Source organism: Paraburkholderia sp. J10-1 (assembly GCF_905220165.1).
In the GTDB taxonomy this organism is placed as follows: domain Bacteria; phylum Pseudomonadota; class Gammaproteobacteria; order Burkholderiales; family Burkholderiaceae; genus Paraburkholderia.
Genome location: NZ_CAJMYW010000002.1, coordinates 54,296 through 111,357, shown reverse-complemented (window position 1 = coordinate 111,357; position 57,062 = coordinate 54,296). Strand labels below are relative to the sequence as shown.

50 protein-coding genes and 1 pseudogene (2 of these 51 running past the window's edge) are annotated in these 57,062 nt (G+C 65.5%); 18 read left to right on the top strand and 33 right to left on the bottom strand.

Going from position 1 to position 57,062, the window contains the following annotated elements; translation table 11 throughout:
• Together U5A65_RS07345 and U5A65_RS07340 are read left to right on the top strand one after the other, a co-directional pair.
• Positions 1-516, top strand: partial view of an enoyl-CoA hydratase gene (locus U5A65_RS07345; protein ID WP_321934131.1) — the 3' portion only. 270 nt of this gene lie to the left of the window's left edge; only the last 516 of its 786 coding nucleotides appear in the window; the start codon falls outside the window, past its left edge; its stop codon occupies positions 514-516.
• A gap of 3 nt (positions 517-519) precedes the next feature.
• Positions 520-1,668, top strand: coding sequence for an enoyl-CoA hydratase/isomerase family protein (locus tag U5A65_RS07340; protein WP_321945933.1), 1,149 nt, complete (start codon positions 520-522; stop codon positions 1,666-1,668).
• Positions 1,669-1,672: 4 nt separating this feature from the next.
• Here U5A65_RS07340 and U5A65_RS07335 read toward each other — a convergent pair whose 3' ends face one another.
• Together U5A65_RS07335 and U5A65_RS07330 are read right to left on the bottom strand one after the other, a co-directional pair.
• Positions 1,673-3,061, bottom strand: coding sequence for a chloride channel protein (locus U5A65_RS07335; RefSeq protein WP_321945932.1), 1,389 nt, complete (start codon positions 3,059-3,061; stop codon positions 1,673-1,675).
• Between the two features lie 160 nt (positions 3,062-3,221).
• The gene (locus tag U5A65_RS07330) at positions 3,222-3,542 is read right to left on the bottom strand and encodes a pyrimidine/purine nucleoside phosphorylase (protein WP_254337311.1); all 321 of its coding nucleotides are present in this window, start codon (positions 3,540-3,542) and stop codon (positions 3,222-3,224) included.
• A 261-nt stretch (positions 3,543-3,803) separates the two neighbouring features.
• Between U5A65_RS07330 and U5A65_RS07325 the strand changes: the two genes are divergently transcribed.
• A complete protein-coding gene (locus U5A65_RS07325) occupies positions 3,804-6,065 on the top strand; it encodes a TonB-dependent siderophore receptor (RefSeq protein ID WP_321934134.1) in 2,262 nt (753 codons plus the stop codon).
• A gap of 91 nt (positions 6,066-6,156) precedes the next feature.
• On the opposite strand, the gene U5A65_RS07320 is transcribed toward U5A65_RS07325, so the two are convergent.
• Both U5A65_RS07320 and U5A65_RS07315 read right to left on the bottom strand, forming a co-directional pair.
• Complete coding sequence (locus U5A65_RS07320; protein ID WP_321911348.1) at positions 6,157-6,957, bottom strand: family 1 encapsulin nanocompartment shell protein; 801 nt, start codon at positions 6,955-6,957, stop codon at positions 6,157-6,159.
• Positions 6,950-8,041, bottom strand: coding sequence for a Dyp-type peroxidase (locus U5A65_RS07315; protein ID WP_321945931.1), 1,092 nt, complete (start codon positions 8,039-8,041; stop codon positions 6,950-6,952). The genes U5A65_RS07320 and U5A65_RS07315 overlap by 8 nt, the downstream gene beginning before the upstream one ends.
• A 145-nt stretch (positions 8,042-8,186) precedes the next feature.
• Here U5A65_RS07315 and U5A65_RS07310 point away from each other — a divergent pair, with 145 nt between their 5' ends.
• Positions 8,187-8,459 carry a hypothetical protein gene (locus U5A65_RS07310; RefSeq protein ID WP_321911344.1) on the top strand — a complete coding sequence of 91 codons (273 nt, stop codon included), beginning with the start codon at positions 8,187-8,189 and terminating at the stop codon, positions 8,457-8,459.
• 16 nt (positions 8,460-8,475) lie between these two features.
• On the opposite strand, the gene U5A65_RS07305 is transcribed toward U5A65_RS07310, so the two are convergent.
• From U5A65_RS07305 to U5A65_RS07265, 9 genes are all read right to left on the bottom strand, one after another.
• On the bottom strand, positions 8,476-10,560 hold the full coding sequence (locus U5A65_RS07305; protein WP_321945930.1) for a VTT domain-containing protein: 2,085 nt from the start codon (positions 10,558-10,560) through the stop codon (positions 8,476-8,478).
• Between the two features lie 261 nt (positions 10,561-10,821).
• Entirely contained in the window at positions 10,822-12,513 is a 1,692-nt protein-coding gene (locus U5A65_RS07300) for a cation acetate symporter (protein ID WP_321945929.1), read from the bottom strand.
• The gene (locus U5A65_RS07295) at positions 12,510-12,833 is read right to left on the bottom strand and encodes a DUF485 domain-containing protein (RefSeq protein WP_321911339.1); all 324 of its coding nucleotides are present in this window, start codon (positions 12,831-12,833) and stop codon (positions 12,510-12,512) included. The genes U5A65_RS07300 and U5A65_RS07295 overlap by 4 nt, the downstream gene beginning before the upstream one ends.
• Before the next feature lie 203 nt (positions 12,834-13,036).
• Positions 13,037-13,972, bottom strand: a complete 936-nt coding sequence (locus U5A65_RS07290; protein ID WP_321946426.1) for an electron transfer flavoprotein subunit alpha/FixB family protein — start codon at positions 13,970-13,972, stop codon at positions 13,037-13,039.
• 23 nt (positions 13,973-13,995) lie between these two features.
• A complete protein-coding gene (locus U5A65_RS07285) occupies positions 13,996-14,745 on the bottom strand; it encodes an electron transfer flavoprotein subunit beta/FixA family protein (protein WP_321916083.1) in 750 nt (249 codons plus the stop codon).
• 23 nt (positions 14,746-14,768) lie between these two features.
• On the bottom strand, positions 14,769-15,983 hold the full coding sequence (locus U5A65_RS07280) for a CaiB/BaiF CoA-transferase family protein (protein WP_321916082.1): 1,215 nt from the start codon (positions 15,981-15,983) through the stop codon (positions 14,769-14,771).
• Between the two features lie 57 nt (positions 15,984-16,040).
• Positions 16,041-17,177: an acyl-CoA dehydrogenase family protein gene (locus tag U5A65_RS07275; protein WP_321916081.1), complete on the bottom strand. Its 1,137-nt coding sequence runs from the start codon at positions 17,175-17,177 to the stop codon at positions 16,041-16,043.
• A gap of 10 nt (positions 17,178-17,187) precedes the next feature.
• Entirely contained in the window at positions 17,188-18,384 is a 1,197-nt protein-coding gene (locus U5A65_RS07270; RefSeq protein WP_321945928.1) for an acyl-CoA dehydrogenase family protein, read from the bottom strand.
• A gap of 36 nt (positions 18,385-18,420) precedes the next feature.
• Positions 18,421-20,544: a 3-hydroxyacyl-CoA dehydrogenase NAD-binding domain-containing protein gene (locus U5A65_RS07265; RefSeq protein WP_321945927.1), complete on the bottom strand. Its 2,124-nt coding sequence runs from the start codon at positions 20,542-20,544 to the stop codon at positions 18,421-18,423.
• Between the two features lie 161 nt (positions 20,545-20,705).
• On the opposite strand from U5A65_RS07265, the gene U5A65_RS07260 reads away from it, so the two are divergent.
• Entirely contained in the window at positions 20,706-21,614 is a 909-nt protein-coding gene (locus tag U5A65_RS07260) for a LysR family transcriptional regulator (protein WP_321916078.1), read from the top strand.
• 87 nt (positions 21,615-21,701) lie between these two features.
• Here U5A65_RS07260 and U5A65_RS07255 read toward each other — a convergent pair whose 3' ends face one another.
• From U5A65_RS07255 to U5A65_RS07205, 11 genes are all read right to left on the bottom strand, one after another.
• Positions 21,702-22,085, bottom strand: coding sequence for a Na+/H+ antiporter subunit G (locus U5A65_RS07255; RefSeq protein WP_321945926.1), 384 nt, complete (start codon positions 22,083-22,085; stop codon positions 21,702-21,704).
• Between the two features lie 12 nt (positions 22,086-22,097).
• Positions 22,098-22,373: a K+/H+ antiporter subunit F gene (locus tag U5A65_RS07250; RefSeq protein WP_069261755.1), complete on the bottom strand. Its 276-nt coding sequence runs from the start codon at positions 22,371-22,373 to the stop codon at positions 22,098-22,100.
• Positions 22,367-22,861: a Na+/H+ antiporter subunit E gene (locus tag U5A65_RS07245; RefSeq protein ID WP_321945925.1), complete on the bottom strand. Its 495-nt coding sequence runs from the start codon at positions 22,859-22,861 to the stop codon at positions 22,367-22,369. Before U5A65_RS07245 ends, U5A65_RS07250 begins: the two co-directional genes overlap by 7 nt.
• A gap of 1 nt (position 22,862) precedes the next feature.
• On the bottom strand, positions 22,863-24,527 hold the full coding sequence (locus U5A65_RS07240) for a monovalent cation/H+ antiporter subunit D (protein WP_321945924.1): 1,665 nt from the start codon (positions 24,525-24,527) through the stop codon (positions 22,863-22,865).
• The gene (locus U5A65_RS07235; protein ID WP_321916074.1) at positions 24,524-24,877 is read right to left on the bottom strand and encodes a Na+/H+ antiporter subunit C; all 354 of its coding nucleotides are present in this window, start codon (positions 24,875-24,877) and stop codon (positions 24,524-24,526) included. Before U5A65_RS07235 ends, U5A65_RS07240 begins: the two co-directional genes overlap by 4 nt.
• Positions 24,877-27,678 carry a monovalent cation/H+ antiporter subunit A gene (locus U5A65_RS07230; protein ID WP_321945923.1) on the bottom strand — a complete coding sequence of 934 codons (2,802 nt, stop codon included), beginning with the start codon at positions 27,676-27,678 and terminating at the stop codon, positions 24,877-24,879. The genes U5A65_RS07235 and U5A65_RS07230 overlap by 1 nt, the downstream gene beginning before the upstream one ends.
• A 169-nt stretch (positions 27,679-27,847) precedes the next feature.
• Positions 27,848-28,321, bottom strand: coding sequence for a carboxypeptidase regulatory-like domain-containing protein (locus U5A65_RS07225; protein WP_321945922.1), 474 nt, complete (start codon positions 28,319-28,321; stop codon positions 27,848-27,850).
• Between the two features lie 187 nt (positions 28,322-28,508).
• A complete protein-coding gene (locus U5A65_RS07220; protein WP_321945921.1) occupies positions 28,509-30,218 on the bottom strand; it encodes a lactate permease LctP family transporter in 1,710 nt (569 codons plus the stop codon).
• 92 nt (positions 30,219-30,310) lie between these two features.
• Positions 30,311-31,777 (bottom strand): LutB/LldF family L-lactate oxidation iron-sulfur protein, encoded by a 1,467-nt coding sequence (locus U5A65_RS07215; protein WP_321945920.1) that lies wholly within the window; start codon positions 31,775-31,777, stop codon positions 30,311-30,313.
• Positions 31,774-32,493, bottom strand: a complete 720-nt coding sequence (locus U5A65_RS07210) for a lactate utilization protein C (protein ID WP_321946425.1) — start codon at positions 32,491-32,493, stop codon at positions 31,774-31,776. The genes U5A65_RS07215 and U5A65_RS07210 overlap by 4 nt, the downstream gene beginning before the upstream one ends.
• Positions 32,494-32,504: 11 nt before the next feature.
• Entirely contained in the window at positions 32,505-33,296 is a 792-nt protein-coding gene (locus tag U5A65_RS07205; protein WP_321945919.1) for a (Fe-S)-binding protein, read from the bottom strand.
• 219 nt (positions 33,297-33,515) lie between these two features.
• On the opposite strand from U5A65_RS07205, the pseudogene U5A65_RS07200 reads away from it, so the two are divergent.
• The 5 genes and pseudogenes from U5A65_RS07200 to U5A65_RS07180 all read left to right on the top strand — a co-directional run.
• A pseudogene (locus U5A65_RS07200) lies at positions 33,516-34,178 on the top strand (FadR/GntR family transcriptional regulator); the annotation flags it as partial.
• A gap of 219 nt (positions 34,179-34,397) precedes the next feature.
• A complete protein-coding gene (locus tag U5A65_RS07195) occupies positions 34,398-34,781 on the top strand; it encodes a VOC family protein (protein WP_321945918.1) in 384 nt (127 codons plus the stop codon).
• 110 nt (positions 34,782-34,891) lie between these two features.
• The gene (gene ppk2, locus U5A65_RS07190; protein ID WP_321916089.1) at positions 34,892-35,821 is read left to right on the top strand and encodes a polyphosphate kinase 2; all 930 of its coding nucleotides are present in this window, start codon (positions 34,892-34,894) and stop codon (positions 35,819-35,821) included.
• Positions 35,822-35,906: 85 nt separating this feature from the next.
• Positions 35,907-36,230 (top strand): type II toxin-antitoxin system RelE/ParE family toxin, encoded by a 324-nt coding sequence (locus U5A65_RS07185; RefSeq protein WP_321916067.1) that lies wholly within the window; start codon positions 35,907-35,909, stop codon positions 36,228-36,230.
• Positions 36,231-36,234: 4 nt separating this feature from the next.
• Positions 36,235-36,504, top strand: a complete 270-nt coding sequence (locus U5A65_RS07180) for a helix-turn-helix domain-containing protein (RefSeq protein WP_415764697.1) — start codon at positions 36,235-36,237, stop codon at positions 36,502-36,504.
• A gap of 69 nt (positions 36,505-36,573) precedes the next feature.
• On the opposite strand, the gene U5A65_RS07175 is transcribed toward U5A65_RS07180, so the two are convergent.
• A complete protein-coding gene (locus U5A65_RS07175) occupies positions 36,574-38,163 on the bottom strand; it encodes an inorganic phosphate transporter (RefSeq protein WP_321916065.1) in 1,590 nt (529 codons plus the stop codon).
• 161 nt (positions 38,164-38,324) lie between these two features.
• On the opposite strand from U5A65_RS07175, the gene U5A65_RS07170 reads away from it, so the two are divergent.
• Positions 38,325-39,950 (top strand): sensor domain-containing diguanylate cyclase, encoded by a 1,626-nt coding sequence (locus U5A65_RS07170; RefSeq protein WP_321916064.1) that lies wholly within the window; start codon positions 38,325-38,327, stop codon positions 39,948-39,950.
• Positions 39,951-39,994: 44 nt separating this feature from the next.
• On the opposite strand, the gene U5A65_RS07165 is transcribed toward U5A65_RS07170, so the two are convergent.
• On the bottom strand, positions 39,995-40,399 hold the full coding sequence (locus U5A65_RS07165) for a helix-turn-helix domain-containing protein (RefSeq protein ID WP_028202557.1): 405 nt from the start codon (positions 40,397-40,399) through the stop codon (positions 39,995-39,997).
• Between the two features lie 808 nt (positions 40,400-41,207).
• Between U5A65_RS07165 and U5A65_RS07160 the strand changes: the two genes are divergently transcribed.
• On the top strand, positions 41,208-41,606 hold the full coding sequence (locus U5A65_RS07160) for a hypothetical protein (protein WP_321916063.1): 399 nt from the start codon (positions 41,208-41,210) through the stop codon (positions 41,604-41,606).
• A 62-nt stretch (positions 41,607-41,668) separates the two neighbouring features.
• Entirely contained in the window at positions 41,669-42,277 is a 609-nt protein-coding gene (locus tag U5A65_RS07155; protein WP_321916062.1) for a hypothetical protein, read from the top strand.
• 36 nt (positions 42,278-42,313) lie between these two features.
• On the opposite strand, the gene U5A65_RS07150 is transcribed toward U5A65_RS07155, so the two are convergent.
• From U5A65_RS07150 to U5A65_RS07130, 5 genes are all read right to left on the bottom strand, one after another.
• Entirely contained in the window at positions 42,314-42,559 is a 246-nt protein-coding gene (locus U5A65_RS07150; protein ID WP_321916061.1) for a DUF2964 family protein, read from the bottom strand.
• Between the two features lie 330 nt (positions 42,560-42,889).
• Positions 42,890-44,329 carry a flagellar filament capping protein FliD gene (gene fliD, locus U5A65_RS07145; RefSeq protein WP_321916060.1) on the bottom strand — a complete coding sequence of 480 codons (1,440 nt, stop codon included), beginning with the start codon at positions 44,327-44,329 and terminating at the stop codon, positions 42,890-42,892.
• Positions 44,330-44,486: 157 nt separating this feature from the next.
• A complete protein-coding gene (locus U5A65_RS07140; protein WP_321945917.1) occupies positions 44,487-45,080 on the bottom strand; it encodes a YigZ family protein in 594 nt (197 codons plus the stop codon).
• A 788-nt stretch (positions 45,081-45,868) separates the two neighbouring features.
• On the bottom strand, positions 45,869-46,186 hold the full coding sequence (locus U5A65_RS07135) for a hypothetical protein (RefSeq protein ID WP_321916058.1): 318 nt from the start codon (positions 46,184-46,186) through the stop codon (positions 45,869-45,871).
• Between the two features lie 311 nt (positions 46,187-46,497).
• Complete coding sequence (locus tag U5A65_RS07130) at positions 46,498-48,168, bottom strand: acyl-CoA synthetase (RefSeq protein ID WP_321916057.1); 1,671 nt, start codon at positions 48,166-48,168, stop codon at positions 46,498-46,500.
• 223 nt (positions 48,169-48,391) lie between these two features.
• Here U5A65_RS07130 and U5A65_RS07125 point away from each other — a divergent pair, with 223 nt between their 5' ends.
• Together U5A65_RS07125 and U5A65_RS07120 are read left to right on the top strand one after the other, a co-directional pair.
• Complete coding sequence (locus tag U5A65_RS07125) at positions 48,392-49,144, top strand: Crp/Fnr family transcriptional regulator (protein WP_321916088.1); 753 nt, start codon at positions 48,392-48,394, stop codon at positions 49,142-49,144.
• 131 nt (positions 49,145-49,275) lie between these two features.
• Positions 49,276-49,650, top strand: coding sequence for a DUF4148 domain-containing protein (locus U5A65_RS07120; RefSeq protein WP_415764695.1), 375 nt, complete (start codon positions 49,276-49,278; stop codon positions 49,648-49,650).
• A gap of 8 nt (positions 49,651-49,658) precedes the next feature.
• On the opposite strand, the gene U5A65_RS07115 is transcribed toward U5A65_RS07120, so the two are convergent.
• Together U5A65_RS07115 and U5A65_RS07110 are read right to left on the bottom strand one after the other, a co-directional pair.
• The gene (locus U5A65_RS07115) at positions 49,659-51,443 is read right to left on the bottom strand and encodes a penicillin-binding protein 2 (RefSeq protein ID WP_321916056.1); all 1,785 of its coding nucleotides are present in this window, start codon (positions 51,441-51,443) and stop codon (positions 49,659-49,661) included.
• 228 nt (positions 51,444-51,671) lie between these two features.
• Positions 51,672-53,219 (bottom strand): methyl-accepting chemotaxis protein, encoded by a 1,548-nt coding sequence (locus tag U5A65_RS07110; RefSeq protein ID WP_321916086.1) that lies wholly within the window; start codon positions 53,217-53,219, stop codon positions 51,672-51,674.
• Between the two features lie 436 nt (positions 53,220-53,655).
• Here U5A65_RS07110 and aepX point away from each other — a divergent pair, with 436 nt between their 5' ends.
• The 3 genes in view from aepX to U5A65_RS07095 are tightly spaced (at most 10 nt apart) and all read left to right on the top strand, a layout consistent with a single transcriptional unit that may run on beyond the window.
• Positions 53,656-55,347, top strand: a complete 1,692-nt coding sequence (aepX, locus tag U5A65_RS07105; RefSeq protein WP_321916055.1) for a phosphoenolpyruvate mutase — start codon at positions 53,656-53,658, stop codon at positions 55,345-55,347.
• Positions 55,344-56,543, top strand: a complete 1,200-nt coding sequence (gene aepY / locus U5A65_RS07100) for a phosphonopyruvate decarboxylase (protein ID WP_321945915.1) — start codon at positions 55,344-55,346, stop codon at positions 56,541-56,543. The genes aepX and aepY overlap by 4 nt, the downstream gene beginning before the upstream one ends.
• A gap of 10 nt (positions 56,544-56,553) precedes the next feature.
• Positions 56,554-57,062: the 5' end (the start) of a 2-aminoethylphosphonate aminotransferase gene (locus tag U5A65_RS07095; RefSeq protein WP_321945914.1), read on the top strand. 559 nt of this gene lie beyond the right edge of the window; 509 of the gene's 1,068 nt are visible here — the first part of the coding sequence; it begins with the start codon at positions 56,554-56,556; its stop codon lies off the right edge, out of view.

The following is a 57,062-nucleotide window of genomic DNA, read 5'->3' as shown; positions in this document are numbered from 1 at the left end:
CAGAAGGCGCGGCCCGTGGTTATCGCGGCGATCAACGGCTATGCAATGGGCGGCGGCCTGGAGTGCGCACTCGCCTGCGATATCCGCATTGCCGAGGAGCATGCGCAACTCGCTCTGCCCGAGCCCGCCGTGGGGCTGCTGCCCTCCGGCTGCGGCACGCAGACCTTGCCCTGGCTCGTGGGCGAAGGCTGGGCCAAACGCATCATCCTTACGGGCGAGCGCGTGAACGCGCAAACGGCGCTGCGCATCGGCCTCGTCGAGGAAGTCGTCGCAACGGGCGGCGCACGCGAGGCCGCGCTCGCCATGGCCGCGCGTGTCGCGGGCTTGAGCCCGCAAGCAGTCACCTTCAGCAAGTCGCTGATCCATCAGGCGCGCAATGGCGTGCCGCGCGACGCGGCGCTCGCTGTCGAGCGCGAGCGCTTCGTCGATCTGTTCGATTCGCCTAACCAGCGTGAAGGCGTCAATGCGTTTCTGGATAAGCGCAAACCTCACTGGCATCTTGAAACGGAGAGCTAAGTAATGAGTGCAACACCCGCTTGCGATCAGGCGGCAACGGAAGCCGAAAAGAATGTGCTGTTTCGCGTGGTCAATCGCGTGGCGATCGTCACGCTCAATCGTCCGTCTGCGCTCAATGCGCTTTCGCACGCCATGGTGCGCGAACTGGCTGTGCTGCTGGAACGCGTGCGCACGGACGACGGCATCGTCGCGCTCGTGCTCGAAGGCGCGGGCCCGAAAGGTTTTTGCGCGGGCGGCGACGTGCGCGCGATTTACCAGCTGGCGCGCGAGAAAGCGCGTGAGGGCGCGAACGGCTGGCAGCAATTCTTCATTGACGAATATCGCCTCGATTACGCACTGCATACGTTTTCCAAGCCGCTCGTCGCGCTGCTAGACGGCGTGACGATGGGCGGCGGCATGGGTCTTGGCCAGGCGGCGTCGCTGCGCGTAGCGACCTCGCGCACGAAGATCGCCATGCCGGAAACACGCATCGGCTTGCTGCCCGACGTGGGCGCGACGCACTTCCTCGCGCGGATGCCGGTGGAGATGGCGCTATACGTAGGTTTGACCGGCGCGATGCTTGGCGGCGCGGACGCGGTGCATTGCGGCCTCGCGGATGCCTGCGTGCCGGGCGAATGGCTCGATGATTACGAGGCGCGTCTTCTGGCCGCGCAATGGTCAGGCGATGTGCATGCGGCGTTGCGCGAAGTGTTCGTCGCACCGTGTCACGAGGCGAACGAGGGCGCGCTCGCAACGTTCACGTCGCTCGTCGTGCGGCACTTCGACCGTCGCCTGCGTGTCGAGCAGATCGTCGCCTCGCTGCGCGCCGACCTCGAACACGACCACTCGCAAGCGGAACAGGCGTGGCTCGAAAGCACGCTAGAAGCGCTCACGCACTATTCGCCGACGATGCTCGAAGTCACGCGCGAAGCGCTGCTGCGCGGCCGCCAGATGACGCTCGCCGAGTGCTTCCGCATGGAGCTTGGCATCGTAGGCCGGGCGATCGAGGAAGGCGACTTCTGCGAAGGCGTGCGCGCGCATCTCGTCGACAAGGACCGCAAGCCGCGCTGGGCGCCGGCCACGCTCGTGGAAGTGCGCGCCGAACGCGTGCAGCACTTCCTTGCGTCGCCGTGGCGTGCGGAGGCGCATCCGTTGGCCGACCTCGGCAAATAGCGGGTTAGTCGGAGGACTCGCGCGCCGACGGCTCGCGCAGCGCGGCGAGCCGCAGTTCGCGCTCGGCGCCGAGCGTTGGGGCGCCGTGCGAAGGACGCTGCGCGCGCGCCAGCAGCCGCAGCGTGGCGACAGAACCTGCCACGGCGAGCAGCAGTGGAATCGCCAGATCGTGATTCACGTGCGTGAACTCGAGGATCAGCACGGTCGCGGTAATCGGCATCTGCATCGAGGATGCGAGAAACGCGCCCGCCCCGACGATCGCAAAGGCGCCCGGCGAAAGACCGGGCCACACGTGATTCACCAGCCCCGCGATCACGATGGCGAGCAGCGCGCCGTTCGCGAGTCCCGGCGTGAGCAGGCCGCCCTTGGCGCCCGCGCGCAACGTGGTCGTCGTGATGAACACGCGCAGCACGAGCAGCGTGGCGGCCAGACCAATGCCGAGGTTGTCGTCGAAGCTCAGGCCTGCCGGGCCCTTGCCGTTGCCGAGCAACTGCGGAAACCAGATGGCCAGCAGGCCGATGCCCGCAAAATTCACCAGCGTGTAGAGCGGCAGCCGCCAGTCCTTCGGCGACGCGTCGCGCGCGCGGTTCGTCACGCGCGAGAAACCGTGCGCGGCTGCCCCGAACAACGGCCCGCAGAGCACCGACCACACTACGAGCTGCGCATTGATGCCGTAAGGGGGCACGTGGTATTGCTGCTCGTCGCCAAGACCGATCCATGCGATCACGGCCGCAATCGCCGAGGTGGTGATGGCCGGCACCGCCACCGACCAGCCGAACGTGCCGAGCAGCACTTCGAGCACGAAAATCGCGCCGCCCAGCGGCACGTTGTACACCGCCGCGAGCCCCGCGCCCGCGCCGCACGCGATCATCACCCGGCGCTCCGCAGCGGTGAGGCCCGTACGCTTCGCGAGCCAGCTTGCGAACGCGGCGCCGATCTCGCGCGGCGCGACTTCGCGCCCGAGCGGCGAACCCATCGCGACGGTCACGATCTGCAGCAGCGCATGAACGGTGGTCGCGAAAATCGGCATGCGCTTGCCGCCCGGCTTGATCGCCGCGCTGATGCTGACGAGCGGACGTGCGTAGCGATAGAGCGCCCACCATCCGCCACCGCCGATCAACCCGCAGGCCACGAGCACGGCCACGCGCCGCCAGGGCGCGGTATCGGTCACGCCCTGCAGAAAGCTCTCCGCTCCGACGATATGGCCCGCGCCGTAACCGTAGGCCACGTGCTGGATCGCGTGCAGCAGCAGCGCGAGCAGCATGCCGCCCAGGCCCGCGCCGATGCCCGTAAGCACGGTCACGATCGCAAGCGTGGCAAGCGGGCTGCGCGGCGGCGGACGATCGGCGTTGGCGCGAGGGCGCGGCGAGGGAAGGGGATCGAGGGATGACACGGCGGAAAGGCGAGCGGGAAAGTCGCGGGGCGACGGGCTGGCGCCCATTGTAGCGAGCGGGTAAGGGCGGCGCGTCCAGCACGTTCAGCGCGCCCGGCGCGCCCCGGCAAAAACGAAAACGCCCGCCGCGAGTCGCGCGGCGGGTCAGGCGAGGCGCTGCTTACAGGTAGCTGCAAACGTAGTCGAGCGTCTCGATCACGTCGATGTCGAAGCGGCTCTTGCCCGGCACCGAGAACGACTCGCCGGCGCTGTAGGTCTTCCACTCGTCGGTGCCTTCCAGGCGGATGCGGCACTGGCCGGCCTGCACTTCCATCAGTTCGGCGGCGTCGGTGCCGAAGTTCAGCGTGCCCGGCAGGATCACGCCGAGCGTCTTGCGCGAGCCGTCGGCGAACAGCACGGTGTGCGAAACGCACTTGCCGTCGAAGTAGACGTTGGCGCGTTTGATTACGGAAACCTGGTCGAATTGTGCTGCTGCCGTCATGGCGGTCTTCCTCTGTCTTCGTGAATGGAACCGGGCGCCGGGACGACGCGTCGTCCGCGGTGAGGCCGCCATCATACCGGCAGTCGGGGGCGGCGGGGGGGGGCTCGCTCCTGCGCCTTGCGTGGACCTTGGCGCTTGCCGCGGCCTACGAATTTCTCATTGAATATTTACAAACATATAACAAGTTATTACAATCGAAATAACGAATGAGAATCATGCGCATTCGTAACAACGACATTTCGCCGACCAACTCGCTCACTCATGTCCGTCCATTTCCCGACGCGGATGCGCGCCATCGCTTCCGTCGCTGCGCTCTATTGCTCCGGTTTCTTCGCATCGCCTCTCGTTTACGCGCAAACCGCACCTGCCGCCGACAGTTCAGCCGCCGCGAGCGCAGCGCCAGCTGCGCCGGCATCGTCAACCGCCGCTACGGAAAGCACGCTGCCCGCCGTGAAGGTCGTTTCCGCGCCTTCCGACATGCAGACCAAAGCGCTCGATTCGTACAAGTTCACGGCGCCGCTCATCGACACGCCGCGCTCGGTCACAGTGATTCCCGAGGAAGTGCTCAAGGAGAAGAACGTCACGACGTTCCAGGACGCGTTGCGCACGGTGCCCGGCATCACGTTCCTCGGCGGCGACGCGGCGGCGAATCCTTCCGCCGATCGCCCCGTGATTCGCGGCTTCGAATCGCGCAACTCGATCTTTGTGGACGGCATGCGCGACTCGGGCGTGCAGAACCGCGAAACCTTCGATGTGCAGAACATCAGCGTCATCAAGGGCCCGGATTCCGTGTACGCCGGGCGCGGCTCGGTAGGCGGCAGCATCGACATCACGACGAAAACACCGCAGGCCGATAACTTCATCAACGGCAGCGTGGGTCTTGGCACCGATAGCTACCGCCGCGCCACCATCGACTGGAACCAGACGCTCAACGACACCACCGCGTTCCGCCTGAACGCCATGGGCCACGACGCCGACCAGGCGGGCCGCACCGACGTGTACAGCAAGCGCTGGGGCGTGGCGCCCTCGATCGCGTTCGGCCTGAACTCGCCGACCACGGTCACGGTGAGCTACTACCACCTGAACACCTACGACATGCCCGACTTCAGCGTGCCGTTCCGCTCGACGGGCGGCACGCCGGTGTCGTCCAACCGCGGCCAGTTCTACGGCCTGAACACGCGCGACTACCGCTACGGGCAGACCGACACGGGCGAAGTGAAGGTGGAGCACCGCATCAACGATGCGTGGAAGATCAAGAACACGACGATGTTCGGCCGCTCGACGCTCGACTACGTGGCGACCAATCCACAGCTGACGAACGCGACCTCGAACATCCTGAGCCTGCAGGCCAAGAGCGGCAAGTACGCGACCAACAGCGTCGCGAACCAGACGGAAGCGACCGGCAAATTCGACCTCTACGGCATGCGCCACACGTTCACGGCAGGCGTGGAGTTCAGCCACGAGCAGGACCTTTACGAGGGCTATCTCGTGACCGACTCGGCGGGCAACAACATCCGCTCGGGCGGTCCGTGCTCGGTCGCGTACAACTGCGCGTCGATCAACAACTGGAATCCGAACAATCCGTGGACGGGCAGCATCGTCCTGAACGGCGACAAGAGCTTCCCGGGACCGGCCACGCATACACAGACGAATATCGCTTCGGCGTACATGTTCGACAGCGTGCAGCTTTCCGAGCGCTGGATCTTCAACGCGGGCTTGCGCTTCGACCGCTACGACGTGACCGCGCAGCAGGCGGGCGTGGCCGATCTGTCGAATACGTCGAATCTCTTCAGCTACCAGTTCGGCCTCGTGTTCAAGCCGATCCCGACTTTGAGCCTTTATACGTCGTACGGCACCTCGGCGAATCCGCCGGGCTCGAATTCGGGCCTGGGCGGCGGCACGGACCAGATCACGGCGACCAACAAGGATCTCGCGCCCGAGCGCTCGCGCAATATCGAAGTGGGCGCGAAGTGGGATGTGCTCGATCAGCGCCTCTCGCTCACTACGGCGTTGTTCCAGACCGAAAAGACCAACGCGCGCGTGAGCGACGGCCTGGGCGGCACGATCAACGCAGGCTCGCAGCGCGTGCGCGGTTTCGAGTTCGGGTTCGCGGGTAACGTGACGAACAAGTGGTCCGTGTTCGGCGGCTATTCGTACCTCGACGCGATCACGACCGACGCCGGCCCGGCGAGCCCGGCACTCTCCGGCCTGCCGATGGTGATGGTGCCCAAGCACAACTTCACGCTGTGGACGAGCTATGACGTGCTGCCGAAGCTCACGGTGGGTGCGGGCGCAACGGTTTCGAGCCTGACGTATGCATCGGTTTCGGCGACTTCGCGCAAATGGACGCCGGGCTATGCGCGCTTCGATGCTTCGGCTACGTGGCGCGTGTCGAAGAAGATCGATCTGCAGCTCAACGTGAACAACATCTTCGACAAGGAGTACTACCAGAGCGCGTACCCGATTTATGCAACCTGGGCGCCGGGCCGCTCAGCGGTCGTGACCGTGAACTTCTATCAGTGATCGTTCATTGAGCACTAGCGGCAAGGCATGAAAAAAGGGGCGCTCGTCACGGAGCGCCCCTTTTTCGTGGCTTAAGGGAATCAGCGTGGCCTTATTCCGGCTTCACCGCCACCGAAGCCTCGGAAGTCAGCATCAAGAACGTAAAGCTCTCTTGCAGATAAAGCTTCACGCTCTTGTCGTCATGCGACGAATACCCGATCGACACATCCTGCCCGAGGTGGAACGCGAAGTCGCCGCCACGCGTGCTCAGGATGGCGCCGCCTTCGATGGCCGGCGCCCAGATGATCTCGCCGTTCACGAGACGGCGAATGTGCTCGAGAACCGGATAGCCCTGGTCGCTCGCTTCGCTCACCGCTGTATAAGCATCGGAGCCGAGCAGCACCGCATACGGGCCGTCCACGCCTTGCAGACGCAACTGTTCGAGCGCCTTGGCGATGACCGTGGGGTAGTCGGCGATATCGGCCGGCAACGGCAGGATCGGGTTCGACGAGCCTTCGCGAATGCCCGTGATCTGCGCGGCCGTGTAGCCGTCGAAGATCGCGCGGTCTTCCGCGAACGCGAGGCGCGTGGCCGCTTCCTTGGCCGGTTGCCAGTCGGAGTCTTCTGCGCCGCGCTCCACGTCGTCAATGGCGTCGCGCGAGAGTTCGAACGGCACGCGCAATTCCACAATCGCCTTCACTTCGCGCTGGCGCGCGCGGATGCCTTCCAGCGGCGCTTCAATGCCGTTCTGGTGGCCGGTGCCGATTGCCGCGAGCGCCGGGCCGCCGGGGCCCTCGACGTCCACGACGCGGCGGCCCGCGAGCGAGCGCTTGAAGGTGCGCGCGACTTCTTCTTCGATTTGCGACCACGCGGCCGTGGAGATGGGCGCCAGCTCGCGATGGAGGTTATTCATACCGGGGTGCTCCTTTGAGGGATCCGATGGCGAGCGAGCCGTCCGCGCTCGGCGCGGCGGCAGGCCCGGATTCTGTTTTTGTTTCTGATGTGTTGGCGGCGCTCACCTCGATGGTGGGCGCGGCGCCCGGATCGACTTCGGCGAGCGCTTCGAGCAACGGTTGCGAAGGCACGAAGAACAGGCTGCCCGTGACAGCGCGGCTGAAGTCGAGCAGCCGGTCGTAGTTGCCGGGCGGCAGGCCGACGAACATGTTCTCGAGCATCTGTTCGATCGGCTCGGGCGAGCGCGCATAGCCGATGAAGTAGGTGCCGAATTCGGCCGAACCGGGCCGGCCGAACGGCATGTTGTCACGCAGGATCTTGATCTCGTTGCCCGCGTTGTCTTCGAGCGTGGTGAGCGAGCTGTGCGACCAGCTCGGCTTCACGGCTTCGTCCAGTTCGATGTCCTGGAGTTTGGTGCGCCCGATGATTTGCTCCTGGGCCTCCACGGAAAGCGCGTTCCAGCCTTTCATGTCGTGCAGGTACTTCTGCACGAGCACGTAGCTGCCGCCGCAGAATTCGGGGTCGTCGCTTTCGCCGATTACGGTGAAATGCACGGCTTCGTTGCCCGTGGGATTTTCGGTGCCGTCGACGAAGCCGATCATCGCGCGCATGTCGAAGTTGCGAAAGCCGTGCACTTCGTCCACGGTCGTGACCGCGCCTTCCAGGCGCGTCATGAGCTGGGTGGCGAGCTCGAAGCACAGGTCGGTTTCGTCGGCGCGAATATGCAACAGAATGTCACCTGGCGTGGCAATCGCCCGGCGCTCGCCGGTGCCGAATTCGCGGAACGGATGCAGGTTGGCCGGGCGCGGTTCGCCGAACAGCTTGTCCCATGCGTCGGACGAAAAGCCCACCACACACGAGAGATTGCCCGCGGGCACGCGTTTGCCCACCGCGCGCACGAGGTTGGCGACGTCGGCGCACCAGGCGCGCACGGTGGCGCGGCTTGCTGCGTCTTCGTTGACGGTGGCCACGATGAAGAAGGCGTTGCGCGTAACAGCGCTGGAGACGGACTGCGGTTCCTGCGTGAGAGAGGCCGGCGTCATGATGTGGGGTATCGCTTGGGAATCGGGTTTGAGTTCTGCTGCGCCCGCATAGTTTAGCCAAACTCGCGGAAAAAGGCCGTTTGCAGGCGAGAGGGGTGCCGTGCGACGATAATTGGCATGTTAGGCATGGGACAGGAGACACGCCATGTGGGACCACACCGAGCATGAAGGCTTCGAGATCTGGGTGCTGCCGATTCCGGCGTTCGGGCCGCGCTCGCCCGAGCCGCTGTTCCACTACAGCGGCTACATTTGCCGCCACGGCGCGGATGCCCATGTCGAAGGGCGCAGCGTGCGCTTTCACGACATGATGCGCAATTACACCGGGTCCGACGCCGCGCTCGACGCCGCCTACGCGGACGCCCGCAAGCGCATCGACCGCTTCCATGCCACGGGAAGCTGGGGCGAGAGCACCGCCTGAGCTTTCGATTTGCCTTTCAGCGGCCGCCCTGCACGATCAGCTTCACGGGCCGCCCCTCGCAACCCGCTTCGCCCGGCAGCGCGAGCGTGCGCCAGCCGGCCGGCTGGCCGGGGGCGCTGAGGTCCGAGGCGTCGTCGAGGTAGCTCGTGACGACGTTGAACGGCCAGGAACCGCGGCGCAGTCGCTCGTGCACGAGCGAGCCGACCCAGATTGGCGTGAGTTCCCCTGCGTCTGCGTTGCCATTGTTGCTTCCAGCATGCCGCGGCGCGAGCGCATAGCCTGAAGGCCAGAAGCGCAGCACGTCCCGGTGGCTGCCCGGCGCGAGCTTTTCGTCTCCGGCGTCATTCCTGTCGGTCAGGCGCGCGCGGGCGAACACGAGCGGCGAGGGCAGGCCGTTGTTCAGCTTCGGCAGCAGCGGCAGCGACATCACGTCCACGTTCGGCGCAACGAGCGAAAGCACGCTTCTCAGCGAGATCTGCGGGCCTTCGGCCCAGCCTGCGTCGCGCAGCGCCGTGCGCAGGTCGTCCGCGCTTGCGGCCCACTGGATCGTCATCGGCTCGCGGCGCGCGCCTTTCATGTCGAAGCGGTAGCACGCAAACGTCCTCCACAGCGAATCGCTCCACTGCAATTGCGTGATGACGACGGGCGGCGCCGCCGTGGCGGTCGTAGGCGGCGCGGGTGGGCGCACTGACGGCACCGTCTGCAGGAGAACGGCGCCGACCAGCACGATGAGCACGATGGGCGGCACATACGGACGTTGCGGCGGCCGCTTGGGGTAGCGCCAAAGCGAGGTGAGCACGACGATCGCCACCCAGATCGCGGCGAAGGCTGCGCCGCCGATGGCGTCCGAGAACAGGAAACGGTCGAAGTAGAGCCCCGCGAACGCCACGGACACGACAATCGCGTTGCCGAGCGCGGCGACGAGCGCGGCCTCGAGCATGCTCGCGCGGCGCACGAGCAGGAACATCACGAAGCCGTAGACGATCACCATCGACGCCACGCGGTCGCTCGGGAATACGTAGGCTTCGATGGCCTGGCCGCCGCCCGTCGCCGTATGGTGGATCACGAAGCGCAGCATGAGGATGAGCAGCTGCGAAACGGCCGCCGCAATCATCCAGTAAGCGATGGTGCGCCAGCGCCGCTCCAGCACCATCCACACGGCCATCGTCGCGATGAGCGCCGCCAGCGTCCAGGTGCTGCCGAGTGTCTCGACGCGCGCGAGCGTCGCATCGGCCCATGTGGTGTGGATCGACTGAAGGAACTGGCGCACGGACTGGTCGAGCTGCACGAGCGGCTCGCCGCGCAGCACGTTGCCGAGCACATAGGAAAACACGGCCGCGCATACCGGCACGAGGCCCGTGATCACGATCACGGGGCCGAGCGCGGGCTGCGCCGGATCGAGCAGGCGGGCGAGACGCTTCGAGGCGCGCCCGGGATGCTGCGCCGCCCACTGCGCCGCGCTGCGCCGCGACGCGCCGGCCCAGTTGTCGATGTGCAGGAGCAGCATGCGCACGAAGCGCCAGATGAGCCAGATCGCGAGCGCAACGATGCCGATCACGACCACGAGCCGGAACGACACCGCGCCCGCGAGCTGGAGCGAGGCGCCGAACACCACGCCCGGCACGATATGCGCGGGCGCCCAGATGAGCGCGGAGATCACGTTCATCATGAAGAAGCGCATGGGCTTCATGCCGGCCATGCCCGCGACGATCGGCACCACGGCGCGCAGCGGCGCGATGAAGCGCGCGAGGATCACGCTGCGTGTGCCGTGGCTCACGAAGTAGGCCTGCGCGCGTTCGAGAATGCCGGGGTGGCGGCTGAACGGCCACATCTGGCCAAGCGAGCCGCGGTAGCGGTGGCCGATCCAGAAGCTCACGCCGTCGCCGGCCACGGCGCCCACTATGGCGCAAACGAAGAGCCAGCCCAGATTGATCGTGCCCGTGGCTGCGAACGCGCCCGCAATGAACATCGCCGTGCTGCCGGGAACGAACGTGCCGATGAACGCGAGCGATTCGAGAAAAGCGGCGACCACGACAAAAGCAAGCGTCCACGTAGCGTGCGCGGCGAGCAGGTGCAGCAGATGATCGTAGGCGTGCTCCATCGGCGGTGCGGCTGGGTACGGGCGTGGCGGCGGTTGATCGGGCGGCGCGCGGTGCGCCCGGTTGCGCGCCGCGTCCCATGCGCACTATAACCGGCGCCGCAATTGCGCGTGCGCCGTGGTGTTGGCGCGCCGCGCACGCCGCTATGAAGGCCAAAAGAAAGCGCCCCGCAGCGTGCGTGATGCATACGCTGAGGGGCGCGGGACTCGCGCATGACGTTGTCCGTTTCGTTGCGCGATCAGGCGATTTAGCGCCTCAGTGCCTTAGTGCTTCACGGCCTCCATCGGCAGGAGTCCGGTCTGGCCGTAGAATTCCTGCGCGGCGAACGCCTCGCGTTCCTTGCGGGCGCGCGCACCGGCGTCGAGGCGCGAGACTGCCCAGATACCGAAGAACGCGAGCGGCACGGAAACGATCGCGGGATTGTCGAGGAACACGGGTGCGTGGGCGTGATGGAGCACGTCGACCCACACCGACTTCGAGAAGACCGTGAGCAGTACCGACGAGACAAGGCCGAGCGTACCGCCTGCAACCGCGCCGCGCGTGGTCATGCCGCTCCAGAAGATCGACATGACGAGCATCGGGAAGTTGGCGCTGGCCGCCACGGCCGCGACGAGACCCACGAGGAATGCCACGTTCGCGTGCTCGAAGAGGATGCCGAGGCCGATTGCAATTGCACTGAGTACGAGTGTCGCGACGCGCGAGATGCGCATCTCGCGATGCTCGTTCTTGCGTCCGCGCGCGAGCCAGCTTGCGTAGAGATCGTGCGAGACCGTGGTTGCGCCCGAGAGCGTGAGGCCTGCCACCACGGCGAGGATCGTCGCGAACGTGACCGCCGCGATGAAGCCGTAGAACAGGTTGCCGCCCACCGCCTGGGCGAGCTTCACGGCCACCATGTTCGAACCGCCGAGCAGGTCGGTCGTGAGATTGAAGTGGCCCGCCGCGTCGACGCGGAAGAACTCGGGATGCTGGGCGAGCAGCGCGATCGCCGAGAAGCCGATCACGAACGTGAGCAGGTAGAAGTAGCCGATGAAGCCCGTGGCATAGAACACCGACTTGCGCGCCTCTTTCGCGTTGGGCACCGTGAAAAAGCGCATCAGGATATGCGGAAAGCCTGCCGTGCCGAACATCAGCGCGATACCGAGCGAGAGCGCGTTCAGCGGATCGCGAATCAGCTTGCCCGGCGCCATGATGCTCAGGGCGCCCGGGTGCACGTTGACGGCCTGGCGGAACATCTCGTTCGCACTGAAGCCGAAGTGCGCAAGCGCGAGCACCGCCATGAACGTCGCGCCGCACAGCAGCAGCGCCGCCTTGATGAGCTGCACCCACGTCGTGGCTTTCATGCCGCCGAAGAACACGTAGATCACCATCAGCACGCCCACGACGATTTCGGCGATCCAGTAGTCGAGGCCGAACAGCAGTTCGATGAGCTTGCCCGCGCCAACCATCTGCACGACCAGATAGAAGATCACGACCATCAACGAATTGGCCGAGGTGATCAGGCGGATCGGGCCTTGCTCGAAGCGATAGGCGACCACGTCGGCGAACGTGAACTTGCCGAGATTGCGCAGCGGCTCGGCGATCAGAAACATCACGAACGGCCAGCCGACGAGAAAGCCGATCGAGTAAATGAGTCCGTCGAATCCGAAGATGAACACCATGCCCGAGAGGCCGAGGAACGAAGCCGCGGACATGTAGTCGCCGGCAATCGCCAGGCCGTTCTGCAAGCCGCTGATACCGCCGCCGCCCGTGTAGAAGTCGTGCGCGGTGCGCGTGCGGCGCGCGGCCCACTGCGTGATGCCGAGCGTCACGAGAACGAAAAGCACAAACATGCCGATGGCTACCGGGTTGTGCTGGGGCGCGGGCATGGGCGCTGCCGCGGCAGCGGGCACGTTTGCGCGGGCGAAGCTGCTGGCGGCCGCGAGTGCGAGTGCGGGGAGAAGGCGGGCTGGCTTCATGCAGGCACCTCGTCATGGAGCTTCGCGATGAGCGCGCGCATGGCTGGATCGAAGCGGCGGTTGGCGCGCAGCACATAGAGGCCGGTGAGCGCAACAGCGCACAGGATGATGCCTACGCCAACGGCAATGCCGACGCTGGTGGTGGCGCTCGCATAGAGCGGATGCGCGAGCTGATGCGGCGCGAGCGCGACGACCAGGATGAAGCCGTAGTAGATGGCGATCATGAGCGCGGTCAGCGTGAAGCTGAAGCGCCGGCGCACGGCAATCAGCTGCCGGTATTCGGGATGCGCCTTGATCGTTTCGATCGAGGGTGTCGTCATGGTGTCTCCGGTTCCACTTCATGCAACCAGTGCCGTCTCGTTGCGGCAAGCGCGCATGCCCCGTGCTGCCTTCGGCGGGTGCATGACGCCGTTTGCGGCGGGTCTGGTTGTCGTTTCTATCGAATGACCACGGCGCTTGTGGGCGCCGCGGCGGGTGCGCGTTTGACGGCTTGTCGTTGCCGCTTCTTGCGCTAGCTGCGTCGTCAGGCGAGCGTGCTCGCCAGCTCCGGCACGACCGTGAACAGGTCACCCACGAGGCCGTAGTCGGCCACGCTGAAGATCGGCGCTTCTTCGTCCTTGTTGATCGCGACGATGACCTTCGAGTCCTTCATGCCGGCCAGATGCTGGATCGCACCCGAGATGCCGACCGCCACGTACAGTTGCGGCGCGACGATCTTGCCCGTCTGACCGACCTGGTAGTCGTTCGGCACGTAGCCTGCGTCAACTGCTGCGCGCGAGGCGCCGAGCGCTGCGTTGAGCTTGTCGGCGAGCGGCTCCAGCACCTTCGTGTAGTTCTCGCCGCTGCCCAAACCCCGGCCACCCGAGACGATGATCTTCGCGCTCGTGAGTTCCGGACGGTCGAGCTTCGTGACTTCACGGCCGACGAACTGCGTGAGGCCGCTGTCCGCTGCGGCCTCGAGCTTCTCAACGGCTGCGCTGCCACCTTCGGCCGCAACGGCGTCGAATGCCGTCGTGCGAACGGTGATGACCTTGACCGGATCGACCGATTGCACCGTTGCGATCGCGTTGCCCGCGTAGATCGGACGCTCGAACGTGTCCGGCGCATCCACGGCGGTGATGTCGCTGATCTGCGCGACGTCGAGCTTCGCGGCAATACGCGGCGTGACGTTCTTGCCCGCTGCCGTTGCCGGCGCGAGGATGTGCGAGTAGTTCTTCGCAATGGCGAGGACCGTCGCTTCGACGTTCTCGGCGAGACCCTGTTCGAGTTGCGGCGCGTCGGCGAGCAGCACCTTCGCTACGCCTGCGATCTTCGCGGCTGCGTCCGCGGCGGCCTGGGCGTTGTGGCCCGCGACCAGCACGTGCACGTCGCCACCAATCTTCTGTGCTGCTGCGACGGTGTTCAGCGTCGCGGCCTTGATCGAGTGATTGTCGTGTTCAGCGATTACCAGATTCACCAGATTCGTCATTGTCGTCTCGCTCCTTACAGCACCTTGGCTTCGGTCTTCAGCTTCTCGACCAGCGTCTTCACGTCCGGCACCTTCACGCCTGCGCTACGCTTGGGCGGCTCGGCAACCTTCAGCGTCTTCAGACGCGGCGTAACGTCAACGCCCAGGTCTTCCGGCTTGACCGTTTCGAGCGGCTTCTTCTTCGCCTTCATGATGTTCGGCAGCGTGACGTAGCGCGGCTCGTTCAGGCGCAGATCCGTCGTGACCACGGCGGGCAGCGTGAGCGACAGCGTTTCCGCGCCGCCATCCACTTCGCGCGACACGGTCGCCTTGCCGTCGGCCACGACGACCTTCGATGCAAACGTCGCTTGCGGCAGGTTCGCGAGAGCGGCGAGCATCTGGCCGGTCTGGTTCGAATCGTCGTCGATGGCCTGCTTGCCGAGGATGACCAGTTGCGGCTGTTCCTTGTCGACCAGCGCCTTCAGGAGCTTGGCGACAGCCAGCGGCTGCAGGTCTTCGTTCGACTCGATGAGGATCGCACGGTCCGCGCCGATGGCCAGTGCCGTGCGCAGCGTTTCCTGCGCTTGCGTCACGCCCGCCGAAACGGCGATGACTTCCGTCGCCACGCCCGCTTCCTTCAGACGCACCGCTTCTTCCACGGCGATTTCATCGAACGGGTTCATCGACATCTTCACGTTGGCGATATCGACGCCCGTGCCGTCCGACTTCACACGAACCTTCACGTTGTAATCGACTACGCGCTTAACAGGTACAAGTATCTTCACTTCATGCCTCCATCCACATGGAACTAGATAACGCCTTTATCCTTCAACCCGGCCACCTGCTGCGCCGAATAACCGAGCAGCGACTGCAGGACCTCCTGTGTGCCTTCGCCCAGTTGCGGCGGCGCGTGCCGCACGGGCAGGCGTTCGCCGTCGAAGCGCCACGGCGGCGCGAGCACGGGCGTCGTGCCGCTTTCGGTATGCGGATGCGGCTGCTGCGTGACGAGCCCGCCCTGCGTCGCGCGCGCCGAAAGCAGCGCCTCGCGCAAGCCGGCCACTTCGCCGCACGGAATGCCCGCACGCGCGAGGCGTTCGAGCAGGAGCTTGCGCCCACGGCTGCCCAGCTCGCGCGTGAGTTCCGGCACGAGCGTGTCGCGGTTCTGACCGCGCAGGATGTTGGTCTTGTAGCGCGCGTCGTCGGCGAGATCGGCGCGCTCGATCACTTCGCGGCAGAAGCGCTCGAACTGCGCGTTGTTGCCCACGGTGATGACGAGCGGACCATCGGCCGCATCGAACACGCCATACGGCACGATCGACGGATGTGCGTTGCCGTAGCGCGGCGGGTCTTCGCCGATCAGCAGCGCTTCGAGGCCGTAGTAAGCGGTAATCATGAGGCCGCAGTCGAACAGCGCCATTTCGATATGGCGTCCGCGTCCCGTGCGCTCGCGCTCGTACAGCGCGGCGAGCATCGCCTGCGCCGAATACATGCCCGTGAAAAGATCCACGGCCGCCACGCCGAATTTGAGCGGCGGCTGGTGGGCCTCGCCGTTCATCGCCATGAGGCCCGTTTCGCCCTGCACGACGAGGTCGTAGCCCGGGCGTTTTGCTTCCGGTCCCGTGCGGTCGTAGCCCGAAATCGAGCAATAGATGAGACGCGGGTTCTCAGCGCTCAACTGCTCATAGCCAAGCCCGAGCTTTTCCATGCCGCCGAACTTGAAGTTCTGCACGACGATGTCGCTGGTTTTCGCCAGATCGCGCACGATCTGCTGGCCTTCGGGCGTTTGCAGATCGAGCGTGATCGAACGCTTGTTGCGATTCACGCTGTTGAAATACGCCGTCTCGGTCTTGCCGACTCGCACGCCCCAGTCGCGCGTGTCGTCGCCGCGGTCGGGATGCTCGATCTTGATGACTTCCGCGCCGAGGTCGCCGAGCACCATCGCGCTCCACGGCCCGGCCAGCACACGCGAAAGATCGAGTACGCGCACGCCCGATAGCGGCAAGCTGCTTTTGTCCGTCTCCATCAACAGGCACTCCTGATTCGTTGTTGGGGCGGCGCTTCGCGCTCGCCCCTTCATGGCTTACGCCGCCTCGTGCCCCAATGCGATGTAGCGCGCGAGATGATGATCCTCGTCGCCGAGCTGATGATCGATCATCACGAGCCGCTTTGCATAGTGCGCGAGCGGCAATTCCCACGTCATGCCAATGCCGCCATGCAGCTGGATTGCTTCTTCGGCCACGCGCGCGCCAATGCGCCCGATCGTGTACTTCGCCGCCGAAAGCGCGCGCTCGCGCTGCGTGCGCGGTGCGTCGATTGCAGCCGCCGCGTTGATGACCGCAGAGCGCGCCTGCTCGATTTCGAGCAGCACGTCCGCCATGCGATGCTGCAACGCCTGGAAGCTGCCGAGGGGCATGCCGAACTGCTTGCGGGTGCGCAGGTATTCAAGCGTGAAGTCGCGTGCGATCTCCATCGCGCCCACCGCTTCCGACGCGAGTGCCACGATGCCGTAGCCGCGTGCGTGTTCGAGCGTCGCGAAGCCGCTGCCTTGCGCGCCGACGAGCGCGTCGGCGTTCACCTTCACGTTGTCGAGCGTCACTTCCGCTGCGCGGCCGCCGTCGATCTTCGCGTAGCTGCGCACGCTCACGCCCGCTGCATCGCGCGGCACGAGAAAGAGGGAGATGCCCGCTTCGTCGAATTCGCTGCCCGAGGTGCGGGCCGAAACGAGCAGCATGTTTGCGTGTTCCGCATGCTGCACGACGCCCTTCGCGCCTTGCAGCACCCAGCCATCGCCGCTTTTCTCGGCACGCGTCGTCACACGCGCGTCCTCGTAATGCGAACCCGGCTCGTCGTGCGCGAGCGCGGCGATTTGCGTACCGTCGATAAACGACGCAATGCGAGCGCGCTGCGCCTCGCTGCCCGCATGCGCGAGCGCACGGCCGACGATCAGCGTATCGAGGAACGGCTCGACCACGAGCGCGCGCCCGAGCGCTTCGAAGACCACCGCGATATCGAAGCCCGCGCCGCCAAAGCCGCCATCGGCCTCGTCGAACAGCGCGCCGATCACGCCGAGTTCGGCGAAGCGCTGCCACATGTCTGCGCTAAAGCCTTCCGTGGAGCGCGCGATTGTATCGCGCGTAGTGAAGCCGTATTGCTCCGTAGTGAAGCGGTTGAGCGTATCCGCAAGCATGCGGCGGTCTTCGGTGTGCTGGAAGTCCATGGCGTGCCTCTCAAAGACCGAGAATCATCTTGGAGATGATGTTCTTCTGAATTTCGTTGGAGCCGCCGAAAATCGACAGCTTGCGGTTGTTGAAGTATTGCGCTGCAGCGCTGGCGGCTTCGTCCGGGCCGATTGCCTCGCCCGCATAGCCTTCCTCGAGCGCTTCCTCGACGAACGGCGCCGCATACGGCCCCATCGCGCGGCGCAGCAGCGACGAAATCTCCTGGCGGATCTCGGTGCCGCGAATCTTGAGCATCGAGCTTTCCGCACCGGGCACGCCGCCGCCCGCAACGGCTGCGATCACGCGCAGGTTCGTCGTCTTCATGTTTTCCAGATCGATCTCGACTTTCGCAAGACGTGCGGCGAACTGCGGATCGTCGGCAAGCGGCCTGCCGTTGCGCGTGACTTTCTGCGCGGCGCGCTTCAGACGCGCGAGCGCCGCCACCGAAAAGCCCACGCCCGCGATGTTCGTGCGTTCGTACGTGAGCAGATACTTCGCGTAGGTCCAGCCCTTGTTTTCTTCGCCGACGAGATTTTCCACGGGCACGCGCACGTCGGTGAAGAACACTTCGTTCACCTCATGTTCACCGTCGAGCGTGACGATGGGGCGGACTTCGATGCCCGGCGTGTTCATGTCGATCAGCAGGAAACTGATGCCTTCCTGCTTGCGCACGTCGGTTGCGGTGCGCACGAGGCAGAAGATCATGTTCGCGTAGTGGCCGAGCGTGGTCCACGTCTTCTGCCCGTTCACCACGTAGTGGTCGCCGTGGCGAACCGCTGTGGTGCGCAGCGAGGCGAGGTCCGAGCCCGCGCCCGGTTCCGAGTAGCCCTGGCACCACCAGTCGGAGCCGTCGAGAATGCGCGGCAGCCAGTAGCGCTTTTGCGCCTCGCTCGCGTACTTGATGAGCACGGGACCGAGCATGTTCACGCCGAACGGCACGATGCGCGGCGCACCGGCAATCGCACATTCGTTCTCGAAGATGAACTTCTGCACGGCGCTCCATCCGGGGCCGCCGTATTCCTTCGGCCAGTGATTCGCGAGCCAGCCTTTTTCGTGCAGGATGGCGTGCCATTGCGCCATGTCGTCGCGGGTGAGGTGGCGGCCGTTGCTCACCTTGTTCGCGACGCGCTGCGGCAGGCGCTCCTTCAGGAACGCGAGCACTTCGCCGCGAAACGCCTCTTCTTCGGCGGTGAATTTGAGGTCCATGTGTGAAAAGCTCCTTATTGCACCCTTATTGCACTTTCAAGCCGATTGATTGAGGCTCGCGAAATTCTCACCGCGCTCCACGAGTTCGACGAGCAGTGGCGAAGGACGCCAGAACAGCGGATCTTCCTTTGCGTACGTGCGGATATCGGCGAGCACGTTGGCGAGGCCCACGGTATCGGCGTACTTCATCGGGCCGCCGCGATAGCGCGGGAAGCCGTAGCCGTAGAGCAGCGTGACGTCCACGTCGAGCGGGCGCAGCGCGATCTTCTCGAACACGACGTTCGCGCCTTCGTTCACCATCGCGGCCATGTAGCGGCGCATGATCTCTTCGTCGGTGAAGCTGCGCGGCTCGATGCCGGCGCGCTCGCGCTCAGTGCGGATGATGGATTCGACTTCGGGGTCGGGCGTGCCCGTGCGTGCGCCTTCGGGGTAGAGGTAGAAGCCGCGGCCCGTCTTCTGGCCGAACCAGCCGCGTTCGCAAATGCGGTCGGCGATCTGCACGTAGCGCGCCTTCGGGTCGCGCGTGGCGGCGCGGCGCTTGCGCGTGGCCCAGCCAATGTCGCCGCCCGCAAGATCGACGACCTGGTACGGGCCCATCGGAAAGCCGAAGTCGCGCACGGCCTTGTCGATCTGATACGGCGAGGCGCCGTCTTCCATCAGATGGTCCGCAGCCGTGCGGAATACCGCGAGAATGCGATTTCCGATGAAGCCGTCGCACACGCCGGCGCGCACCGGCACCTTGCGCAGCTTCTTCGCCAGCTCGAATGCGGTGGCGACCACGTCGGCGCTGACCTGCTTCGGCACCACGATTTCGAGCAGCTTCATGATGTTGGCGGGCGAGAAGAAGTGCAGGCCCACCACGTCCTGCGGGCGCTTGATGCTGGCCGCAATGGCGTCGATGTCGAGATACGACGTGTTGGTCGCGAGCACGGCGCCGGGCTTGCACACGCGGTCGAGTTCGGCGAACACGGCCTGCTTCACGGCCATGTCCTCGAACACGGCTTCGATCACGAGATCGGTGTTCGCGAGCGCATCGTACGAGGTGCTGCCGCTGAAGCGCGCGAGGATCTGTTCTTTCGCTTCGGGCTTCATGCGGCCCTTGGCGATGAGGCCGTCGTAGACCTTTTCCACATGTGCGCGGCCGCGAGCGAGCGAGGCGTCGTCGCGTTCGATCATCGTCACGGGCAGGCCCGCGTCGAGCACGGCCACGGCAATGCCCGCGCCCATCGTGCCGCCGCCGATCACGCCGACGGTTTCGATCGCGCGCGGTTTCGCGCTCTTCGTTTCAGGGGCTTTCTGCACTTCGCGCTCGGCGAAGAAGGCGTGCACGAGGCCCGCGCGCTGCGGGCTTTCGAGGCATTCGAGGAACTGCTTGCGCTCGAAGCGCAGGCCTTCGTCGAACGAAAGATCGAGCGCAGCCTGCACGCAATCGACGATCTTCAGCGGCGAGAAGAGACCCCGCGACTTCTTCGCGGTGTCGGCGCGCGCGGCATCGATTGCGGCTTGCGCTTGCGTGCGGTCCGCGAGCGCCTGGGCGTCGCGCGTGCGGCGCACGTGCGCATGGCCAGCGAGCAGTTCCTGCGCGTAGGCGAGGCCTTCGGCGAGAATGTCGTCGCTCGCACCTACGCGATCGACGAGGCCGAGCTTGTGCGCTTCCTGCGCGCTAGCGTGACGGCCGGTCAACATGAGCGAAAGCGCGGCTTCGGCGCCGATCAGGCGCGGCGTGCGCTGCGTGCCGCCTGCGCCGGGCAGCAGGCCCAGTTGCACTTCGGGCAGGCCGAGTTTCGCGCCGCCAACGGCCAGGCGGTAGTGCGCCGCGAGCGCCACTTCGAGGCCGCCGCCGAGCGCCGCGCCGTGAATGGCGGCGATCACCGGCTTGTGGCAGGCCTCGATGCGGTTGCACACGTCGGGCAGCGCGGGCGGCTGCGGCGGCTTGCCGAACTCGCGAATGTCCGCGCCGGCGATGAAATTGCGCCCCGCGCCGACGATCAGCACGGCCTGCACGGCGTCGTTCGCTTCGGCGTGCTCGATGGCGGCGGCGAGGCCGCGGCGCACGTCCACGCCCAGCGCGTTCACGGGCGGATTGTCCACGGTGACGAGCAGCACCTTGCCGCGCAGTTCGTGAGTAACGGGGGAGGCGTTCACGGGATCGGATGCCATGGGGGTGCTGTCTCCATAATGAGGGCCGGACTGGCGGGCCGTGCTGGTGGCCCGGGCGGCAATGTTTCATGTTCGCGTCGATTCTCAGCGCGTCAGGGGCAATTGACAATCCCATCGCTCGTTGACAGACTGTCAAAATATCTTTGACAGTGGAAGTTGCCATGGACGTCAACGCGCTGACCCTGCTCGTCGAGATTCTCGACGCGGGCAATCTGAGCGAGGCGGCGCGCCGGCTCAAGATGAGCCGCGCGAACGTCAGCTACCACCTCAATCACCTCGAGAAGTCGATCGGCCTGCAGCTCGTGCGCCGGACCACGCGCCGTGTCGAGCCGACCGAAATCGGCCTGAAGCTTTACGAGCATGGCCGCTCGATCCAGAACGCGCTGCTCGCTGCGCGCGAGTCGGTCTCCACCCTCGGGCAGAGCCTGCAGGGGCGCGTGCGGCTTTCGGTGCCGAGCGGCTACGGGCAGCTCGTCATGTCGGACTGGCTCATTCAGTTCAAGCGCATGTACCCCGGCATCGTGCTCGACGTGATGTTCGAAAATCGCGTGGAAGACCTGCTGCGCGACGAAGTGGATATCGCCGTGCGCGTGATGCACGAGCCGCCGCAGAACCTCGTGGCGCGCGACATGGGGCCGGTGAAGTACATCGCGTGCGCGTGCACGGAGTGGGCCGAAAGGCACGGCATGCCGCAAACGCTGGAAGACCTGGCGCGCGCACCCGTCATCACGGCAACCGTGGTGGGGCGGCAATTGCGGCTGGCAGGCTATTTGAACGAGGACCGGCACGAGGTGTTACTCGAGCCTTCGATCATTTCGGAAAACTTTCTATTTTTGCGGCAGTCGATTCTGGCGGGACTCGGCGTGGGCATCGTGCCCGACTATGTGATGCACGACGACATTCGCCAGGGCGCTGCTGTCACGTCGCTCGATGCCTGGCGCTTGAGCATTTTCGGCACGCACATGTACATGCTCTACATGCCGAACCGGCATCACACGCGGGCGGCGTCCACCTTCATCGATTATGTGCTGGGCGAGGCACGCAAGACGGGGCGCGGTGCGGACGCGTGAGAGGCGCATATTGCATCGAGCATGCCCCACGCGCCGTGTGCGACGTTCGATGGCGGCTTTTACCGGCGTAAAAGTCCACGCCTGTATTCAGGAATCCTGTGCGGCGTTGTTGTCCGGGCTCGCGTCTTGCGTTCGGTTGACGGTGGCGTCCGGCCGCCCGCGGGTGGCGGACGAAACGGCTACGCGTTGCTGAATGCCTGCCTTCGTGAGCATATGCGCGCTAATAGGCGCGGTAAGAAACAGGAACGCAGGTATCAGCACTTCATGCAGGCTCGCGAAATTGTTGTGCACGCTGAAGTAGACCACGGAAGCGAGCACGACGCCGCCCACGCCGAGCGTGGTCGATTTGGTCGGCCCGTGCAGGCGCATGTAGAAGTCAGGCAGGCGCGCGAGACCGATTGCGCCGATCAGCGTGAACGCGCTGCCGAGCAGGAGCAGCACACAGACAATGGCTTCGATAACCGTTTGCATGACGAAGTCGCCCTAGTTCAATTCGATGATGTCGCCGCGCTGCAGGTACTTCGTGAACGCAACGGTCGCCACGAACCCCATTACCGCGATGAGCAGCGCGATTTCGAAGAAGACCGTCGAGCGCAGCATGATGCCGTAGACGACGATCAGCGCGATCGCGTTGATATTGAGCGTGTCGAGCGCGACGAGGCGGTCGGGCAGCGAAGGCCCGCGCACGAGGCGCACGAGCGTGAGCAGGAACGCGAGCCCGAGGATCGCGAACGACACCGGAATGACGATGGCTAGCATGCGAAGATCTCCATGAGCGGGGCTTCGTAACGGGACTTGATCAGGGCGACGAGTGCGGCTTCGTCTTCGAGATCGAGCACGTGGACGACGAGGCGCGTGCGGTCGTCGGAGAGTTCGGCGCACAGCGTGCCGGGGCTCAGCGAGACGATGCTGATGAGCGACGCCAGCGCGATTTCGTGGGTGCTGTCGAGCGGCACTTCGATGAAGGCGGGGCGCAGGCGTTTCATCGGGCCGAGCACGAGCAGCGCGACTTCGAGATTCGCCACGAGGATGTCGTAGAGCACGTGTCCGAGGAGCCGCACGAGCAGCCACGGTTTGCCGAAGCGCACGGGCGCGAGCCACAGCCCTTCGCCCACGGCGAAAGCGATCACAGTGCCGAGTCCGAAGCCGAGCAGCAGGTTGCCGGGCGTTGCGTCGTTCATCAGCAATACCCAGCACACGAGCAGCACGATCGTGAGCCAGGGGTGCGGAAAGAGCCTCTTGAGCATGTCAGCTTCCTCCGCCCTGTGATGTTTGCGGCGCTTGCGCAGGCAGGATCGCGTGAACGTAGGCTTCGCGATCGAGCAACTGCGCCGCGGTGGCGTCGAGATACTGCTTGAGCGGTCCCGCAAACACCGTAGCGGCCACGACGCCCGCGAGCAGCAGCGCGCAGGCGGCGAGCTTGGAGCGGCTGCCGCGCGGCGCGGCGGCGGGCGCGCCGTCGTAGGCGCGGGCGGCGGGTATCGCCCACAGCAAACGCGTGCCCGTGCGGCTCAAAGCGACGATCGATAGCAGTCCGGCGATCAGCACGGCGGGCCAGAGCACGACAGCCTGCGAAAGCGGCGTGGCGGCGAGCACCATGGCCTTGCCGAGAAAGCCCGAGAGCGGCGGTAGTCCAACCGCGCCCACGGCTGCCGCGAGATAGAGCACGCCAGCGAGGTTCGAAGGCCAGGGCGCGGGACGCCTTTCAGGGGGCGCGGCCGTGGAAGGCGTTGCAACCGGCTCGCCGTCCGCTTCGGGCGTGATGGCGGGCGCGGTGGCGTCGTCGAGCGATTCGAGCGAGGCGGGCTCGCGCGTTTCGGCTGCAGCGGGCGCGGTCGGGGATTCGGTTGTTTCGGACTCCAGCGTATCGGCGAGCATGAACAGGGCGCCCGTACACAGCGTCGTGCTGATGAGGTAGTAAAGCAGCGCGCTCCACGCGAGCACGGTTTGCAGCGTGACGGCGGCAATCAGCAGACCGACCGAGACCAGCACGAGAAAGCCTGTCGTGGTCTTGAGGCTCGATACCGCAAGCGCGCCGAGCGCGCCATAGATAATCGTCGCAATGGCGAGCCACCACGCCCATTGATGCAGGAACGCGTCGAGCACGCCGCCCGCCGCGCCGAACACGAGCGCGTCGCAGCGAAGCATCGCATAGATGCCCACCTTGGTCATGATCGCGAACAGCGCGGCCACCGGACCGATCGCGCTGCGATATGCCTGTGGCAACCAGAACGACATCGGGAACACGGCGGCCTTGAGGCCGAATACGAGCATGAGCGTTGCGCCCGCGAACTGCGCGAGCGGCAGGGATGCGGCGTCCAGATGCGCGAGCCGCTCGCCCATGTCGGCCATGTTGAGGGTGCCCGTGAGGCCATAGAGCACGCCCAGCGCGATCAGGAAGAACGACGAGCCCACGAGGTTCAGCAGCATGTAGTGCAGGCCGTTGCGCACGCGGCGGCGCCCGCCGCCGTGCAGCAGCAGCGCGTACGAGGCGATCAGCAGCAGTTCGAAGAACACGAACAGGTTGAAGAGATCGCCGGCGAGAAACGCGCCGTTCAGGCCCATCAGCTCGAACTGCACGAGCGCGCGATAGTAGCGCCCGCGCCGGGCGTCGGCGCTCGTGGTGCCGAGCAGGCAGCAGCACGCGAGCAGCGCGGTCAGCACGAGCATGAGCGCGCCGAGCCGGTCGATCTGCAGCACGATGCCGAACGGCGCGGGCCACGCACCGAGCGCATAGCTCGCAATCTGCCCCTGCGCCGCGAATTCGGCGAGCGCCACCGCGATTGGCAGCAGCGCGAGTGTAGCGATCACGTTGATCGCGCGCTGCAGGCGTTTCGCGCGCGGCGGCAGCGCGACGATCGCACCGGCCGCAAAAAGCGGAATGAGGATAGGGAGAATGAGAGCGTGGTTCATTCGCTGCGCATCTCCAGGCCCTTGCGGTGCGCCTTGTCGCCGTCGACATGGTCGGTGCCGTCTATCGCGAGCGCGCGCAGCGCGAGCACGACCGTGAAGGCCGTCATGGCGAAGCCGATCACAATGGCGGTGAGCACGAGCGCCTGCGGCACGGGGTCCGCATACTGGGCGCCCGGTACGATCACGGGCGGCCTGCCGGCGGAGAGCCGCCCCATGCCGAGCAGGAACAGGTTGATCGCGTACGAGAACAGCGTGATGCCGAGGATCACCGGCAGCACGCGCGCGCACAGCAGCAGGTAGATGCCGCTCGCGCAGAGTACGCCGAGCGTAATGGCGAAGGCGGCTTCCATCAGCTTTTCTCCACGGATTGCATGTCCTTGTCGCGTACGCCCAGGTGCGAGACGATCGTGAGCGTCGTGCCGACCACTGCGCCAAGCACGCCGAGGTCGAACAGCATGGCTGTGCTCAATTCGACTTCTCCGATCAGCGGCACATGCAAATGGCCGAACGCGCTGGTGAGGAAGGGCTGGCCGAACACGATCGCGCCCACGCCCGTTGCGGCCGCAACGAGAATGCCGAGGCCCGCGAGCGCACGATAGTTGATGCGGATGCGCGACTCGGTCCACAGCACGCCGCTCGCTACGTACTGCAGCAGAAGCGCAATGGAGATCACGAGCGAGGCGATGAAGCCGCCGCCCGGCAAGTTGTGTCCGCGCAAAAAGATGAATACGGCGACGAGGATGGTGAGCGGCAACATGAGGCGCGCAAGAATGGCCAGCAGCAACGGATGCGATTGCGACGACCACGGCAGGCCGCCCGGCCCCGTGTCGGGCGACTTCAGGCGCAGGCCGCGCAGCAGTGCCTTCACGGCGAGCCCCGCGACCACGAGCACGCTGATCTCGACCATCGTGTCGAAGCCCCGGAAGTCCACGAGGATGACGTTCACGACGTTGTGGCCGCCGCTGCCCGGCAGCGCATTCGCGAGAAAGTACTGGCCGATGCCGTCGATCGGTGCGCGCGTCATCACCGCGTATGCCACGCCAGCGATTAGCGCACCGCCCGCGAGTGCGAGCACCGCATTGCGCGCCCGCGTGAACGGAGGCTGTTCCGCGCGCTGCACGACCGGCAGAAAGTAGATGGCGAGCACGAGCAGCAGCACCGTGACCACTTCCACGGAGATTTGCGTGAGCGCGAGGTCCGGCGCGGAAAAACGCACGAACGCGAGCGTGACGAGCAAGCCGCACGTGCTCAGCATCACGAGTGCATAGAGCGTATTGGCGCGTACGAGCACGACACCCACCGCCATCAGCGCCATCAGCACGAGGCCGACGAGCGTCATCGCGTCGAGTGGCGCCGAGCGGTACGCGCCGTCGAGCGCCGGCAGGGCGAGCAGCGCCGCGCCGGGCACGATCAGCATTGCCGCAACCATCCACGCGAGATACGACGGCAGCGAACGCGTTTCAAAGAGATTCACCACGTAACCCGCGGCCTTTTCGAGCTGCTGCACGAAACGGTCGAAGCCTTCGCTCGCGTTCATTTCGGAGAGCACCGAACGATGGTGGCGGAACGCGTCGCGGCGATAGAAGAACAGCAGGGCGCCGCCCACGAACGACACGCAGCTCATCAGCAGCGGCAGATTGATGCCGTGCCACAAGCTCAGGCTGTAAGTGGGCACGACGCCGCCCAGTGCGAACCATGCCGCCGATTCGAGCATCTTGCCAATGGTCTGCTCCGGCACGAGCCCCACGAGCAGACAGATCACGACGAGAATCTCGACAGGCAGCTTCATGAAGCGCGGCGGCTCGTGCGGCGGGTAGTGCGGCAGGTCGTGCGGCGTTTCGCCGTCGAAGAACACGCCCCACACGAAGCGCAGCGAGTACGCCACCGAGAGCCCCGCCGCAATGACGGCGAGCGCGGGAATGATCCAGTTGAAGTCGCCGAGCAGTCCTTGCGCGAGCGTTTCGCCAAAGAACATTTCCTTCGAGAGGAAGCCGTTGAGGAGCGGCACGCCCGCCATGGCGAGCGACGCCACGGCGGCTAGCGCGGCGGTATGCGGCATGAAGCGGCGCAGGCCGCGCAGACGGCCGAGATCGCGCGTGCCCGTTTCATGGTCGATGATGCCCGCGGCCATGAAGAGCGAGGCCTTGAAGACCGCGTGGTTGAAGGTGTGAAAGAGCGCGGCGACGGTGGAGAGCTGCGTGTCGAGGCCGAACAGCAGCACGATGAGTCCGAGATGGCTGATGGTGGAATACGCGAGCAGCCCCTTCAGATCGCGTTGCACGAGCGCCATGGCCGCGCCGCCCGTGAGCGTGACGAGGCCGATCAGGCTCGTCACGTAGAAGAACCAGCCGGTGCCTTCGAGCACGGGGTAAAAGCGCGCGATAAGGAAGATGCCAGCCTTTACCATCGTCGCCGAATGCAGGTACGCCGAAACCGGCGTGGGCGCCGACATGGCATGCGGGAGCCAGAAGTGAAACGGGAACTGCGCCGACTTCGTGCAGGCCGCGAAAAGAATGAGCAGGAGAATGGCGGGATACAGCGGATCGCGCTGCACGAAGCCCGCATGCGCGAGCACGACGTCGAGGTCATAGCTGCCGCAGACGTGGCCAAGCAGCAGTACGGCGGCCAGTAGCGCGAGGCCGCCCGCGCCCGTGATGGTGAGCGCCATGCGCGCCCCGCGCCGCGCTTCGGGGCGTGAAGGCCAGAAGCCGATCAGCAGGAACGACACGATGCTCGTGAGTTCCCAGAAGATCACGAGCAGCAGCAGGTTGTCCGATAGCACGACGCCGAGCATCGCGCCCATGAAAAGCAGCAGCAGCGCGTAAAGGCGCGGCAGCGACTCGCTGCCGGCGAGGTAGTAGCGCGCGTAGACGAAAACGAGCAGGCCGATCGCGAGCACGAGCAGCGCGAACATGAACGAGAGGCCGTCCAGACGCAGCGCGAACGAAAGGCCGATTTGCGGGATCCAGTCGGCTTGCCAGTACAGCACGCCATGGGTGGCCATGCCTACGCGTTCGCTGCCCAGCATCCCGAGACCGAAGAGCGCGGCCGCGAAGGCGATCCAGGTGCCGGAGGCGGGCGCGTGACGCCCCGCGAACGCGACGAGCGCCGCGGCGACGAACGGTAAGACGACGAGCCACCCCATTGCCATTCGACACTCCCCCGTGAATCCGGCTGGGCGCCGGGCCGGCGCGCCGCAGTTCACGATCATAGCCGCAAACGGGGACGGAGTTCATTCATGTGGCATGAATGCACCCGCAGGGTGTCATGCGAAAGACATGTGCGTCAGCGCCGCTGACTGGAGGGCTCGTCAATGACCTTCACATCGGCCAGACGAAGGTTTCGTGAGCGCGTGTCGCCTTGCCGATGTCCACCGTACGCCGCTCCGTATTGCCGCCATGGCTCGCGGTGATCACATAGCGGCCGTCCGGAATCGAAACGAGCATGAACGGGCCGCGCGTGCGCGTGGAAAGGAGCGGTGTGCCGTGCATGTCGGCGATCTTTACGGGGACGTCCGCGAGATATTCATTGCCGTCGGCGGATTGCCGCGCGAATTCGAGCGAGAGCGGATAGCGATGCATCGCGGCTTTGAACGCCGCCGACTGGTCGCTGCCGACGCCGCCGGACAGATACGCAATATCGCCGCTGCGCTGGGCGGGCGGCAGCACGCCCGCTGTTGCGGCCATGATGTCCGCATTGCCTGCTGCCGGGGTTGCCGCCCACGCACCCGGCGCGCCGAACACCACAGCGAGCGCGAGCGCCGCGCCGATCCACGGAGTTGAGCGTGCTTTCATTTTCCACCTCCATCGATTCGTTGACCGGATGCCGGCACGCGTGTCGCGTGTGCCGGACGGATCGAGGGTAGGCAGGGCGGCTTAAAAGTCGCTTAAAGCCAGCGCTTTTCACGCCGGATGCAAAGAAGGCCGTTGCCCGCGCACGGCGGAAAACGGCCTTCGTGATTTCATGACGGCGCTTACATCGTCACTGCGGAATCATGCCCGTCAGCACATAAGCCTGAATCAGCGTCACCACGCCCACCACAGCCGCGAAGAACAGGCTGTGACGCACGGTGAAGCGAAACAGCGACGACTCCTTGCCGACAAGACCCGTTGCCGCGCAAGCCACCGCGATCGACTGCGGCGAGATCATCTTGCCGCTTACGCCGCCCGAGGTGTTGGCTGCGACGAGCAGCGTGTCCGACACGTTGATCTGATGCGCCGTGGTGTGCTGCAGCGAGCAGAACAGCGCGTTCGACGAGGTATCGGAGCCCGTGAGAAACACGCCGAGCCAGCCGAGGAACGGCGAGAAGAACGGGAACGCGGCGCCGGTGCCCGCAAGCGCGAGGGCGAGCGTGGACGACATACCCGAGTAGTTCGCGACGAACGCGAAGGCGAGCACGAGGCCGATGGAAAGCACGGGGCGGCGCAGTTCGCCGAGCGTTTCGAAGAAAGCGGCCACGGCGGCGCGCGGCTTCATGCGCAGCAGGATCACGGAGAGGATCGCCGTGATCATGATCGCGGTGCCCACGGCAGAGAGCCAGTCGAGCTTGAATACGGCTTCATAGGGCTTGGGCGTAGCGACGATCGGCGCCGTGCGCACGACGAGCTGATCGAGACCCGGCACGTGCAGGCTCAGAATCGTGCCCGCGAGCGGACCCTTCGCCGCGAAAAGCGCCTTGAACGGCTTGACGCTCCACACGGTCACGATGGCCGTGAGCAGAATGAACGGCGACCACGCGCGCACGGTTTGCGCGATGCTGTACGGCGAAGCCTGGCGGCTCGCAGCGGCCGCGCGCGAACCGCCTGCGCCGCCGCCAAAACCGCCCAGCGCGGCTGCACCGCCGCTCACCTTCACGCTCGTGCCTTGCGCAGCCCGGCGCGGCTGCCACACGTTGAGAAACGCGGCGAGCGCAACGAGGCTCACGAGCGCCGAGGTGATGTCCGGCAGCTCAGGCCCGATGTGGTTCGACGTGAAGTACTGCGTCACAGCGAAGCTGCCGCCGGCCACGAGCGCGGCGGGCCACGTTTCCTTCACGCCGCGCTTGCCGTCCATGATGAAGACGAGCCAGAACGGCACGAAGAGCGAAAGCAACGGCAGCTGGCGGCCAGCCATTGCGCCGATCAGGAACGGATCGATGCCCGTGACCTGACCCGCGACGATGATGGGAATGCCCATCGCGCCGAACGCGACCGGCGCGGTATTGGCGATGAGGCACAGACCGGCGGCGTAGAGCGGCTCGAAACCGAGGCCGACGAGCAGCGCCGAGGTGATCGCCACCGGCGCGCCGAAGCCCGCCGCGCCTTCGAGGAACGCGCCGAACGAGAAGCCGATCAGCAGCAGTTGCAGGCGCTGGTCGTCGGTGATCGAGAGCACCGAGGCGCGGATGATTTCGAATTGCCCCGTCTTCACGACGATCTTGTAGAGGAACACCGCGGTGACGATGATCCACGCGATCGGCCAGATGCCATAGGCAAAGCCAAAGCCCGCGGAAATGAGCGCCTGGCGCACGGGCATGCCGTACTCGAAGATTGCCACGGCGAGCGCGAGCAGCAGGGTGATCGCGGCGGCGACATGGCCCTTCATGCGCAGGCCCGCGAGCGCGACGAAGAAAAACAGAATGGGGATGGCGGCGACGAGCGCGGATAGCCACAAATTGCCAAGCGGTGTGTAGATCTGATACCAGGGTTGCACTACGGTCTCCTCCGACGATACGGGTAAAAAATTTATGTCAGTTCGTCAGGCACGCATTTACGATTTATTTCGCATGCCTGACGACATGATCGCTACTGCGGCTGATCGCGTTCGCGCAGCAGGTCGTGCAGGCTGCGCGGTGCGGGCTTGAGCGGTGTGCGATGCTGCGTCCAGCCCATCTGCTGTGTGGGGGCGAGGCCCCGCAGGCGCGTCACGGCCCAGCGCAGCGCGCGGTATGCGCGCGGATGCGCGAATGCGCCGCTCCAGAAGCGCCAGATGAATTGCTCGCTTCTGCTGTGATTCGCGCCCTGGCCGCGAAGCGGATGCGCGACGCTTTCCTCGGGGTCGCGGTTCGCTTCGGTGCGCAGGCGCACGAGCAGTTGCGGAATCGGAATGCGCACCGGGCAGACTTCGCCGCACGCGCCGCACAGGCTCGAAGCCGTGGGCAACTCGGCGGTCGCGTCGAGCCCGAGCAGATGCGGCGAAATGATCTTGCCGATCGGCCCCGGGTACGTCGTGCCATACGCATGCCCGCCAATGCGCGTGTACACCGGGCAGTGATTCATGCACGCGCCGCAACGAATGCATTGCAACGTGGCGCGCAATTGCTCGTCGGCGTAAGCCTGGCTGCGGCCATTGTCGAGCAGCACGAGATGCACTTCGCGCGGCCCGTCTTTCTCGCCTTCGCGGCGCGGGCTGCTGATCAGGTTGAAATACGTCGTGATGGGCTGGCCCGTGGCCGAGCGCGTGAGCAGGCTCGAAAGCGGCACGATGTGCTCGAGCTTCGCCACCACCTTCTCCATGCCCATGATCGCGATATGCACGTCGGGCACCGTGGTGGAAAGGCGGCCGTTGCCTTCGTTTTCCACGAGCCAGAGCGTGCCCGTGTCGGCGGCGGCGAAGTTCACGCCGGAGAGGCCGATCTGCGCATCCACGAAGGCACGGCGCAGCGCGCGGCGGCCCGTTTGAATGAGCGTGTCCACGTCTTCCGTAAAGGGCGTATCGGGAATGTGTTCTTCGAACAGGTGCCCGATATCGCCCTTCGTTTTGTGGATCGCGGGCATGACGATGTGCGAGGGCTTTTCGCCCGCGAGCTGCACGATGTACTCGCCCATGTCCGATTCGATACAGTCGACCCCGCGCGCGGCGAGGTAATGGTTGAGCTCGATTTCCTCGCTCGCCATCGACTTGCCCTTGATCACGCGCGTGGCCGCATGCCGCTGCGCGATGTCGTGGACGATGCGGTTGGCTTCGTCGGCGGTCTCGGCCCAATGCACCTGAATGCCGTTCGCGCGCAGTGTCGTTTCCAGTTGCTCGAGCAATTCCGGCAGGCGCGCAAGCGCGTGCTGGCGCACGGCTTCGCCGAGGTCGCGCAGGGCTTCGAGTTCGTCCGCTTCAGGAAACTGTGTGGCGCGCTTGCCTTGCAGGAAGTCCATCGCACCGCGAAAGCTCTCGCGCAACTGCGGGTCGTCGAGCGCCGTGCGTGCACGCTGGCGGAATTGCGCGGTCGGGACGAAATGCAGCGTGTTTTCCTGGGGCGTTTGCGTGTTCGTGCTCATTGGGCGGCTCCGTGCTGCGCACACGTTGCGTGATCCTCATCCGTTACGACGACGACCCACAGCGCGCGCGGGCCGTGCGCGCCATACGCGGTGGTCTGCTGAATGTCCGAGGTCTTCGAAGGCCCCGAAATCATCACGAGATTGGTGGGCATGCCGCCGCTCCAGCGTTCGGCCGCCACAGCGGCGTGCAGGTCCGCATGCAGCGTGTGCGCGTGGATCAGCGCGACGTGCAAAGGCGGCACGAGCGAGACCGTGCGCGGCGCGTTCGCGTCGGGCACGACTACGAGCGTGCCCGTCGCCGCGAGGCCTGAGCGCGCGACCGTGAAGCCCGCGTCGATGGTGTCGAAGAGTTCGCTCTTCCATTGCTCGATCGGCTGCGCATAGCTGCGCGCCTGCACGGCAGGCGGGAGCGCTGCCGTGAGCGCTTGCCCTTCGGCGCATGTGGTGTCGAGCAGCAGGCTGCGCACGCCGGTTGCTGCCAGGCGCCCGGCGAGATCGGCGGCCCAGGTGGCGGCGCTCGTGCAGATCACCTCGGCGTGCGCGGCCTCGAGCATGCGCTGGAACTGCGCGACGCGTTCGTTCAGCGCAAGCGGCGCGTGTGCGCGGCGCTCCGCGAAATGCGCGTCGATGCGTGCACCGAGCGCTTCGACCGTCGTGGCGGGCGCGGCGGGTGCATGGGCGCGCAGGCGTTGCAGCATGCGCGCGCGCGCGCTCATCGAATCGACGCTCATGCGGCCTCCCCGCCGGTGCGGCGCCAGAGGAAGGAGGCCAGGTGCTCCACGGCGAGCGGCGCGCCCTTGTGCGCCGCCGCGTGGCCGATGTTGAGCAGGCAGCCGCAGTCGGCGGAAACGAGGCGCTCGCAGCCCGTGGCGCAGGCCGAGGCGATCTTGTCGGCGACCATCGCGCCGGAAATGTCGGGGTGCTTGAGCGAGAACGTGCCGCCAAAGCCGCAGCATTCCGATTCGCGCTCGTGGTCGATGCGCGTGACGCCCGGCAGCGCATCGATGACTTCGACGCCGTGCACGCGCGTGCCCATCTCGCGCCGCGCGCCGCATGAGGTATGCAGCACGACGCGCTCTTCGGGCTGCTGGACGGAGCCCTTCGCGCCATACGCGTTGAAATCGACGTTCAGCACGCGCACGAGGAATTCCGTGAGTTCGTACACACGCTCGGAGAGTCCCTGGGCGCGCGCGGCGTTTGCGGCGTCGTCGTCGAACAGCGCGGGCCAGTGGTGGCGCATCATGCCCGCGCATGAGCCCGAAGGCACGATCACTGGCCACGGCTTTTCGAAGAGACCCAGCTGCGCGAGCGCGACCTCGCGCGCCTGGCGCGGGTTGCCGCTGCTGTACGCGGGCTGGCCGCAGCAACTCTGGCTGCGCGGGAAATGGACCGTGAGGCCCTCGCGTTCGAGCAGCTTGACCGCGTCGAGACCGGCTTGCGGCACGAACAGGTCGACGAGGCAGGTGGCGAACAGATAGACGTCGGTGGGGCGCTCGGTGGGGTATTGCCGTGGCTTCATGTCTCGCTCGGTGTCTTTGCGCGCTTTCGCGATCTGCCCTCGCGGGCCAGGGGGGCCGTGAAGGTTGAAGACAAGCGCGGGTTTGGGCGCATAATTCCCGCTTCGGGCGAGTGGTTCAAACTGGTTGGACCACCCGCCGCAAGCGACAACGAGACTCGGGATGGCACGGGGATGGCAATCAGGGACAGGGCGGGTACGCGCGGGCGTGTGGAAACCGTGATGCGCCGCATGGAGACGGCGCTGCTCGACGGCACGTGGCGCGCAGGAGCGAAGCTGCCCTCCGAGCGGGTGCTCGCGCTGGAGTACGGCGTGGCGCGCAACACGGTGCGCGAGGCGATCCAGCGCCTGGCCGCGCGCGGCCTCGTGCAAAGCAGGCCGGGAGCGGGCGTGTTCGTGACCGACCAGCTGCGCACGGGCTTTGCGTCGCCCTGGGGGCAACTCGTGGCCGATCATCCGGCCTTGCGCGAAGACATCCTCGAGTTTCGCCGCGTGCTGGAAGGCGCGACCGCGTATTTTGCGGCGCTGCGCGCGAGCGACGAGGACATCGCGCGCATTCGCGCGCTGATGCAGGAACTGGAGCGCACGCGCGAAGTGGACGACAAGGCCGCCGAGGCCGACACCGACGCGAAGCTGCACGAAGTGATCGCGCAGGCTTCCCACAACGCGATGTTCCTGCATCTGCACACGAGCGTGCTGGGCGTGCTGCGCGAGCACATCACGATCAACGGCACGGGGCTGCGCGTGCAGAACGAGGACGCGCCGGACCAGTTGCTGCTGCAGCATCGAACGCTTTGCGATGCGATCGTCGCGCGGCGTCCCGAGGAGGCGCGCACGGCCATGCAGACGCATATCGACTTCGTGCGCACGCGGGTGGGAGAGGAGATCGGCTGGCCGGAAAGTGGTCCAACCAGTGACGGAGTCGTGCGCACCGCGCAGGCCGGCAAGACGCTGCGCAAGACCACTCGCAAGGCGCCGGGCGGCGCAGAGCAAAAGCCAACGGCTCGCGCACGGCGGGCGAACGCTGCTAAAGTCGACTGATTGGGTCGACGGGCCGCAGTGCGGGTCTCACGCAGTGCCTGGCCACCAGAGCAGGAGGAGCCGATGAACGAGAGTGCCGCGCAAATCGTGGCGTTGAGCGCCGTGACGCTGACCGTCAGCGATATCGCGCGGTCGGTGCCGTTTTACGAGGCGCTCGGCTTCGTGCAGAGAGCCGGGCACGCCATACCGGGCTTCGCGTCGTTCGAGCTGGGCGGCGGTGCGGCGGGCGTTTGCTATCTGAATCTGCTCGAGGGGCCGCACGGCGCGGTGAACGGCTGGGGGCGCGTGATTCTCTACGTCGCCGACGTGGACGCCTTCTACGCCCGCGCGCTGGCGGCCGGCGCGAAGCCCGAATTCGCACCGCGCGACGCGCCGTGGGGCGAGCGCTATTTTCATCTCGTCGATCCGGACGGCCATGAGTTGAGCTTCGCCCGGCCGCTCCCCTGAGCCGGCCCAATGCATTTGAAATATTCGTGACACTCGCTGCGCCGATAGTGGCGCGAGTTGCCAGCATATCGACCAAGGAGAGAGTCGCCATGAATGAATTCGACCGCACGATGGACGCCGAACAACAGGATGCGCAGCAGCAGGAGGCCGAACGGCACCGCCGCCGCCGTCTGGATGAGGAACTCATCGACGCCTACGACGAAGAGCTCGAAATGGAGGTCGACGACCGGTTGCAGGAAAGCGGCCTGCAGATCAGCGACGAGGCGCGCGCGCTGCGACGCGTCTATTTCCGCGAGCTGATCCGGCTGCAGGGCGAGCTCGTCAAGCTGCAGGACTGGATCGTGAGCACGGGGCACCGGCTCGTCGTGATCTTCGAAGGGCGTGACGCAGCGGGCAAGGGGGGCGTCATCAAGCGCATCACGCAGCGCCTGAACCCGCGCATGTGTCGTGTGGCCGCGCTGCCCGCGCCGAACAACCGCGAGCGCACGCAATGGTATTTCCAGCGCTACGTGCAGCATTTGCCGGCGGGCGGCGAGATGGTGCTGTTCGACCGCAGTTGGTACAACCGCGCGGGCGTGGAGCGCGTGATGAACTTCTGCACCGACGACGAATACGAAGAATTCTTCCGCTCGGTGCCGGAATTCGAAAAGATGCTCGTGAGGAGCGGCATCCAGATCGTCAAGTACTGGTTCTCGATTACCGACGACGAGCAGGAAGTGCGCTTCCAGAGCCGTATCGACGATCCACTCAAGCAGTGGAAGCTCTCGCCGATGGACCTCGAAAGCCGCCGCCGCTGGGAGGCCTATACGCACGTGAAAGAAGTGATGCTGCAGCGCTCGCACATTCCCGAGGCGCCGTGGTGGGTGGTGCAGGGCGTGGACAAGAAGCGCGCGCGCCTGAACTGCATCCACCACTTGCTGAGCCAGGTGCCGTATCACGAGATCGAGCATCCGCAAGTCACGCTGCCGGCGCGCGTGCATCATCCGGATTACATTCGCCAGCCGGTCGCAGAGCAAATGATCATTCCGGAGATTTATTGACGGGTTGCCCGCTTTTGGCCTGATCGAAAGCAAACGCGACGATTTTGGGGTGCCCATGGCGAAGTAACATATTTGTTACTTCGCCATGGGATGCCGGCTCGACTTTTACAGTGAGCGCGTCGAACGCAGCATCTATGCGCTGCCGAAAATGCTCGCGGTGCGCTTCGTGGCGCTTGCCGAGCGCATGGAGCAACACGGTCCGAACCTTGGAGAGCCGCACACCAAAGCGATGGGTGACGGCTTGTTCGAACTCCGCCTCAAAGCGGCGGAAGGTCTTGCAAGGGTGTTCTACTGCGCAATGGTGGATCGTCGTGTCGTGATGCTTCATTGCTATGTGAAGAAGACGCAGCACAAGGAACCGGAAATTGCGTGCAAGCGGCACCAGGAGGTAAAAAGTGGGAACCTTTAGGGAAATGCGCGAGCGAGTCCTCGCTGATCCCGAGGCGCGGGCGGAATACGACCGGTTGAATCGCGAAGAATTTGCGCTGCTCGACCAGATGCTGGCTGCCCGCCATAAAGCAGGATTGAGCCAGGCACAGGTCGCCGAGCGCATGGGTACGAAAGCGCCGGCAATCACACGTCTCGAACGCGCATTGGCATCAGGCGAGCACTCGCCTTCGATCGACACATTGCGCAAATATGCGCAGGCGTGCGGCAAGACGCTGATCATCTCGATCGTCTGAATTCAGGCATTCGATGAAAAAAAGCCGGACTCCCCAAGGGGAGCCCGGCTTTTTCATGTCCGTTCGCACTCAGAACAGGTGCTTGAACACCCAGTAAAGCGCGCCCGCCAGCACGATCGATGCGGGCAGCGTGAGCACCCACGCCATCACGAGGCTGCGCACGGTGTTCCATTGCAGGCCCGAGCCGTTTGCGGCCATCGTGCCCGCCACGCCCGAGGAGAGCACGTGCGTGGTCGAGACCGGCAGGCCGTACACGTCGGCCGCGCCGATCGTCACCATCGCCACGACTTCCGCGCAGCCGCCCTGGCCGTAGCTCAGGTGCTGCTTGCCGATACGCTCGCCCACTGTGACCACGATGCGCTTCCAGCCCACCATCGTGCCGAGACCCAGCGCGATCGCCACGGCCACTTTCACCCACGTCGGGATGAATTTCGTCGCGTGGTCGATCTGGCTGCGGAAGTTGTTGATGGCCTTCGCGTCGTCGGCAGAAAAGGCCACGGCCTTCTGTTTGTCGAGCAGGCGGATCGCTTCGGAAATCACGTACATGTTGTTGCGCACGTTATCGACGACCGATTGCGGCACCGCCGCGAGCGAGCCATAGCCGTGCACCTGGTCGGCCACCTGGTTCGACAGCGCGGCGAGCGCGGGCACCGTCGTGCTCGAGATCGTACGGCTGCCGATGAAGCGCTCGACTTCGGCGCGCGGCACGGCGGGCGCGGCCACGCCGTTCGTGTAGCGTTCGAGCGCGCGCGTGGCGTCGTGTGCGACGGCGATGAAGGTCTGCGTTTGCTCGGCCGTCACGGCGCGGTTCAGCGCGTAGGCGGTGGGCACCGTGCCGATCAGGATCAGCATGATGAGGCCCATGCCCTTCTGGCCGTCGTTGGAGCCGTGCGCGAACGACACGCCCGTGCAGGTGAGAATGAGCAGCGAGCGGATCCAGAACGGCGGCGGCTCCTTGCCCTTCGGCTCGGAGTAGAGCTCGGGCACGCGCACGACCGCCTTCAGGATGAGCAGCAGGAGGCCCGCCAGCAAGAAGCCGACGATCGGCGAAAAGAGCAGCGACTTGCCCACGCCGAGCGCCTGGCTCCAGTCCACGCCGCTCGTGCCGTTGGCGCCGTGCATGAGCTGGTTCATGAGACCCACGCCGATGATCGAGCCGATCAGCGTATGCGAGCTCGACGAAGGCAGGCCGAAGTACCACGTGCCGAGGTTCCAGATGATCGCGGCAATGAGCAGCGCGAACACCATGGCGAAGCCCGCGCTGCTGCCCACCTGCAGGATCAGTTCGACGGGCAGCAGCTGCAGGATGCCGAAGGCCACCGCGCCGGTGGAGGTGAGCACGCCGAGAAAATTCCAGGCGCCCGACCAGATCACCGCGATATTGGGTGAAAGCGAGTGCGTATAGATGACGGTTGCGACCGCATTCGCGGTATCGTGGAAGCCGTTCACGAACTCGAAGCCGAGCGCGATGATCAGCGCGATGCCGAGCAGTACCCAGGGCATCGCCGAGCTTTCGCGCACCGGCGAGAGGTCGTCGGCGAGATGCATCCCCACGTACACGGCGCCGATGGCGATGACAATGAGAAATGCGAGCAGGCTGACATTGCGCCCTCGCGCGGGGGCAGTGCCCGGTTGCGGTGACAGGGAAAATTCTGGCATGGCGGGCGGGCTCCTGGGGGAGGGAGGGGGCAGAGGTTTCGCCTTCGATCCTGAACCGCCCAGGTGTCCGTTTGATGACGGTTTTGTGCCAGCCATGCCCGACGCATGTCCGATGGATCGGCGCCCTGTCCACACGCGCCATCGGTAAGAGGATTGCGTTGATGCAAAAACGGGTTCTTTCGTTGCGCCTGCGGGTGCGCCGCTGGGCCGTCGTTCGGGCGAAGGCGGCGACACGCCTGATCGGCAACTATCCCTTTTTCGCAGGGTTATCCGGCACGCTCATCGCGACGGCGATGGCGATCCTGACCTACGCGGCGCTCTACGAGGGCCGCGCCGAAGAACTGCGCCACGCGCAGGAGAATTCGCACAATCTCGTGCAACTCATCAGCAACGACATCGCCCGCAACGTCGAGATTTACGACCTGTCGCTGCAGGCCGTGGTCACGGCCGCGCAGCAGGCGCAAACCTGGAATTTGCCCGAGGCGCTGCGCCAGCGCGTGCTGTTCGACCGCGCGACGGCGGCGTCGAGGCTGGGCGGCGCTTATGTGATCGACGCCACGGGCCATGTGAAGGCCGCGCGCAGCAACGCCCTGAATGCTTCGGAAGCCGGCATTTCGTTTGCCGATCGCGATTACTTCATTGCGCAGCAGCGCGACCCGCAAGCTGGCCTGTTCTTTTCGAAGCCGTACCATTCGCGCCTGCGCGGCGGCGTGCTCACCCTCGGCCTCACCCGCCGCATCAATGCGCCCGACGGCTCGTTCGCGGGCGTCGCGCTGCTCGGGGTGCGTCTCGACTACTTTCAGCACCTTCTGGAGCGCATCAATCTGGGGCCGGGCGGTCACCTCTTCATATTGATGCGCGACGGCACGGTGCTCGCGAGTCAGCCGCCGTCGCTGGGCGGCGCCGGATCGAACTATGCGGACCTGCCGAATTTCGCGGTCTTTTCCCGTCGCGGCGCCGGCAGCGATACGCTGCGCTCGGCGCTCGACGGCGTGGAGCGCATCTACACGTTTGCGCACGTAGGCGACTCGCCGTTCATCGTCGTTGTGGCGCCCGCCGTGGACGACGTGCTCGCCGGCTGGAGGCGGCGCAGCTATATCGCGCTGGTGGTGACCACGGTGTTCGGCGGCGCGTGGGTCGCCGTGTCATGGGTGCTTGCGTTCGCGCTGCGCGACAAGGTGGTGGCCGAGGGCGAACTCATGCGCCTGGCGGTTACCGACCCGCTCACGGGTCTTGCGAATCGGCGCGCGCTCGACAGCCGTCTCGCGGCGGAATGGCATCACGCGGTGCGCGAGCGCACGCCGCTTTCCGTGCTGTTCTTCGATATCGATCACTTCAAGCTCTTCAACGACACCTATGGGCACGCCGCGGGCGACGAGGTGCTGGCCTTCGTGGCCGGGCGCATCGCTTCGGGGTCGCGGCGCGCAACCGACCTCGCCGCGCGCTTTGGCGGCGAAGAGTTCGCAGTGGTGCTGCCGGGCACGGCGCTCGACGCCGCAACGCGCGTTGCGGAGAAGATCCGCAAACGCATCGAGTCGGACAATCTCACGCTAAGTGGTACGCACCATGGGTGCGTGACGGTGAGCGCGGGGTGTGCGAGCTGCAATCCGCCGGAGGGCGGCAGCAGCGCGAAGCTGCTGGCCGCCGCCGACCGCCTGCTGTATGAGGCCAAGGAAGCCGGCCGCAACCAGGTCCGGTCGCAGCAATGGACGGGAGAGGGAGCGCAGCCGCTGGTGGATTCCGAGGCCGGAACCCGAGGCCGTGATGCGCCCGCAACCCGGGGCTGAAGCGCGCCGGCATCTCGTGCGGCGCGCGACGCCCTCCATGCCGCTCAGCGCGCGGATTTCGACAGCCGGTGGCCGAGGCCCAGGTTCGAGACGATCTGCCACGTATAGACGCGCGAATAGTGCACGCCGAACTGCCGGCCGATCAACTCGCGCACGCGGCTGTTGGTCCACGCATCGCTCGCGAAGCCATGCTCTCGAGCGGAGCCGTGCAGGGCGCTCGCGATCCAGCCTAGCGCGGCCTGATCGAGCACAGAGGGACGGCCGCCCACGCTCATCTGCTGGAGCGCGGCCAGTCCGCCGTCCTCGACGATGGACTTGTAGCGCCTCACCGTCTGGGCGGAGAGGTGGAGTGAGTCGGCGACGCTATTCACGGTCGCGCCTTCCATCAACATCTGGCCGGCGGCCATTCTTCTCGCGACGCTCGGCAGGTTCTCGGTTCGGGTAAGCATGTGTTCACTCGTCGACGAAAGATTCCGGACACGCGGCATTGCGGATGTGCCGCTCCTGTAACCCTTCCTGCAAGCGGGTCTTGTCGCTTGCCATGAACCCCGGCGCCGGTGCGGTGACGCGAGAGCCATGACGGACGGCGAAATCGACGCCCGGTGAAGGGCGCTTGTTGCGAAACGCCTCGGTGTTCCGCAGCGGATATTAATAATTGTTTTTGTAGGGAATGTGTATAGCTAGCGGAAAAATAGTCTGCTTGACTTGTGGATAATCCTGAACTAATGGGAAAAAACAACCGGTTCGCGTTGCTCAACAATGGGGGCTGGCATTTCGCATTGATCCCGCAATGCGAAGTTTGCTCCCATTGCAGCAAGATAACCTGACTTATTTGCTCAATCATTGAAAAGCAACATTGTGCGCTGTTTTGTATGATTAATTCACCGTTCGGCGGATATTTCGCCGGATCGACTCTATTCAATATGGATTAAATCGCGGGAGTGGTGGCTGGAGATGTTTGTTAGCGTTTCAGGCTGCTGTCCGGTAAAAATCACCGCCGCCCGGCATGAGTGACGATGTCAGCGGGGCAATTTCAGGGAGTGATTTGATTTTTTTGTGCAGAATGTTTTTCGCAAACATTTCGAATCGATTCGAATGCGGATTGGATTCGAATGAACGAATGCAGAATGCCGGATTTGCCGCGCAACGTATCGCGTAGCGAAACGGGTCCCTGAATCCTGTCGGGCCGCCAAATGCGCGCGCTTTTCGTCAAGCGACGCGCGGCATGGGCGGCGGCCCGCTTTCTGGCCGCTGCGGATGAATAAAGAACTCGATGAAAAGGTAGGTCGTTTGTTGCGCCGCGCCGCGAGCCGCCGCTCGCTCGTGCCGTATGGCGCGTTTCACGCCCTGTTCGCGGGCGACGTGCCGTTGCGCGAGCGTTACGAAAAGCTCGAGGCGGCCGCGGCTGCGTTGTGCGAGCCGAGCGAGGCCGACTATGCGTCGCTGCTCTCGACCGATTCGGGCCTGCCCGGGCCGGACTTCTACACGCGCTTCAAGCGCCTGCACGCCGAGCGCTATTACGCGACGCTCGGCGCGGACCGGCACCGGATGCTGCGGCTCGCCGAAAAACGCCAGCTTGCGAACGAGGAACGCGAGCGCGTGTATGCCCACTATCTGCGCTGTGCTGCCGAAGAAGCCTGCATGAACGGCGTGTGATCCGCGCGAGCGGTGCCGCGTTGTTCTCTTGCCATTGACGATCCACGAAAAGGAGTTGCCACATGTCCACGCGCAATCGTTCTTCCGCGCCGCTGCTCGGCGCTGTTCTCGTGTTTGCCCTCGGCGTGTCGACGCCGCTGCTTGCGCAGACGGCATCCGATGCCGCGCCTGAAAGCGCGCCGAACGCCCAGCTGCAGATCGGCGAGGTTCAGACCACGGCCACGGTCGTGAGCATCGACGCGGCCACCAATTCGGTCACGCTGCGCGGTGCGCGGCGCAACCTGGTGACGGTCGCGGTCGATCCCACCATCGGCGACGTGAGCAAGCTCAAGCCGGGCGATCACGTGAATATCCTCTACAAGGAGGCATTGCTGCTGCGCGCCGAAAAGGTGGCGACGAGGGGTATCCGTTCGCGCGTCGATACGGTCGCTACCACGCCCGCTTCCGGTGGCGTGGCGGCCACGGCGCACAGCGTTCAGGTGGTTGCGACGGTGCAGAAGATCGACCGCAAGAGCCGCAAGGTCGCGTTGCGCGGACCGACCCGCACGGTCGTGGTCGTCGCGCCGCCGGACGTGCCGCTCGAATCGATCAAGGTGGGCGACAGCATTCGCGCCGACTATGTGAGCGCGACGGCGGTGCAGGTCACGCGCGACGGCCAGAAACTGCAGTGAGGAAATGACGCGTGGGCGGCGTGCCAGGCAAGGGCGCTAGTCCACGCGATTGCGGTCGCGCACGAGGATCGTGACGTAGATCGCCGTGCAGACGATGATGACGGCCACGCCGGTAATCACCTTCTGGTGGTCGAAGTTGATGAGGCCGACCACCGCGATGGCGATGCCGGCGGCGGAGCCGAGCGTGCCCATCGCGGCCACGAAAATGCGCATCTTGCTCCAGACGCGATGGCGCCGCTCGGGACCTGCGCCTTCCATAAATCGATGCAGTCGATCAAACATGGCGGCTCTTCCGGGTTGGGTAGAAGTCGGTCATGCGGGCACGATTGAATGAGCGGCCCTGACCAGTTCACGCACAGTTCAAGTATAGCCAGCCCATTATTACGCGTTCTTTCATTTGCCTGCACGCTATCGCGCCGGAATACCCGATCGCTTTTTGCGCAGGTTTAAGTTTGGCTTAATTTTCGCTCGCGATGATGGGGCCGTCGGGTCGATTTGATAGTTCGATTCGCGGTTGTTCTTCACGTCCCCTGTTGGCCGCCGATTCGTTCGGCGGCCTTTTTTTTGCCTGCCCTCGACGTTTGCTAGCGTCGAGCCGCGCGCATTCAAGCCTTATTTGTGATTGGTCGCGAGCGCGCCCGCGCTGTTCGCGCCGCCGAAAAGCTGCGTCAGATATTGCTGGTTGTTGTTCATGATCGACATGAGGTTATTGAGCGCGGTGAACTGGCTGTTGAATTTCGCAGTGAGCTGGGTGGCGCGCGCCTCGAGCAACGACGACTGCTTCTTGATGTCGTCGAGTTCCTTGTTGATGGCAGTGCTGCGCCGCTCGATGATGCCGCTCGATTGCACGTAGGGCGTGATGGCGCTGCTCAGTTTCGCGGTCATGCCGCTGCTGCCAAACAGCGCTGCAATCGCGCGATTGCCCGGTTGCAGCGCATTCTTGAACGTATCGTCGTCGATCTCCAGCTTCCCGCTCTTGTCGAGCTTGATGCCAATCTCGCCCAGCGAGTGGGTTACGCCGTCGTTGCCCTTCACGCCCGCCGATACGGCGGCCGGCAAACTCGACGCGAGCGTGCGCGCGATCGAGTCGCCGAGCAGCGCGCCCGCTTGTGCGCTGCTCGTACCGGTGGCGGCCGTGTAGGAGGTCAGCCCGTTCAGGGCGTCCACGTAGCTGTTGTACGCCTTCACGAAGTCGCGGATGGACGTGCCTGTCGCTTCGGTGTCGGGGGCGATGGTGAGCGTTTGCTTCGTGCCCACCGAAGCGCTTTCGAGCTTGATCGTGATGTCGCTCACCACGCCCTCGAGCGTGTTGCTCGCGCTCGTGACGCGCGTACCGTCTATGTGCAGTTCTGCGTCGCCGGCTGGCTCGACTTCGCGCATCTGCGAGGAAGCGAGGCGCGTATCGACGCCCGTGCCCGCCTGCACGTCGATCGCGTTGGCCGCGCCGGTTTTGTTCGCGCTCAGCACGAGGTGCTGACCGTCGGCGCCATTGACGATCGACGCCGTGACGCCGGGGTTGTCCTTCGCCCGGTTGATCGCCGCGGCGACATCGGTGAGCTTGTTGCTGCCCGCGGCGATCGTCAGATGCATGGACTTGCCGCCCATCGAAATGTCGAGGCTGCCCTCGCCGAGCGTCTCGCCCGTGGCGAAGCTATCCGAGGTGAGCTTGTGCGCGCTCGCCAGGTGATCGACCTCGACCGTGAAGCTGCTCGCCACCGCGCTCTTGCCGGCAACCGCGCTCAACCCTTTGTCCTTTTCGCTCGTCGTGACCGTGAAGCGTTGCAGCGCGGCGCCGTCCTTGAACGGCTCGAGTGCGCTCTGGAGCGAAGCGAGCGCCGACTTCAGCGTGCCGAGCGCTGAGAGCGTCGTGTTGCTGGCCGTTTGCTTCGCGCTGAGGATGGCGCTTGGGCCCGCGATCTTCGCGTTGACGAGCGCCTTGACGAGCTGGTTGACGTCGAGCGTGGAGTTGGTCGCGCCGCTGATGATCGACTGGGCGGCGTCGCTCAGCGCGCTGTTCGCGCTGGCGGTGGTGTTCGTGATCGTGCTTGCCATGAAAGAAGTCCGTTCGTTCCGGTGCGTCGAGTCGACGGAGCGCGCGAATGCGCGGCCATGCTTTCATTACGGCAAGCTTTCATGAAACTTAATGAAAGATTTGAAAAGAATTTGAAAAGTTCATGCCTCGCTTTCGTGGGGGGTGCGGGCGAACGTTTCAGACGTGCTCGGGGAAGCCGGAGCGGCCTTGCGTGATGTCGGTTAGCGCGTTGCGCGCGGCCTCCACGGCGGTGGCGGGCAGCTGGATCGTGAGGCGCACGGTCATGGTGTATTGGCTTTCCACGAGCGTGAACTGCTCCTGGTCGATCCAGTGACGCACGCGGGTTTCGTCGGGGTAGCCGAGTTCGACCGTGAGGCGCGCCTGCGCGATGCGCTCGACGCGCGCGGCCCCCTGCAGGGCGGTGGCGATGGCGTCGGTATAGGCGCGCACGAGGCCGCCGGCGCCGAGCTTCACGCCGCCGTAGTAGCGCACCACGGCCGCGAGCACGCCGTCCAGGTCGTGATGGCGCAGCACTTCGAGAATCGGGCGCCCGGCGGTGCCGGAGGGCTCGCCGTCGTCGGACATGCCGGACTGGCCGCCCGCGAGCAGGGCCCAGCAAACGTGCGTGGCAGTGGGATGTTCGTCGCGCAGACGGCGGATTTCAGCCATGGCCGCTTCACGGTCGGCCACGGGAATGGCGTGCGCGATGAAGCGGCTCTTGCGGATCTCGAGTTCCGCGGTGACGGGATGGGCGAGGGTGAAAGTCGGCACAGGCGGGTTGGCACGGCAGGCGAAACCACCATGTTAGCCGATGCGCACCGACCGGATTTCGACGTCCGGCCCCATATCTTGCCAGTTTGTGTAATGGATCTTTGCGCGGGATGCTAGTGACGCCCTGGCTTTCAGGCCGGATAATGCTCGGCATGACGGATCTAGCTCTGGCTGGAGCGAAGCCGAACTCCTCATTCGGTGATCCGTCATAGTCCTTTCTCTCGCGGCGCCGTTGCGGCCGACGCGAATCCCCAAGCGCACAGAAGCCAAAAAAATCCCCGGTCGGACTGAGTCACGACCGGGGGTCACAAGGCTCGCCTGTTCTCAAGAGGCAATCCCACATTACGTCCGCAAAATTGCGTCCGCAATCGGAAAAAAAACCTGGTGCGCTTCGCGTTCGGCGCGCGCTAGTGTTCTCACGGGTGCCAAAAAAAATCCCGGCCATCGCTGGCCGGGCAATGAGAATACACCGTGCGCTCCGGGGAACGAAACGCCCGACAACGTTACTAGCGGGCCGTGCGACCGGCAACACTTTCGCATTACCTTCAATTACTGACGTATGCCTTTCGGGTGGCGCCCGGCGCCCGGCGCGGCGGGCTGGAATGGCCGTGTGGCGGGCATTGTCGGAAAATTATTTCGCATGCCGAATGATATTTGCGCCTGAGTGCGCACATGGCTGAGTAAGGTGCTGAAATGCGCCGAGGCCGATCTCCCCTCGGGAAGACCGGCCTCGGTGTGCCACCTCCGGCGCCGCCAGGGAAGGCGGCCCGTCGATCAGGCGTACGTTATCAGTAACGCGGCGGGGGCGGCGGACGATGGTCGCCGTCACGATAGTGCGGGGGGCCCGGATCGTGCGGATGATGGTGCATCCACTCGTCGTGCGCCCAGTAACGGTGGCCGTCCCAATAACGGTCATCGTGCCAGCCGATCGAGACATGCGCGTCCACCGGCATCATGTGCGGTTGGCCGTATTGCGGCGTCGATTCGGCACGCAGCCCATACGGTGCGGATTGAGCGAAGGCGCTCGATGCGCCCATCAATGCGCCGCCGGCGATCAGTGCTGCGGCGATGGCGCGGGCGGGGGTCTTCCAGCTCTTGGTATTCATGAGTTACCTCCTCTTTGGTTGCGTCGTCAGTCACGCGGCATCGGGATGCCTTTGTGTTGCGACCACGGATCAAAGCTTATCGGCCCGAAGCGGAGGAAAACGTGACACCTTGTAAGCTTTCGTTTCATACGATTCTTCATGCCCGAAGGGCCGTTTTGACAGTTGGCCCTTGATGCAAAAAGGATTAAGCGCCACGCCTGACAATCGCAAACAGGTCCCGCACGGTCGCGTTGTCAACTGGCGTTACATTCGGGCGGCGCGCGCCGCCCGAATGCGTCACCTGTACCGGCCGGCGGGTGCCGGTGTCGTTTTTACCGAGGTGTTTTCGGCGCGTCTTGCGTGCCGGCCAGATCGATGGCGCTTTGCGAACCTAGTTGCGCGCGCAACTCATATTTCTGGATCTTGCCCGTGGCCGTGCGCGGCAGTTCGCCAAAGCGCACGGCGCGCGGCACCTTGAAGTGCGCGAGAAAGAGCCGGCAGTGCGCGATGATTTCCTCGGCCGTCACGCTCGCGCCAGGCCGCAATTCGACGAACGCGCAAGGCACTTCTCCCCACTTCGGGTCGGGCATCGCCACGACGGCGGCGAGCGCGACGGCAGGGTGGCGATACAGCGTGTCTTCGACTTCGATGCTCGAGATGTTCTCGCCACCCGAGATGATGATGTCCTTGCTGCGGTCGGTAATGCGCACGTAGCCGTCGGGCGTCATCACGCCGAGGTCGCCTGTATGGAACCAGCCGCCGCGGAACGCCTCTTCGGTCGCGCGCTCGTTCTTTAAATAGCCCTTCATGCAGATGTTGCCGCGGAACATGATCTCGCCGAGCGTTTCGCCGTCGGCGGGCACGGGCTCCATCGTCTGCGCATTGCGCACGCTCACACCGCTTTGCAGGTGATAGCGCACGCCCTGGCGGGCGGCGAGGCGCGCCTGTTCCTCTTCGGGCAGCGTCTGCCAGCGCTCCTGCACCGCGCACACGGCAGCGGGACCGTACACCTCGGTCAGACCGTACACATGCGTAAGCTCGATGCCGATCGCCTTCATCTTCGCGATCACGGCCGGTGGGGGCGGCGCGCCGGCGACCATCGTGCGCACGGTGTGCGCGATGCCATCGCGATACTCCGCGGGGGCGTCGGCGAGCGCGCCCTGCACGATGGGCGCGCCGCAATAGTGCGTGACGCGCTCGCTGCGAATGAGGTCGAACACGAGCTTCGCGTCGAACTTGCGCAGGCATACGTTGACGCCCGCGCGCGCGGCGACGGTCCACGCGAAGCACCAGCCGTTGCAGTGAAAGAGCGGCAGCGTCCAGAGGTACACGGCGTGCTTGGGCATGTCCCATTCGAGGATGTTGCTCACCGCGTTGAGGTACGCGCCGCGATGGTGATAGACCACGCCCTTGGGGTCGCCCGTCGTGCCCGAGGTGTAGTTCAGCGCAATCGCGTCCCATTCGTTGCTCGGCGTCACCCAGGCGTACTCGGGATCGCCCTGTTCGAGGAACGCTTCGTAGTCGGTCGCGCGCGGGAAGAACTCGGGGTCGGCGGGCGCGATGTCGGCCACGCTGATGATCTTGAGGTTCGGAAATTCGAGCGCCGCACGTTGCGCGAGCGCCGCGAATTCGGTATCGACGATCAGCGCTTTCGCTTCGCCATGGCGCAGCATGAACAGCATGGTTGCGACATCGAGCCGCGTGTTGAGCGTATTGAGCACCGCACCGAGCATGGGCACGCCGAAATGCGCCTCGACCATTGCGGGGATATTGGGCAGCAGCGCCGCCACCGTGTCGCCGCGGCCGATGCCCGCCCGCGCGAGCGCGCTCGCGAGCCGCCGCGTGCGCGCATACGTTTCGCGCCAGGTGCGGCGGACGTCGCCATGGACCACGGCGAGGCGCTCGCCATAGACTTCGGCCGCGCGGGCGATGAAATCGATTGGCGTGAGCGGCACATAGTTGGCTTCGCGTTGTGCGAGCCCTTCTTCGTACGGGTGCAACATGGCGGTGTCTCCGGTGTCGATCGCCGATGCCGGCTCGAAAGCCGTGCCGCGGCGTGTCGCAGGTTTGTAGGTATGATTCGCGCTACCGTAGCAGGGCCGCGCACGCCAGTCTGTCGCCGGCGCGACAGAGCGGGTCGCGAGAGCGCTGCAACTCACGATCCGCTCGACAATATCGACCCAAAGATTGACCTAACTCCAGGAAAGCGCGATGTCGCAATCCATTATGCCCCCGGACGGGACACCGCCCGCCCGCGATTCGTGGCGCGAAGGCGAGCGCATCGACGCAGCGAACATGGCGCGCCTCGCCGCCTTGTTCGAGCGCTGCGTGTGGTTTCGCGCGCTTGCGCCCGAGCATCGCGAGTGGGTGCTGGCGTCCTCGCATGCCCAGGGTTATGCCGCGGGCGCGATCGTCGCCGCGCGCGAAGCCCCCTCGGACTGGTGGCTCGGCGTGAGTTCGGGCCTCGTGAAGCTGGCGATTTTCAATGCTTCAGGGCGCGGCTGCACGTTTTCGGGTGTGCCGCATGGCGGCTGGTTCGGCGAGGGGAGTGTGATCAAGCGCGAGCCGCGCAAGTACGATGTGATTGCGCTGCAACCTTCGCTCGTCATGGCCGTCGCCACCGAGACGTTCCACCGCCTCATGGACTGCAGCCTGCCGTTCAACCGCTTCGTGATCCATCAGCTCAACAATCGCATGGGCGAGTTCATTGCGCTGATCCAGAACAGCCGTCTGCTGGACGTCGACGCGCGCGTTGCGCAGTCGCTCGCGCAGATGTTCAATCCCGATCTTTACCCCGAAACGGGGCGCGCGCTCGACATCTCGCAGGAGGAGATCGGCATGCTGGCGGGCGCGTCGAGGCAACGGATCAACCAGGCCCTGCAGACGCTCGAGCGCCGGGGGCTCGTCGCGCTCTCCTATAACCGCGTGGACGTGCTCGATCTCGACGGGCTGCGCGCGTTTGGCCGCGACCAGATTTGAGGACCGCAGAAGTCCTTATCAATCTTGCGAGGAATAGAAGACTCTCTCCTGCGTAAGCCGGTTTTTATGCGTGGCCGCGCTACGTAGACTTTGCTCATCGAGTTCATACGGAGAGCAAGGTGAAGAACGCAATGCTACGCGTGGCGCTGGTTTCGATGATGGCGATCGTTCCGACGGTGTCGTTTGCCCAGGCCAACAGTACGCAAAACACCGCGCAAAACGGCTCGGTGACGCGCGCCCAGGTGCTGCAGGAACTGGTCGATCTGGAGTCGGTGGGCTACAACCCGGCTTCAGCGAATGACGTCAACTATCCGGAAGATGTGCAAAGCGCCATGCACAGGCTTGCCGAAAAACGCGCCAACGAAGCGCGCCTCGCGCAGGCGCGCCAGCAGCAAGAACAGGTTGCGCAGTCGGGTTACGGTGCGCCGCCTGCGCAGAACGGCGAAGCCGGTGCGCCCGCCGCGGTGTCAGGCAGCGAGCCGCCGCCCGCTTATCGCCACCATTGATTGCGACGCTAACCGCGCCCAGAGCCAGGCTTCGCGCCGTTCGCGCCCTTGGCGCTCTCGGGTGCGGCCGCGACATCGGGTGGCACGCCGAGCAACTGCAGCGTGCCGGCCGTCACACCGGAGAACACCGGTCCCGCGACCGTGCCGCCATAGAACGCCTTGCCCGCAGGATCGTCGATCATCACCGCCACGATCACGCGCGGCGCGCTCATCGGCGCCATGCCCACGAAGAGCGCGCGATAGCGGTTCTTCGCGTAGCCCGCGCCGATCTGCTTGCGCGCGGTGCCCGTCTTGCCGCCCACGCGATAGCCATCCACGTTCGCCGCGCGCCCCGTGCCGCCGTCGCTCGTCGCCATTTCCAGCATCTTGCGCATGGCGGCGGCCGTGGCCGGGGTCGTGACCGCGCGCGTGGCCAACGCCGTTGAACCGCCCGCGCCGGCTGGCGCATCGCGCAGCAGCGTGACCGGATGCAGCGTGCCGTCGCCGGCGTAGGCCGTGTAGATCTGCGCCATCTGCAGCAGCGAAGTGGAAAGGCCGTAGCCATACGCCATCGTCGCCTGTTCGATGGGGCGCCAGCGCGCCCACGGCCGCACGCGGCCAGGCGCCACGCCCGGGAACGTGACGCCGGGCTTCTGCCCGAGTCCGTACTCCTGATACTTGTCCCAGATGGTTTGCGCGGGAAGATTCAGCGCGAGCTTGGCGAGTGCGATGTTGCTCGACTTCTGGATCGCTTCGGCCACGGTCATGCGGCCATGATTGGACGTGTCGTGGACCGTCGCGGGACCGATGCGGTAAGTGCCCGGCGAGGTGTCGATGATCGTGTTCGCGTTGACCTTGCGCAGGTCCATGGCCAGCGAAACGACCACGGGCTTGATGGTCGAGCCGGGTTCGAACGTGTCGACCACGGCGCGGTTGCGCAGCTGCTTGCCCGTGAGACGCGCGCGGTCGTTCGGGTCGAACGACGGCCAGTTCGCGAGCGCGAGGATCTCGCCGTTCTGTGCGTCGAGCACGACGACGCTGCCCGCTTCCGCATGGTTTTTCGCCACGGCTGCCTTGAGCTGCGTGTACGCGAGCTGCTGCACGCGGCGGTCGATGGTGAGTTGCACGGTGTCGCCGTTGCGCGGCTGCACGCGCTCGCGCGGCTCGGAGACGACGCGCCCGAGCCGGTCGCGGATCACCTCGCGCTGCCCCGGCGTGCCGCGCAGGCGCGCGTTCGCCGCAAGTTCGATGCCTTCCTGGCCGGCGTCTTCGATATCGGTGAAGCCCACCACGTGCGCGGCCGATTCGCCTTCGGGGTAATAGCGCTTCGAGTCGGCGATCAGGGTGATGCCGCCCGTGCCCATCTCGTCGATGTGCTCGGCGGTGCTGGCGTCCACCTGGCGCTTGAGCAGCACGAAGGAGCGGTCGCCGGCCACGCGCCGCTCGAGCTCCGCGAGCGGCATGTCGAGCAGGCGCGCGAGCGGCGCGTGCGCGGCGGCGTCGAGCAGCCGCGGGTTCACCCAGACTTCGAAGGTCGCGAGGCTCACGGCCAGCAGCGCGCCGTTGCGATCGACGATGCGCCCGCGCATGGCGTCGAGCTCCAGCGTGCGCTGGTAGCGCTTTTGGCCCTGCTTCACGTAAAAGCCGTGATTGGCGATTTGAATCCAGAACGCGCGCCCGGCCAGCGCAGCGAACGCCGCGAACGTGATGAACACGATGAACTTCGAGCGCCACGCGGGCAGGCGCGGCGCAAGCATCGGGTGACGGGTCGCGGCCGCGTGCGGGTCGCGCGGCGGTTTCCTGGAGCGGATCATCGGCAAGGCGGGGTGGCTTGGCAGAATTACATTGTAAACATGATGTAATTGAATTGAAATGATAGGTGCGCGCGGCCGCGAGACGACTGGGCGCGCGTTGCGCGCCGTCATGCGGCGCGAACGTTGGGAGAAAGCGGGAGGGGCGTAAAGCAAACCGGGCCGCGAAAGCGGCCCGGAGGGAAGGGGGAGCGCGCGGCGGCGAAGTCGCGCCGCGGCGGGCAGAACGAGTTAAGCGTGCATCGGCAAGCGGAAGCTCGCGATCGACTCGCGCAGCACGCTCACCTGATCCTTGAGCGAATGGGCGGCGGCGGCGGCCTCTTCCACGAGCGCCGCGTTCTGCTGCGTCACCTGATCCATCTCGCCCACGGCGCGGTTGACCTGCTCGATGCCGGCGCTCTGCTCGCGCGACGCGTTGCTGATCTCTTCGAGGATCTCGTGCACGCGTCGCACCGACTGCACGATCTCGGTCATCGTCGAGCCCGCGTTGGTCACGAGCTGCTGGCCTTCGGTCACGGTGCCGGTCGACTTTTCGATCAGCGCCTTGATCTCCTTGGCGGCGGTGGCGGAGCGCTGCGCGAGGCTGCGCACTTCGGCGGCCACCACCGCGAAGCCGCGGCCTTGTTCGCCGGCGCGCGCCGCTTCCACGGCCGCGTTCAGCGCGAGGATGTTGGTCTGGAACGCAATGCCGTCGATCACGCCGATGATGTCGCCGATCTGCTGCGAGCTCGTCGTGATGTCACCCATGGTGCGCACCACGTCGTCGACCACGGCGCTGCCGCGCGTGGCGACGTCGGCGGCCTGGCTCGCGAGCGACGCCGCATGCTGGGCGCTATCCGCGTTCTGGCGCACGTTCGCCGTCATCTGATCCATGCTCGATGCAGTCTGCACGAGCGCCGCCGCCTGCTCCTCGGTGCGCTGCGAGAGATCCGTGTTGCCCGCCGCAATCTCGTTCGCGCCCACGTTGATGTTTTCCGCGCCGCTGCGCACGCGCGAGACGGTTTGCACGAGCGCCGTCTGCATCGTTGCGAGCGCACGCATCAGGCTCGCCTCGTTCGTGCCCTGCACCTGCAGGCGCAGCGTGAGGTCGCCCTGGGCGATACGGTTGGCTGCGTCCACTGCGCCTTCCAGCTCGCCGCCGATGCTGCTGCGCACGCTCTTCACCACGAGCACCATCACCGCGGTGGCGGCGGCACCCAGCAGGAAGGTCACGCCAAGCCAGCGCAGCAGGCTGTCGAAGAACTCGGCGCGCACGTCGTCCATGTACATGCCCGTCACGATCACCCAGTCCCACGGCGCGAAGCGTCGGCCATAGCTCGTCTTGGGCACCGGCTCGCTATGGCCGGGCTTGGCCCACAGGTAGTCGAGGAAGCCGCCGTTCGGGCCGCTCGCCGCGCTCACGAGTTCGGTGAAGACGTGGGTGCCGGCCGGGTCGGTGAAGTCGGTGAGCTTCTTGCCGTTCAGCTCCGGCTTGATCGGGTGCATCAGCATGACCGCATTCGAGTCGTTGATGCTCAGATAGCCGTCCGAGCCGTAGCGGATCGAACCGATCACGGCGAGCGCCTGCTTTTGCGCGTCGGCTTCGGGCATGACGTTGCGTTGCGAGAGGCCGTAGTAGTAGTTCGTCACGCTCATCGCTTCTTCAACGAGCGTCGTGAGTTGCGCGCGCCGCTCGCGGACCATCGCCTCGCGGCTTTGCCAGGCGCCAAAGGCGACGATCAGCAGCAGGCCGATCCAGAGGATCGCGATCATCGAGCGGAGCTTCTTGTTGAGTGTCATCTTCTGCATGGTCGGTCGGGTATTCCAGAGAGGCTGCACGGCGGGCACAACGCAGGGGGAGAAACGAGGCCGTCTGTGTGTGTTTACGGCCCCCGCAAACGTGCGCGAGACCCAGGGGGAACCCTGCTTAGGCAGCGTTTCTTCATACAAATCAACGATCTTTGATCTGGCGCATAAGGGCGCATGTGACGCCGCGCTGAAACCCACGCGAAAACGCCGATAAAAGCCACAAATTTCACTGTATCTCCATGATTTGCCACTCTTTGCGGTGATCGACTGCGGATAGGAATCATTTCCGATATAGTCGCGACTTTGCACCCGGCCGGCCCGACTTCGAGGCCCCGACGAGGCCGGGATGAAGGACCTTTCCCAACGATGCGACGCGCACGGCGCAGCCCCCGCTGCCGCCCTCATGACGTCCACTGGAGTAACAAGAATGAACGCACGCGAACCCGCCCTGGTCCCCGCCGCTGTAGCCACGTCGCGCAGCGCGCGGCTGCGCCAGATGCTGACCAGCAACGAACTCGAATTCCTGATGGAAGCGCACAACGGCCTTTCCGCACGCATCGCGCGCGAAGCGGGCTTCAAGGCGATCTGGGGCTCGGGCCTCTCGATCTCCGCGCAGTTCGGCGTGCGCGACAACAACGAGGCGAGCTGGACCCAGGTGGTCGACAACCTCGAGTTCATGGCCGATGCGAGCGACTTGCCGATCCTGCTCGACGGCGACACCGGCTATGGCAACTTCAACAACGTGCGCCGTCTCGTGCGCAAGCTGGAGCAGCGCGGCATCGCCGGTGTCTGCATTGAAGACAAGGTGTTCCCGAAGACCAACAGTTTCATCGGCGGCGAAGCGCAACCGCTCGCCGACATCGACGAATTCTGCGGCAAGATCAAGGCCGGCAAGGACTCGCAAACCGACGAGCACTTCTCGATCGTCGCGCGTGTGGAGGCGCTGATCGCGGGCTGGGGCATGGACGAAGCGCTCAAGCGCGCCGAGGCGTATCGGCAGGCTGGCGCGGACGCGATCCTCATCCACAGCAAGCTTTCGAAAGCTGACGAGATTCTCACGTTCGCGCGCGAGTGGGCGGGCCGCGGGCCGCTCGTGATCGTGCCGACCAAGTACTACAGCACGCCGACCGACGTGTTCCGCAAGGCGGGCATCAGCACGGTGATCTGGGCGAACCATCAGATTCGTGCGGCCGTTTCGGCCATGCAGGCAGTCACAAAAACGATTTACGAAACGCAAACGCTCGTCGATGTCGAAGACCGTATTGCTACGGTCAACGAAATTTTTCGCCTGCAGGACGCCGACGAATACTCGGAAGCCGAAGACCGTTACCTTTCCGCTTCGTCGCGCGGCGCGGGCTCGGCGATCGTGCTGGCCGCGAGCCGCGGTTCGGGCCTCGACGCCTACACGGAAGACAAGCCCAAGGTCATGCTGCCCGTGGCGGGCAAGCCGCTGCTGCGCTGGCTCGTCGATGCGTTCAAGAAGCAGTCGGTCAACGACATCACCGTGGTGGGCGGCTACAAGGCCGAGGCCATCGACACCGCGGGCATCAAGCTCGTGCGCAACGAGCGTTTCGCACAGACGAACGAACTCGCTTCGCTCGCGTGCGCGGTTGGCGCGCTCGACAACGACACGGTGATTTCGTACGGCGACCTCGTGTTCCGCAGCTACATCCTGCGCGATCTCGTGGAAAGCGAAGCGGACTTCAGCGTGGTGGTGGATTCGTCGCCTGACTCGGAGAACAGCAGCACGCGCGACTTCGCATGGTGCTCGGCCGCCGACGAGCGCGACCTGTTCGGCAACAAGGTGTTCCTCGAGCGGGTGGCGAGCGAACCGGCCGCGAACGGCTCGGCGGCGCATGGCCGCTGGATCGGTCTCGTGAACGTGCGTGGCGCGGGCCGCGCGAAGCTCGCGAAGAAGCTCGCGCAACTGCAAACGCGCGCCGACTTCGACACGCTCGACATGCCCGCGCTGCTCAACGCGCTGATCGCAGACGGCGAGAAAGTCGAAGTGCAATACGTGCACGGCCATTGGCGCGGTGTGAACGACCTCGAAGACTTCCGCCGCGCGGGCGATTTCGCCCACGCGCAAACGCCGCTGGGCGCGGAGGGCCAGGCATGATCGAAGCCGCACAGTTCGTCGAAGCGGCGCGCTCGCGCGGCTTCGAGTGGTACGCAGGCGTGCCGTGCTCGTACCTCACGCCGTTCATCAACTACGTGCTGCAAGACGACTCGCTGCACTACGTGAGCGCGGCCAACGAAGGCGACGCGGTCGCGGTCATCGCGGGCGTGGCGCTCGCGGGCAAGCGCGGCATCACGATGATGCAGAACTCGGGCCTCGGCAACGCCGTGAGCCCGCTCACTTCGCTCACGTGGACATTCCGCCTGCCGCAACTGCTGATCGTGACGTGGCGCGGCCAGCCGGGCGTCAGCGACGAACCGCAGCACGCGTTGATGGGCCCTGTCACGCCGCAGATGCTGGAAACGATGGAAATTCCGTGGGAGACGTTCCCCACGGAAGCGGATCAGATCGCGGCGGCGCTCGACCGCGCCATCAGGCACATGGACGAAACGGGCCGCCCGTATGCGCTCGTCATGCAGAAGGGTAGTGTGGCGCCCTACGAACTCAAGGGCGGCGGCGCCATGCCGGAAAAGCATGCGCTGCCCGTCGCGCAGGCAAAGTGGACCGGAAAGACGCCTGATCAACTGGCCACGCGTCAGCAGGCGCTCGAGCGCGTGATCGCCGCGACGCCTGCCGAGTCGACGGTGGTCGTCGCCTCGACGGGTTTCTGCGGCCGCGAACTCTACGCGCTCGACGACCGCTCGAACCAGCTTTACATGGTGGGCTCGATGGGCTGCGTCACGCCGTTCGCGCTCGGCTTCGCGCTTGCGCGGCCCGACCTGAACGTGGTCGCGCTAGACGGCGACGGCGCGGCGCTCATGCGCATGGGCGTGTTCGCCACGCTCGGCGCCTATGGCCCCGCGAACCTCACGCACGTGCTGCTCGACAACGGCGCGCACGACTCGACGGGTGGCCAGGCCACCGTGTCGGGGCAGGTGTCGTTCGCGAACGTGGCTGCCGCGTGCGGTTACGCGGACGCCGTGGAAGGCGACGACCTCACCACGCTCGACAGCGTGCTCGCCGCCGCGCGCGAACGCGCGAAGGGCGCTTCGGGTGTCGCAGGCACACGCTTCGTACGCCTGACGATTCGCCGCGGCACGCCCGACGGCCTGCCGCGCCCCACGATCACGCCGCCCGCTGTGAAGACGCGCCTCATGCGCCACATCGGCGCGCTCGCTTACGAGTCTGCCAAATAAGGAATTCACGATGCTGCTGCTCAACCCCGGCCCGGTCACGCTGACCGAACGCGTGCGCCAGAGCCTTCTCCAGGAAGACCTGTGCCATCGCGAAAGCGAGTTCTTCGACGTGCAGGAAGAGGCGCGCACGCGTCTCGTGGGCGTCTACGATCTCGACCCCGCGCAGTGGCAGGCCGTGCTCATGACGGGTTCCGGCACGGCTGCGGTCGAAAGCATGATCTCGACACTCGTGCCTGCGACCGGCAAGCTGCTGATCGTCGAAAACGGCGTGTATGGCGAGCGCATTACGGCCATCGCGAAGCAGTACGGCATTGCGCATGAGGTCGTCAAGCACGACTGGATGCAGGCGCCGGACCTCGCGCGCATCACGGCCGCGCTCGACGCCGACAAGGCGATCACGCACGTTGCGATCATCCATCACGAAACGACTACGGGCCGCCTGAACGATCTGCGCGCGCTGGGCGAAGCGTGCCGCGCGCGCGGCGTGCAAATGCTTGTGGACGGCGTGAGCAGCTTCGG

Excerpts from the sequence above, each read along its gene's own strand:
- U5A65_RS07340 (WP_321945933.1), top strand. The coding sequence starts at position 520 with ATGAGTGCAACACCCGCTTGCGATCAGGCGGCAACGGAAGCCGAAAAG.
- U5A65_RS07330 (WP_254337311.1), bottom strand. The coding sequence starts at position 3,542 with ATGACGGCAGCAGCACAATTCGACCAGGTTTCCGTAATCAAACGCGCC.
- U5A65_RS07325 (WP_321934134.1), top strand. The coding sequence starts at position 3,804 with ATGTCCGTCCATTTCCCGACGCGGATGCGCGCCATCGCTTCCGTCGCT.
- U5A65_RS07320 (WP_321911348.1), bottom strand. The coding sequence starts at position 6,957 with ATGAATAACCTCCATCGCGAGCTGGCGCCCATCTCCACGGCCGCGTGG.
- U5A65_RS07315 (WP_321945931.1), bottom strand. The coding sequence starts at position 8,041 with ATGACGCCGGCCTCTCTCACGCAGGAACCGCAGTCCGTCTCCAGCGCT.
- U5A65_RS07310 (WP_321911344.1), top strand. The coding sequence starts at position 8,187 with ATGTGGGACCACACCGAGCATGAAGGCTTCGAGATCTGGGTGCTGCCG.
- U5A65_RS07305 (WP_321945930.1), bottom strand. The coding sequence starts at position 10,560 with ATGGAGCACGCCTACGATCATCTGCTGCACCTGCTCGCCGCGCACGCT.
- U5A65_RS07300 (WP_321945929.1), bottom strand. The coding sequence starts at position 12,513 with ATGAAGCCAGCCCGCCTTCTCCCCGCACTCGCACTCGCGGCCGCCAGC.
- U5A65_RS07295 (WP_321911339.1), bottom strand. The coding sequence starts at position 12,833 with ATGACGACACCCTCGATCGAAACGATCAAGGCGCATCCCGAATACCGG.
- U5A65_RS07280 (WP_321916082.1), bottom strand. The coding sequence starts at position 15,983 with ATGGAGACGGACAAAAGCAGCTTGCCGCTATCGGGCGTGCGCGTACTC.
- U5A65_RS07275 (WP_321916081.1), bottom strand. The coding sequence starts at position 17,177 with ATGGACTTCCAGCACACCGAAGACCGCCGCATGCTTGCGGATACGCTC.
- U5A65_RS07270 (WP_321945928.1), bottom strand. The coding sequence starts at position 18,384 with ATGGACCTCAAATTCACCGCCGAAGAAGAGGCGTTTCGCGGCGAAGTG.
- U5A65_RS07265 (WP_321945927.1), bottom strand. The coding sequence starts at position 20,544 with ATGGCATCCGATCCCGTGAACGCCTCCCCCGTTACTCACGAACTGCGC.
- U5A65_RS07260 (WP_321916078.1), top strand. The coding sequence starts at position 20,706 with ATGGACGTCAACGCGCTGACCCTGCTCGTCGAGATTCTCGACGCGGGC.
- U5A65_RS07255 (WP_321945926.1), bottom strand. The coding sequence starts at position 22,085 with ATGCAAACGGTTATCGAAGCCATTGTCTGTGTGCTGCTCCTGCTCGGC.
- U5A65_RS07250 (WP_069261755.1), bottom strand. The coding sequence starts at position 22,373 with ATGCTAGCCATCGTCATTCCGGTGTCGTTCGCGATCCTCGGGCTCGCG.
- U5A65_RS07245 (WP_321945925.1), bottom strand. The coding sequence starts at position 22,861 with ATGCTCAAGAGGCTCTTTCCGCACCCCTGGCTCACGATCGTGCTGCTC.
- U5A65_RS07240 (WP_321945924.1), bottom strand. The coding sequence starts at position 24,527 with ATGAACCACGCTCTCATTCTCCCTATCCTCATTCCGCTTTTTGCGGCC.
- U5A65_RS07235 (WP_321916074.1), bottom strand. The coding sequence starts at position 24,877 with ATGGAAGCCGCCTTCGCCATTACGCTCGGCGTACTCTGCGCGAGCGGC.
- U5A65_RS07230 (WP_321945923.1), bottom strand. The coding sequence starts at position 27,678 with ATGGCAATGGGGTGGCTCGTCGTCTTACCGTTCGTCGCCGCGGCGCTC.
- U5A65_RS07225 (WP_321945922.1), bottom strand. The coding sequence starts at position 28,321 with ATGAAAGCACGCTCAACTCCGTGGATCGGCGCGGCGCTCGCGCTCGCT.
- U5A65_RS07215 (WP_321945920.1), bottom strand. The coding sequence starts at position 31,777 with ATGAGCACGAACACGCAAACGCCCCAGGAAAACACGCTGCATTTCGTC.
- U5A65_RS07210 (WP_321946425.1), bottom strand. The coding sequence starts at position 32,493 with ATGAGCGCGCGCGCGCGCATGCTGCAACGCCTGCGCGCCCATGCACCC.
- U5A65_RS07205 (WP_321945919.1), bottom strand. The coding sequence starts at position 33,296 with ATGAAGCCACGGCAATACCCCACCGAGCGCCCCACCGACGTCTATCTG.
- U5A65_RS07195 (WP_321945918.1), top strand. The coding sequence starts at position 34,398 with ATGAACGAGAGTGCCGCGCAAATCGTGGCGTTGAGCGCCGTGACGCTG.
- ppk2 (WP_321916089.1), top strand. The coding sequence starts at position 34,892 with ATGGACGCCGAACAACAGGATGCGCAGCAGCAGGAGGCCGAACGGCAC.
- U5A65_RS07185 (WP_321916067.1), top strand. The coding sequence starts at position 35,907 with ATGGGATGCCGGCTCGACTTTTACAGTGAGCGCGTCGAACGCAGCATC.
- U5A65_RS07180 (WP_415764697.1), top strand. The coding sequence starts at position 36,235 with ATGCGCGAGCGAGTCCTCGCTGATCCCGAGGCGCGGGCGGAATACGAC.
- U5A65_RS07175 (WP_321916065.1), bottom strand. The coding sequence starts at position 38,163 with ATGCCAGAATTTTCCCTGTCACCGCAACCGGGCACTGCCCCCGCGCGA.
- U5A65_RS07170 (WP_321916064.1), top strand. The coding sequence starts at position 38,325 with ATGCAAAAACGGGTTCTTTCGTTGCGCCTGCGGGTGCGCCGCTGGGCC.
- U5A65_RS07165 (WP_028202557.1), bottom strand. The coding sequence starts at position 40,399 with ATGCTTACCCGAACCGAGAACCTGCCGAGCGTCGCGAGAAGAATGGCC.
- U5A65_RS07160 (WP_321916063.1), top strand. The coding sequence starts at position 41,208 with ATGAATAAAGAACTCGATGAAAAGGTAGGTCGTTTGTTGCGCCGCGCC.
- U5A65_RS07155 (WP_321916062.1), top strand. The coding sequence starts at position 41,669 with ATGTCCACGCGCAATCGTTCTTCCGCGCCGCTGCTCGGCGCTGTTCTC.
- U5A65_RS07150 (WP_321916061.1), bottom strand. The coding sequence starts at position 42,559 with ATGTTTGATCGACTGCATCGATTTATGGAAGGCGCAGGTCCCGAGCGG.
- fliD (WP_321916060.1), bottom strand. The coding sequence starts at position 44,329 with ATGGCAAGCACGATCACGAACACCACCGCCAGCGCGAACAGCGCGCTG.
- U5A65_RS07135 (WP_321916058.1), bottom strand. The coding sequence starts at position 46,186 with ATGAATACCAAGAGCTGGAAGACCCCCGCCCGCGCCATCGCCGCAGCA.
- U5A65_RS07130 (WP_321916057.1), bottom strand. The coding sequence starts at position 48,168 with ATGTTGCACCCGTACGAAGAAGGGCTCGCACAACGCGAAGCCAACTAT.
- U5A65_RS07125 (WP_321916088.1), top strand. The coding sequence starts at position 48,392 with ATGCCCCCGGACGGGACACCGCCCGCCCGCGATTCGTGGCGCGAAGGC.
- U5A65_RS07120 (WP_415764695.1), top strand. The coding sequence starts at position 49,276 with ATGCTACGCGTGGCGCTGGTTTCGATGATGGCGATCGTTCCGACGGTG.
- U5A65_RS07115 (WP_321916056.1), bottom strand. The coding sequence starts at position 51,443 with ATGATCCGCTCCAGGAAACCGCCGCGCGACCCGCACGCGGCCGCGACC.
- U5A65_RS07110 (WP_321916086.1), bottom strand. The coding sequence starts at position 53,219 with ATGACACTCAACAAGAAGCTCCGCTCGATGATCGCGATCCTCTGGATC.
- aepX (WP_321916055.1), top strand. The coding sequence starts at position 53,656 with ATGAACGCACGCGAACCCGCCCTGGTCCCCGCCGCTGTAGCCACGTCG.
- aepY (WP_321945915.1), top strand. The coding sequence starts at position 55,344 with ATGATCGAAGCCGCACAGTTCGTCGAAGCGGCGCGCTCGCGCGGCTTC.